This window comes from Kitasatospora sp. NPDC023176 (assembly GCF_055560495.1).
In genome coordinates this window covers 174,801-231,042 of record NZ_JBVHIP010000005.1, presented here as the reverse complement: position 1 = coordinate 231,042, position 56,242 = coordinate 174,801, and the positions used below count along the sequence as shown (strand labels likewise).

General features: G+C 70.9%; 53 protein-coding genes and 2 pseudogenes (2 of these 55 only partly in view). 34 read left to right on the top strand and 21 right to left on the bottom strand.

Annotated elements, in window-relative coordinates; all coding sequences use genetic code 11:
- From pyrE to ACZ3YL_RS10695, 5 genes are all read right to left on the bottom strand, one after another.
- Positions 1-433 carry the 5' portion of an orotate phosphoribosyltransferase gene (gene pyrE, locus ACZ3YL_RS10715; protein WP_188307417.1) on the bottom strand. It extends 104 nt beyond the left edge of the window, so 433 of the gene's 537 nt are visible here — the first part of the coding sequence; it begins with the start codon at positions 431-433; the stop codon falls past the left edge of the window.
- A gap of 43 nt (positions 434-476) precedes the next feature.
- The gene (locus tag ACZ3YL_RS10710; RefSeq protein ID WP_465656671.1) at positions 477-1,547 is read right to left on the bottom strand and encodes an SRPBCC family protein; all 1,071 of its coding nucleotides are present in this window, start codon (positions 1,545-1,547) and stop codon (positions 477-479) included.
- Positions 1,548-1,859: 312 nt separating this feature from the next.
- Complete coding sequence (locus tag ACZ3YL_RS10705) at positions 1,860-3,527, bottom strand: polyamine aminopropyltransferase (RefSeq protein ID WP_465656669.1); 1,668 nt, start codon at positions 3,525-3,527, stop codon at positions 1,860-1,862.
- A gap of 169 nt (positions 3,528-3,696) precedes the next feature.
- Positions 3,697-4,224 carry a DUF2617 family protein gene (locus ACZ3YL_RS10700; protein ID WP_188307419.1) on the bottom strand — a complete coding sequence of 176 codons (528 nt, stop codon included), beginning with the start codon at positions 4,222-4,224 and terminating at the stop codon, positions 3,697-3,699.
- A gap of 685 nt (positions 4,225-4,909) precedes the next feature.
- Positions 4,910-5,680 (bottom strand): MBL fold metallo-hydrolase, encoded by a 771-nt coding sequence (locus ACZ3YL_RS10695; RefSeq protein ID WP_465656666.1) that lies wholly within the window; start codon positions 5,678-5,680, stop codon positions 4,910-4,912.
- Between the two features lie 330 nt (positions 5,681-6,010).
- Between ACZ3YL_RS10695 and ACZ3YL_RS10690 the strand changes: the two genes are divergently transcribed.
- From ACZ3YL_RS10690 to ACZ3YL_RS10680, 3 genes are read left to right on the top strand one after another with little or no spacing between them, the layout of a single operon-like run.
- Positions 6,011-6,538, top strand: a complete 528-nt coding sequence (locus ACZ3YL_RS10690) for a hypothetical protein (RefSeq protein ID WP_188307421.1) — start codon at positions 6,011-6,013, stop codon at positions 6,536-6,538.
- Positions 6,539-6,563: 25 nt separating this feature from the next.
- Positions 6,564-7,730 carry a sensor histidine kinase gene (locus ACZ3YL_RS10685; protein WP_188307422.1) on the top strand — a complete coding sequence of 389 codons (1,167 nt, stop codon included), beginning with the start codon at positions 6,564-6,566 and terminating at the stop codon, positions 7,728-7,730.
- Positions 7,727-8,395, top strand: a complete 669-nt coding sequence (locus ACZ3YL_RS10680; RefSeq protein ID WP_188307423.1) for a response regulator — start codon at positions 7,727-7,729, stop codon at positions 8,393-8,395. The genes ACZ3YL_RS10685 and ACZ3YL_RS10680 overlap by 4 nt, the downstream gene beginning before the upstream one ends.
- A gap of 109 nt (positions 8,396-8,504) precedes the next feature.
- Here the strand turns inward: ACZ3YL_RS10680 and ACZ3YL_RS10675 are convergent.
- Positions 8,505-8,936 (bottom strand): annotated as a pseudogene (locus tag ACZ3YL_RS10675) (aminotransferase class I/II-fold pyridoxal phosphate-dependent enzyme); the annotation flags it as partial.
- Positions 8,937-8,959: 23 nt separating this feature from the next.
- On the opposite strand from ACZ3YL_RS10675, the gene ACZ3YL_RS10670 reads away from it, so the two are divergent.
- The 8 genes from ACZ3YL_RS10670 (at position 8,960) to ACZ3YL_RS10635 (ending at position 18,625) form a co-directional block, all read left to right on the top strand.
- Positions 8,960-10,399, top strand: a complete 1,440-nt coding sequence (locus ACZ3YL_RS10670) for a recombinase family protein (RefSeq protein WP_465656661.1) — start codon at positions 8,960-8,962, stop codon at positions 10,397-10,399.
- A gap of 746 nt (positions 10,400-11,145) precedes the next feature.
- Positions 11,146-11,403 (top strand): hypothetical protein, encoded by a 258-nt coding sequence (locus ACZ3YL_RS10665; RefSeq protein ID WP_465656659.1) that lies wholly within the window; start codon positions 11,146-11,148, stop codon positions 11,401-11,403.
- A gap of 169 nt (positions 11,404-11,572) precedes the next feature.
- Complete coding sequence (locus ACZ3YL_RS10660; protein WP_465656657.1) at positions 11,573-13,120, top strand: DnaB-like helicase N-terminal domain-containing protein; 1,548 nt, start codon at positions 11,573-11,575, stop codon at positions 13,118-13,120.
- Positions 13,121-13,413: 293 nt separating this feature from the next.
- A complete protein-coding gene (locus ACZ3YL_RS10655; RefSeq protein WP_465656655.1) occupies positions 13,414-14,343 on the top strand; it encodes a DUF2637 domain-containing protein in 930 nt (309 codons plus the stop codon).
- A gap of 378 nt (positions 14,344-14,721) precedes the next feature.
- Positions 14,722-15,393: a MobC domain-containing protein gene (locus ACZ3YL_RS10650; protein WP_465656654.1), complete on the top strand. Its 672-nt coding sequence runs from the start codon at positions 14,722-14,724 to the stop codon at positions 15,391-15,393.
- On the top strand, positions 15,390-17,141 hold the full coding sequence (locus ACZ3YL_RS10645; protein ID WP_465656652.1) for a relaxase/mobilization nuclease domain-containing protein: 1,752 nt from the start codon (positions 15,390-15,392) through the stop codon (positions 17,139-17,141). Before ACZ3YL_RS10650 ends, ACZ3YL_RS10645 begins: the two co-directional genes overlap by 4 nt.
- 76 nt (positions 17,142-17,217) lie before the next feature.
- Complete coding sequence (locus ACZ3YL_RS10640) at positions 17,218-18,168, top strand: ParB/RepB/Spo0J family partition protein (RefSeq protein WP_465656650.1); 951 nt, start codon at positions 17,218-17,220, stop codon at positions 18,166-18,168.
- Between the two features lie 130 nt (positions 18,169-18,298).
- The gene (locus tag ACZ3YL_RS10635; protein ID WP_465656648.1) at positions 18,299-18,625 is read left to right on the top strand and encodes a hypothetical protein; all 327 of its coding nucleotides are present in this window, start codon (positions 18,299-18,301) and stop codon (positions 18,623-18,625) included.
- Positions 18,626-18,688: 63 nt separating this feature from the next.
- On the opposite strand, the gene ACZ3YL_RS10630 is transcribed toward ACZ3YL_RS10635, so the two are convergent.
- Together ACZ3YL_RS10630 and ACZ3YL_RS10625 are read right to left on the bottom strand one after the other, a co-directional pair.
- A complete protein-coding gene (locus tag ACZ3YL_RS10630; RefSeq protein ID WP_465656646.1) occupies positions 18,689-19,102 on the bottom strand; it encodes an NUDIX hydrolase in 414 nt (137 codons plus the stop codon).
- The gene (locus ACZ3YL_RS10625) at positions 19,099-19,764 is read right to left on the bottom strand and encodes an NUDIX hydrolase (RefSeq protein WP_465656644.1); all 666 of its coding nucleotides are present in this window, start codon (positions 19,762-19,764) and stop codon (positions 19,099-19,101) included. The genes ACZ3YL_RS10630 and ACZ3YL_RS10625 overlap by 4 nt, the downstream gene beginning before the upstream one ends.
- Positions 19,765-20,187: 423 nt before the next feature.
- Here ACZ3YL_RS10625 and ACZ3YL_RS10620 point away from each other — a divergent pair, with 423 nt between their 5' ends.
- The 9 genes from ACZ3YL_RS10620 (at position 20,188) to ACZ3YL_RS10580 (ending at position 27,344) form a co-directional block, all read left to right on the top strand.
- Positions 20,188-20,697: a nucleoside-diphosphate kinase gene (locus tag ACZ3YL_RS10620; protein WP_033346890.1), complete on the top strand. Its 510-nt coding sequence runs from the start codon at positions 20,188-20,190 to the stop codon at positions 20,695-20,697.
- Positions 20,698-20,775: 78 nt separating this feature from the next.
- Positions 20,776-21,075 (top strand): hypothetical protein, encoded by a 300-nt coding sequence (locus ACZ3YL_RS10615; RefSeq protein WP_465656642.1) that lies wholly within the window; start codon positions 20,776-20,778, stop codon positions 21,073-21,075.
- Between the two features lie 149 nt (positions 21,076-21,224).
- Positions 21,225-21,809 carry a hypothetical protein gene (locus tag ACZ3YL_RS10610; protein WP_465656640.1) on the top strand — a complete coding sequence of 195 codons (585 nt, stop codon included), beginning with the start codon at positions 21,225-21,227 and terminating at the stop codon, positions 21,807-21,809.
- Between the two features lie 42 nt (positions 21,810-21,851).
- Complete coding sequence (locus ACZ3YL_RS10605; RefSeq protein WP_465656638.1) at positions 21,852-22,616, top strand: hypothetical protein; 765 nt, start codon at positions 21,852-21,854, stop codon at positions 22,614-22,616.
- Between the two features lie 2 nt (positions 22,617-22,618).
- The gene (locus tag ACZ3YL_RS10600; protein WP_465656733.1) at positions 22,619-23,986 is read left to right on the top strand and encodes a hypothetical protein; all 1,368 of its coding nucleotides are present in this window, start codon (positions 22,619-22,621) and stop codon (positions 23,984-23,986) included.
- Between the two features lie 43 nt (positions 23,987-24,029).
- Complete coding sequence (locus tag ACZ3YL_RS10595) at positions 24,030-24,716, top strand: class I SAM-dependent methyltransferase (protein ID WP_465656636.1); 687 nt, start codon at positions 24,030-24,032, stop codon at positions 24,714-24,716.
- A gap of 29 nt (positions 24,717-24,745) precedes the next feature.
- Complete coding sequence (locus ACZ3YL_RS10590; RefSeq protein ID WP_465656634.1) at positions 24,746-25,480, top strand: class I SAM-dependent methyltransferase; 735 nt, start codon at positions 24,746-24,748, stop codon at positions 25,478-25,480.
- Between the two features lie 173 nt (positions 25,481-25,653).
- Positions 25,654-26,214: an ATP-binding protein gene (locus tag ACZ3YL_RS10585; protein ID WP_465656632.1), complete on the top strand. Its 561-nt coding sequence runs from the start codon at positions 25,654-25,656 to the stop codon at positions 26,212-26,214.
- Positions 26,215-26,378: 164 nt separating this feature from the next.
- Positions 26,379-27,344, top strand: coding sequence for a hypothetical protein (locus tag ACZ3YL_RS10580; protein WP_465656631.1), 966 nt, complete (start codon positions 26,379-26,381; stop codon positions 27,342-27,344).
- A gap of 161 nt (positions 27,345-27,505) precedes the next feature.
- On the opposite strand, the gene ACZ3YL_RS10575 is transcribed toward ACZ3YL_RS10580, so the two are convergent.
- Positions 27,506-28,216 carry an Eco29kI family restriction endonuclease gene (locus ACZ3YL_RS10575; RefSeq protein ID WP_465656630.1) on the bottom strand — a complete coding sequence of 237 codons (711 nt, stop codon included), beginning with the start codon at positions 28,214-28,216 and terminating at the stop codon, positions 27,506-27,508.
- Between the two features lie 179 nt (positions 28,217-28,395).
- Here ACZ3YL_RS10575 and ACZ3YL_RS10570 point away from each other — a divergent pair, with 179 nt between their 5' ends.
- Together ACZ3YL_RS10570 and ACZ3YL_RS10565 are read left to right on the top strand one after the other, a co-directional pair.
- Complete coding sequence (locus ACZ3YL_RS10570; protein ID WP_465656629.1) at positions 28,396-29,688, top strand: DNA cytosine methyltransferase; 1,293 nt, start codon at positions 28,396-28,398, stop codon at positions 29,686-29,688.
- Entirely contained in the window at positions 29,685-30,458 is a 774-nt protein-coding gene (locus ACZ3YL_RS10565; protein ID WP_465656627.1) for a very short patch repair endonuclease, read from the top strand. The genes ACZ3YL_RS10570 and ACZ3YL_RS10565 overlap by 4 nt, the downstream gene beginning before the upstream one ends.
- 6 nt (positions 30,459-30,464) lie before the next feature.
- Here ACZ3YL_RS10565 and ACZ3YL_RS10560 read toward each other — a convergent pair whose 3' ends face one another.
- On the bottom strand, positions 30,465-30,653 hold the full coding sequence (locus ACZ3YL_RS10560) for a hypothetical protein (protein WP_465656626.1): 189 nt from the start codon (positions 30,651-30,653) through the stop codon (positions 30,465-30,467).
- Positions 30,654-31,051: 398 nt separating this feature from the next.
- Here ACZ3YL_RS10560 and ACZ3YL_RS10555 point away from each other — a divergent pair, with 398 nt between their 5' ends.
- The 4 genes from ACZ3YL_RS10555 to ACZ3YL_RS10540 are packed head-to-tail and all read left to right on the top strand — an operon-like array spanning position 31,052 to position 37,037.
- Entirely contained in the window at positions 31,052-33,400 is a 2,349-nt protein-coding gene (locus ACZ3YL_RS10555; protein ID WP_465656624.1) for an ATP-binding protein, read from the top strand.
- Positions 33,397-35,061 carry a DEAD/DEAH box helicase family protein gene (locus tag ACZ3YL_RS10550; protein WP_465656622.1) on the top strand — a complete coding sequence of 555 codons (1,665 nt, stop codon included), beginning with the start codon at positions 33,397-33,399 and terminating at the stop codon, positions 35,059-35,061. The genes ACZ3YL_RS10555 and ACZ3YL_RS10550 overlap by 4 nt, the downstream gene beginning before the upstream one ends.
- Positions 35,058-35,657, top strand: a complete 600-nt coding sequence (locus tag ACZ3YL_RS10545; protein WP_465656620.1) for a hypothetical protein — start codon at positions 35,058-35,060, stop codon at positions 35,655-35,657. Before ACZ3YL_RS10550 ends, ACZ3YL_RS10545 begins: the two co-directional genes overlap by 4 nt.
- A 9-nt stretch (positions 35,658-35,666) precedes the next feature.
- Complete coding sequence (locus ACZ3YL_RS10540) at positions 35,667-37,037, top strand: sigma factor-like helix-turn-helix DNA-binding protein (protein WP_465656618.1); 1,371 nt, start codon at positions 35,667-35,669, stop codon at positions 37,035-37,037.
- A 2-nt stretch (positions 37,038-37,039) separates the two neighbouring features.
- On the opposite strand, the gene ACZ3YL_RS10535 is transcribed toward ACZ3YL_RS10540, so the two are convergent.
- The 3 genes and pseudogenes from ACZ3YL_RS10535 to ACZ3YL_RS10525 all read right to left on the bottom strand — a co-directional run bounded on the left by ACZ3YL_RS10535 (position 37,040) and on the right by ACZ3YL_RS10525 (position 39,804).
- Positions 37,040-38,209, bottom strand: coding sequence for a pyridoxal phosphate-dependent aminotransferase (locus tag ACZ3YL_RS10535; protein ID WP_465656616.1), 1,170 nt, complete (start codon positions 38,207-38,209; stop codon positions 37,040-37,042).
- Positions 38,210-38,304: 95 nt separating this feature from the next.
- Positions 38,305-39,060, bottom strand: a pseudogene (locus ACZ3YL_RS10530) (aminotransferase class I/II-fold pyridoxal phosphate-dependent enzyme); the annotation flags it as partial.
- A gap of 180 nt (positions 39,061-39,240) precedes the next feature.
- Complete coding sequence (locus tag ACZ3YL_RS10525) at positions 39,241-39,804, bottom strand: type III secretion system chaperone family protein (RefSeq protein ID WP_188307425.1); 564 nt, start codon at positions 39,802-39,804, stop codon at positions 39,241-39,243.
- Positions 39,805-40,184: 380 nt separating this feature from the next.
- Here ACZ3YL_RS10525 and ACZ3YL_RS10520 point away from each other — a divergent pair, with 380 nt between their 5' ends.
- Positions 40,185-40,466, top strand: a complete 282-nt coding sequence (locus tag ACZ3YL_RS10520) for a helix-turn-helix domain-containing protein (protein ID WP_188307426.1) — start codon at positions 40,185-40,187, stop codon at positions 40,464-40,466.
- 76 nt (positions 40,467-40,542) lie between these two features.
- On the opposite strand, the gene clpB is transcribed toward ACZ3YL_RS10520, so the two are convergent.
- Together clpB and ACZ3YL_RS10510 are read right to left on the bottom strand one after the other, a co-directional pair.
- On the bottom strand, positions 40,543-43,149 hold the full coding sequence (gene clpB, locus ACZ3YL_RS10515) for an ATP-dependent chaperone ClpB (RefSeq protein ID WP_188307427.1): 2,607 nt from the start codon (positions 43,147-43,149) through the stop codon (positions 40,543-40,545).
- 187 nt (positions 43,150-43,336) lie between these two features.
- The gene (locus tag ACZ3YL_RS10510) at positions 43,337-44,269 is read right to left on the bottom strand and encodes a LysR family transcriptional regulator (RefSeq protein WP_188307428.1); all 933 of its coding nucleotides are present in this window, start codon (positions 44,267-44,269) and stop codon (positions 43,337-43,339) included.
- A 70-nt stretch (positions 44,270-44,339) separates the two neighbouring features.
- Between ACZ3YL_RS10510 and ACZ3YL_RS10505 the strand changes: the two genes are divergently transcribed.
- From ACZ3YL_RS10505 to ACZ3YL_RS10480, 6 genes are all read left to right on the top strand, one after another.
- A complete protein-coding gene (locus tag ACZ3YL_RS10505; RefSeq protein ID WP_465656612.1) occupies positions 44,340-45,476 on the top strand; it encodes a TDT family transporter in 1,137 nt (378 codons plus the stop codon).
- A gap of 765 nt (positions 45,477-46,241) precedes the next feature.
- Entirely contained in the window at positions 46,242-47,237 is a 996-nt protein-coding gene (locus ACZ3YL_RS10500) for a helix-turn-helix domain-containing protein (RefSeq protein WP_188307430.1), read from the top strand.
- Positions 47,227-48,273 (top strand): helix-turn-helix transcriptional regulator, encoded by a 1,047-nt coding sequence (locus ACZ3YL_RS10495; protein WP_465656610.1) that lies wholly within the window; start codon positions 47,227-47,229, stop codon positions 48,271-48,273. Before ACZ3YL_RS10500 ends, ACZ3YL_RS10495 begins: the two co-directional genes overlap by 11 nt.
- Complete coding sequence (locus ACZ3YL_RS10490; RefSeq protein WP_465656609.1) at positions 48,266-49,228, top strand: LuxR C-terminal-related transcriptional regulator; 963 nt, start codon at positions 48,266-48,268, stop codon at positions 49,226-49,228. The genes ACZ3YL_RS10495 and ACZ3YL_RS10490 overlap by 8 nt, the downstream gene beginning before the upstream one ends.
- Positions 49,221-50,183, top strand: a complete 963-nt coding sequence (locus tag ACZ3YL_RS10485; protein WP_188307433.1) for a LuxR C-terminal-related transcriptional regulator — start codon at positions 49,221-49,223, stop codon at positions 50,181-50,183. Before ACZ3YL_RS10490 ends, ACZ3YL_RS10485 begins: the two co-directional genes overlap by 8 nt.
- Entirely contained in the window at positions 50,176-51,147 is a 972-nt protein-coding gene (locus ACZ3YL_RS10480; RefSeq protein ID WP_465656607.1) for a helix-turn-helix transcriptional regulator, read from the top strand. The genes ACZ3YL_RS10485 and ACZ3YL_RS10480 overlap by 8 nt, the downstream gene beginning before the upstream one ends.
- 7 nt (positions 51,148-51,154) lie before the next feature.
- Here the strand turns inward: ACZ3YL_RS10480 and ACZ3YL_RS10475 are convergent, their stop codons facing one another.
- Positions 51,155-51,772, bottom strand: a complete 618-nt coding sequence (locus tag ACZ3YL_RS10475; RefSeq protein ID WP_188307435.1) for a TIR domain-containing protein — start codon at positions 51,770-51,772, stop codon at positions 51,155-51,157.
- A gap of 326 nt (positions 51,773-52,098) precedes the next feature.
- Between ACZ3YL_RS10475 and ACZ3YL_RS10470 the strand changes: the two genes are divergently transcribed.
- Positions 52,099-52,266, top strand: a complete 168-nt coding sequence (locus ACZ3YL_RS10470) for a hypothetical protein (protein WP_188307436.1) — start codon at positions 52,099-52,101, stop codon at positions 52,264-52,266.
- A gap of 38 nt (positions 52,267-52,304) precedes the next feature.
- On the opposite strand, the gene ACZ3YL_RS10465 is transcribed toward ACZ3YL_RS10470, so the two are convergent.
- The 5 genes from ACZ3YL_RS10465 to dnaK form a co-directional block, all read right to left on the bottom strand.
- Entirely contained in the window at positions 52,305-53,321 is a 1,017-nt protein-coding gene (locus ACZ3YL_RS10465) for a helix-turn-helix transcriptional regulator (protein ID WP_188307437.1), read from the bottom strand.
- A gap of 197 nt (positions 53,322-53,518) precedes the next feature.
- A complete protein-coding gene (locus ACZ3YL_RS10460) occupies positions 53,519-54,031 on the bottom strand; it encodes a heat shock protein transcriptional repressor HspR (RefSeq protein ID WP_188307444.1) in 513 nt (170 codons plus the stop codon).
- 49 nt (positions 54,032-54,080) lie between these two features.
- Positions 54,081-55,235 carry a molecular chaperone DnaJ gene (dnaJ, locus tag ACZ3YL_RS10455; RefSeq protein WP_188307438.1) on the bottom strand — a complete coding sequence of 385 codons (1,155 nt, stop codon included), beginning with the start codon at positions 55,233-55,235 and terminating at the stop codon, positions 54,081-54,083.
- Between the two features lie 146 nt (positions 55,236-55,381).
- On the bottom strand, positions 55,382-56,002 hold the full coding sequence (gene grpE / locus ACZ3YL_RS10450) for a nucleotide exchange factor GrpE (RefSeq protein WP_188307439.1): 621 nt from the start codon (positions 56,000-56,002) through the stop codon (positions 55,382-55,384).
- On the bottom strand, positions 55,999-56,242 hold the end of the coding sequence (dnaK, locus tag ACZ3YL_RS10445; RefSeq protein ID WP_188307440.1) for a molecular chaperone DnaK. Its footprint extends 1,604 nt past the window's final position; only the last 244 of its 1,848 coding nucleotides appear in the window; its start codon lies beyond the right edge, outside the window; its stop codon occupies positions 55,999-56,001. The genes grpE and dnaK overlap by 4 nt, the downstream gene beginning before the upstream one ends.

The window sequence follows — 56,242 nt, the reverse complement described above, 5'->3', positions numbered from 1 at the left end:
CCTCGGCGCCCGCCTCGCGCAGTGCCTCGACGGCGGTCAGCACCGAGCCACCGGTGGTGGAGGTGTCCTCGACCGCCAGCACCCGGCGGCCCTTCACCTCGGGGCCCTCGATCCGGCGCTGCAGGCCGTGCGCCTTGCCGGCCTTGCGGACCACGAAGGCGTCCAGCTTCTGCCCGCGCGCGGCGGCGGCGTGCAGCATCGAGGCGGCCACCGGGTCGGCACCCAGGGTCAGACCGCCGACGGCGTCGTACTCCAGGTGCGAGGTCGCGTCCAGCATCACCCGGCCGACCAGCGGGGCGGCCTCGCCGTCCAGCGTGATCCGGCGCAGGTCGACGTAGTAGTCGGCCTCCTTGCCGGAGGAAAGGGTGACCTTGCCGTGGACGACGGCCTTGTCCTTGATCTGTGCCAGCAGGGCGTCGCGGTCGTTGCTCATGAGCGTTCAGTCTAGGGCCTGAACACTCGTGGGGCGCTCGCGACTAGCGCCGGCGCAGTGCCCTGACCAGCACCACGGCACCGCCCAGCAGGGCCACCGAGCCACCGATCACCCACGGCACCGCGCTGCGGCCGCCACTGCCCGGCACCACGATGCCGCCCGCCTCGCCGCCCCAACGGGTCGCCGCCCGGGCCCGCGCACTGCGGGCCGGCAGCGCCGGGGCGTAGCGGCCGCGCGGCGGGGCGTGGTCCACCTCCTCGGCCGAACGGCCGACGATGCTGCGGCGGACCGGGCCGCTGAGCTCGGGCTCGTCCTCGTAGGCGAAGAGCGGCTCGACGGGGAGTTCCTCGGCGACCCCGTCCTGGGGGCCGCCGTTGCCGGCGGCGTCGGCCTCGTCGTGGTCGTCGACGTCGTCCGCGTCGTCCGCGTCGTCGGCGGCGGAGCCGGTGGGGAGGCCGAAGCGCTCGGCGTCGGCGTCGGAGAAGGCGATCAGCTCGGAGAGGTCGTCGTCCAGGTCGTCGCCGGGCTGGTCCTGGCGCTCCTCGATGAAGACGACCTCGGCGTCCGCCCCGGTCGCGCTGTCGGCCCCGCCGTCGGTCTCGTCCGTCGCCCCGTCCGTGGCTTCGTCCGTGGCCTCGTCGGCGGGCTCCTCGTCGCCCTCCGCCGGGGCGTCCGGGGAGGTGAGCGCGGTGGCGAAGCGCTCCAGCAGGCGGCGGCCGGTGGCGTCGAGGGTCTCGTCGTCGAACTCGGTCAGCCGGCCGGTGGCGCTCAGGTCACCGGTGAAGCGGACCGTCGCGGTGCCGTCCTCGGCGCCCTCCGCGACGCTGACCCGCACGGTGGCGGTCGCCTCGCCGTCGCCCCGGGCCTCCTGACCCTCGGCGAACACGGTCAGCACGCCGCCCCGGCCCTCGATCAGCGACAGCACGCCCTTGTAGGTGATCGTGGAGCCGCCGATCCGCAGCTTCAGCCGCCCGCCGATCTCCTCCGCCGGCCCGGCCCCGACCGCGGCCGGCTCGGTGCTCAGCCCCGGCACGCTCCGCGCCAGCAGCGCGGGATCCTGCAAGGCCTGCCGCACCAACTCTGCGGACATCGGGACGACAACCTCATGCTCCATGTCACGGAGCCTACCGACTGCGCCCGGCCCGGTCCCCACCCACCACCGCCCGACTTTCCGCACCACCCGACGGGGCCCGCGCGCCCCCGCCCGCCGGGGCCGGTCCTGGGCCCGGGGCGTCCGGCGCTCGGGTTGTTCGCCCGCCCGGGTCGTCACCCGGGGTGTCCAGCCGCCCGTTTCCTGCCCGCGACGGCCGGTCTTCCGCACCGCCCGCCTGCGGCTGCCGACCCGTCTCCCCCGCCGGGGGCGTCGGCCGGGCCTTCGCCCGCCTCTCCCGCGCGCCCGGGGTGCCGCGCCGCCCCGTTCGTTCCGTCAGCGGGGGCCCAGGAGGGTGAGGGGGGCTGGGGGGTGGGGTGGGCGGAGGGCGGTGAGCTGGGTGGTGGAGGTGCGCAGGGTGTCGGGAGTGAGGGCGCGGGGTGGTGGGGCGTCGGGGGCGAGGGTGAGCGGGGGCGGGGTGGCGGCGGCGAGCAGGAAGTCCTGGGCGGTGTCCGGCGGGCCGGGGCGGCAGTCGGCGGTGGCGCTGCCCTGGACCGCGTACGGGGTGGTCCGCAGTCCGGCCGCCTGGAGCCCCGACTCGATCTGCCAGAGCCCGTCGCCGTCCCGGCTGTCCCTGCCGTCCCCACCGCCCCCGCGGTGCCCGCCGGCGCGGACGGCGATCCGGCCGCCGGGGGCCAGCAGCCGGGTGGCGAGGCCGTAGAACTCCTGGGAGTGGAACTTGACCGGTCCGCCGTCCGAGGGCGCGGGCAGGTCGGCGAGCACCACGTCGTACTCCTCGTCGGGCGCGCCGCGCAGCCAGGCCATCGGGTCGGCGGCGGTGGTGCGGACCCGGGGGTCGTCGAGGGAGTGGCCGCCGAGGGCGGCGAGCCCGGGGTCGGTGCGGGCGAGCCGGGGGAGGGCCGGGTCGGCGTCGACCAGCCGGACGGTGCGGACGCCCCGGTGCCGCAGCACCTCCCGCAGGGCGAGGCCGTCGCCGCCGCCGAGCAGCAGGACCCGGGCGTCCGGCCCGGCGGCCATGGCGGGGTGGACGAGGGCCTCGCTGCCCCGGTACTCGTCGGGCCCGCAGACCGCGAGCCGTCCGTCGAGGTAGAGCCGGAGCGGGCCCTCGGCGGGGCCGGTGAGCACGATCTCCTGGTACCGGCTGCGGGTGGCGTAGCGGACCTGGTCGCCGTAGAGGGTGTGCCGGGCGGCGCGTTCGATCGCGTCGGAGCCGACGGCGGCGGCCGCGAGCAGGGCGAGGACGAGGGTGCAGCCAGCCCAGAGCAGCCGTCGTATCCGGGGGGCGGGTTCCTCGCGGAAGAGCCAGAGCACCACGGCGGCCCCGGCGACGGCGTTGACGGCCCCGGTGAGCAGCGCGCCGTCGCCGGGGCCGAGGAGGGGGAGGATGAGGAAGGGGAAGGCGAGGCCGCCGATCAGCGCGCCGACGTAGTCGGCGGCGAACAGGTCGGCGACGGCGCGGCCGGCGTCCTCGCGCCGGATCCGCTGGATGAGGGTCATCAGCAGGGGGATCTCGGCGCCGATCAGGATGCCGATCAGGCAGGTGAGGCCGACCATCGCGGCCTGGTAGCGGCCGATCCAGGCCCAGCAGGAGTAGAGGGCGAGGACGGAGAGTCCGCCGGTGAGCGCGAGGGCGCATTCGACCAGGGCGAAGGCGGTGGCCGGCCGGCTGGTGAGCCGTTTGGCGAGCAGCGAGCCGAGGCCCATCGCGAACACCATGACGGAGAGCACGACGGAGGTCTGGGTGACGGTGTCTCCGAGCAGGTAGTCGCCGAGTGCGACGAGTTCGAGTTCGTAGACGAGCCCGCAGGCCGCGCAGACGAAGGCGGCCAGCAGGACGGTCAGCCGGGCGAGCCGGGGTCGGGAACGCAGCCGGGATCGACGGCGGGCGGGCAGAGGGGTGAGGGTTCGCCCGGGCCGGGGTGGGGTGCCGTCGTCGAGGTCCGCTCGCGGGCGTGCGGGCGGACCGGCCGGATGGTTGATCACGAACAAACGCTAGGGGACGTGCGGGACGGATCGCTGCGCCCATCCGACGGACAGCGAGGGCCGTCGGATTGACGAATCGTTCCTGGGTGCGATTCATAGGCTTGTGCCGGGTGGTGCATGACCGGATCGGCGGTGCCGCCCCGGCTCGCTGCGCCCGGCCCCTCGCTCGTCACGCCCCCGACACCACCAGTGAGGAGCGGGTGCAGACCAGCTGCCCCTCCTGCGGGTAGGCGTGCCAGGTCCGCCAGAGCAGCCGGTCCGTGCCGCCCTGGGTGACGAGCGCGGTGAAGGCGCTGGGATCCCCCGGGAAGACCCCGGCGAGGCCGCGCGGGTGCCCTTCGACCAGGGCCAGCAGTTCCTGGGCGCGGGCCGCGAAGTCGTGCGGCGGCATGGCCTCGATGCGGGCGGCGAACTCGTACTCCCAGCCGCCGACCTGCTTGGCCACCCGGGCCGGCAGCGGGGTGCGGCGGCCGGGCAGGCAGGCGACGGTCTCCAGGCAGTCGCCGGGGCCGGCCGAGATCACCACCTGGTGCGAGGCGCCCAGCAGTCGCAGCTGGAGGGTGCCGGAGGTGCTGGGGCGGTCACCGTCGAGTCTCAGGTCGCGGACGGCGAGAGCGGGCAGCGGCTCGCCGCCGAGGCACCAGGCGAGGTCACCGGCGCGGGTGTCCGTGTAGGAGGTCTGCAGTGTGGTGAGCATGCTCGGCTCCGCGTTTCAGCTCCGTGCGCGCCCGCCGAGCAGCATCGAGTAGGCCTAGGCGATGGCGAGGCTGTTCGTGGCTGTGCGGCCCTGGGCGCGGCCGACCGTGGAAGGAAGGATTCCGGCTGGAGATTCAGCAGCAGAGAAGCATGAATACGCCGGGTCCGTCGGTGATTTACCCAACTTTGTCAAGCATTCACCGTTTCGGGCACACCTGCTTCCCGGCTCTGATCGAGCCGGTGTGCGACTTTGCACAGCGCGCGCCCCTGTCACCGGCCTGTGCGCCGTGTGCGCTGGTAGTGCGCTGTTCGCGCGCTACATGCGCCGCCGCCCTCGACACGCGGGGCGCGGGGGATGGCCGTGGTGTGCCGGACCGGTCACCGGATTTGCCTCAGCGGCAGCAAAGGAGCATGCCATCCATGGAAGTTGAGGGTCGCTCAGCGCAGGCGTCGGGCCAGAATTGGTCCCGGCCGAGGGGGCGCGCGAAACCCCTGCACACGCCTCCTGTGCGCGCCGGACTCCCGGAACGCCCCGCTCCCCTTGCACAAAGCGGCCCGCGACGGGATAGGTGTCGTCGCGGGCCGTGGGGCGGGGTCCTGCCGGTGCGTTCTGCTGTTCTCAACTCGCTTGGCGGGCAGCCTCGTTCACGCCGGCCACCGGATCAGGGCCACCGCCCGGAGGGCCGTCAGACGGTGAGCCGCTCGCCCGGCTTGGGCAGGCGCAGTGTGTCCTGTGCGCCGGTCTGCGTGAAGGCCTCCGTCAGCGTCTCCGGGCCCTGGGTGAAGTGTCCCCAGTGCTCGAAGTGGAGTGGCACGACGTGCCGGGCCCCGAGGATGCGTGCGGCCTCGGCGGCCTGGTCGCTGGTCAGCGTGAGGTGCGCGCCCGGTATCAGTGGCGTGCTGGCGCCCCCGGCGAACAGCACCGCGACGTCGACCGGGCCGACCCGGTCGGCGATCGTCCGCACCACGTCCAGCGAGGCGTTGTCCCCACTGATGTAGACCGTGGGCAGCCCCGTGCCGGTGAGGACGAATCCGGTGACCTCTCCGACGAGGTGCTCGCTGCCGTCCGGGCCGTGCTGTGCGGGTACCGCGGTCACCCGCAGCGATCCGCCGTCCGGCCGGGGAAGGTCGACGTGCTCCCCGTCGGCCAGAGCCCGGACGGTGCCGCCGAGCCGCTCCCGGGCGGCGGCGGTGGAGAGCACCAGCGGGGCGGCGGCGAGGTAGGAGCGCCCGGCGGTGTCGAGGTTGTCGGGGTGCTGGTCGTGGGAGAGCAGGACGGCGTCCACCGGGCCGAGGTCCTCGGCGGCCACGGCCGGGCCGGCGGTCTTGGCGAGGACCCGGGTGCCGATCGGATACTCCCCGGGGCCGTCGAACGTCGGGTCGGTCAGCAGGCGCAACCCGCCGACCTCGATCAACGCGGTCGGCCCGCCCACGTACTGGATGGTCACCTGAGTCAACTGGAACGCCCCCCTCGAATGCGCGCGAAGATCGCTGCGCCGATGACAAGACCACCGCTGTTCCTGCTATTCCCCGGCCGGAGGGCGAGGCCGGCGTGAGACCGCCGCGAGCCCCGACCGGCTCGAACGGGAGCACCACCCCTTCCTCCGCCGTGAGATGACGGACCCTCCCGTTCGTTCGGTCGCCCGCCGGGGGCATGGTCGGGGTGCCGCCTCCAGAGGCCCGCTACCCCGGTAGGGGGTCGAGGTTGGCTCCATGGCGGGACGTGGGCGGGCGGGCGCGAAACCTAGTCTCGAACCAATCGGTCGCCCTCCCAGGAGATACCCCCCATGGCACTCGCTACGTCCTCCGCTCTCACCGCCAAGTCGCTTACGGCAAAGGCTGGTTGGCTTCGCGCCAGCTACGACTGGCGCAGCTCGGCGTACGCCGTCGCGGCGCTGCCGGTCGGCCTGGTGGCCGTGCCGCTCGCGCTGCTCGGCGGGTCGCGCGTCGCCTACCGGCTGCAGCGCGGGCTCGCGGTGCGGCTGCTGGACGCGCGGATCGCCGAGCCGGCGCGTGGCCGGCCGGCGCGGGTCGTGAGTCATGGCGTGCTGGCCCTGCCACTCCAGCTGCTCGTCGGTCTGCTCACCGCGGCGCTGTGGGCGGACTTCCTGGCCCGCGGGGTCTGCTACCCGCTGGCGGTGTGGGGACGGGACGTGAGCCAGGCCTGGGGCGGCCCCACGCTCGTCGGCGCGTGGGCCGCGCACTTCGCCGTCGGGGTGCTCACGCTGGCGATCCTGCTGCCGGTGTTCCGGGTGCTCGTCGTCGCCCAGCGGCGGCTGGCCGTCCGGCTGCTCGGCACGACCGCGGGGGTCTGAGGTGCTGGCCCTAGGATGGCCGCCGATGAGTATCGAACAGACGGTCCAGCGGCTGCGGCCCGTGGCCCTTCCGGCCGCCGTCGTCGCCCTGGTGCCGCTGGGATGGCTGGACCTGGTTCAGCACTACGCCCTGGGGGCCGCCCCGGCGATGGCCCTGAGCGTGGCCCGGGTGGCTCCGCTGCTGTGGTGCCGCAGCCGCCCGGTGCTCACGTGGGGTGTTTCGCTCGCCGCGATCCTGCTGACCTCGCTGGTGGCCCGGCCGGTCTCCGGGGCGGAGCCGTGGCCGTGGCCCGTGACCAGCCTGGCCGCGGAGGTGCTGGTGCTGGTGCTGGCCGGGAGCCGGGTGGAGCGGCGGCTGTCAGTGGCGATGGGGGCGGCGGTCCTCGCCGTGACCACCGTCCTGCTGGCCGCGCTGCCCGGGCGTGGCGGCTGGTCGGGCCTGCTTCCGGTCGCCGTCGCCACCGTGCTCGCGCTGGTCGGCGCCGAGGTGCTGCGCGACCGCGCGCTGACCCGGGCCCGGCTGGCCGAACAGGAGCTGATCAGCGAGACCGAGCGGACCAGGCGCGCCCTGCTGGAGGAGCGGTCCCGGATCGGTCGCGAGCTGCATGACGTCGTGGCCCACCACATGTCCCTGATCGCCGTCCGGGCCGAGACCGCGCCCTACCGCCTGGCGGACACCTCCGCGGAGACCCGGGAGGAGTTCCGGGCGGTCAGTGGTGCGGCGCGCGAGGCGCTGACGGACATGCGGCGCCTGCTGGGGCTGCTGCGCGGTGACGGGGCCGCCGAGCGGATGCCGCAGCCCGAGCTGACCCAACTCGCCGATCTCGTCCGGGACGCCGGACCTTCGGTCACGCTGGAGGTGGTCGGCGACCTCGGGTCCGTTCCGGCCGCGGTCGGTGTCTGCGCCTACCGGATCGTCCAGGAATCACTGTCGAACGCGCGCCGGCACGCGCACGGCGCATCGGTGGCGGTCCGGGTGGAGCGGTCCGTGACCCGGCTGCTGATCGTCGTTCAGAACGGCCCCGGTGGAACCGAGTCGGCCGTCACCCTGCCGTCGGCCGCCGGGCCCGGCCATGGTCTGATGGGGATGCGGGAACGGGCCGCTCTGCTGGGCGGGACGTTCTCCGCCGAGGAAGCACCCGATCGTGGGTTCACCGTGACGGCCGACCTGCCACTGCCAGAGGAACGATGACCACCAGCATTCTGATCGTCGACGACCAGGCCATGGTCCGCCAGGGCTTCGGTGCGCTGCTCGACGCCCAGCCGGGCCTGGCGGTGGTCGGCGAGGCCGCCGACGGTGCGGCCGCGCTGGAGGCCGCGGCCCGCCTCGACCCCGATGTGGTCCTGATGGACGTGCGGATGCCGGTGATGGACGGCCTTGAGGCGACCCGTCGGCTGTTGGAGGGCCGCAGCCAACGGCCCCGGGTGCTCATGCTCACCACCTTCGACCTGGACGACTACGTCTACGAGGCGCTGCGGGCCGGCGCGAGCGGCTTCCTGCTGAAGGACGCGACGGCCGAGGAGCTGATCCAGGCCGTGCGTGTCGTCGCCGACGGCGACGCGCTGCTCGCCCCGTCGGTCACCCGGCGCCTGATCGAGGACTTCGCCCACCGCAGGCCCGCTCCCCTCCGTGGCGGCCCCGCCCGCCGGCTGCCCGAGCTGACTCCGCGGGAGACCGAGGTCCTCCGGCTCATCGCCCAGGGGCTCTCCAACAACGAGATCGCCGCTGACCTCGTGCTCGCCGAACAGACCGTCAAAACGCATGTCAGCCGGATCCTGACCAAGCTCGGCCTGCGCGACCGGGCCCAGGCCGTGGTCTTCTCCTACGAGTCCGGCCTGGTCGCCCCGGGCGCCTGATCGTGCGGTCCGGCCCCGCGGATCACCCGGACCACCGGGACCGCCGGGACCACCACCCGATCCCGGGCGTCCGGTTCGGCTCTCGCCGGGTGCCGGCCGGTGCGGCCCGTCAGAGCCGCCGCAGGCGGGTGACGGCCTCGGCGAGCACCTCGTCCTTCTTGCAGAAGGCGAAGCGCACCTGGCTGCGGCCCGCGTCGGGGTCGTCGTAGAAGACGGCGTTGGGGATGGCGACCACGCCGCAGCGCTCGGGGAGGACGCGGCAGAACTCGATGCCGTCCTTCTCGCCGAGGGGGGTGATGTCGGTGGTGATGAAGTACGTGCCCTCGGGGGTGAAGGCGCGGAATCCGGCCGCGGTGAGGCCGTCGAGCAGCAGGTCGCGCTTGCGGAGCAGGTCGGTGCGCAGGGTGTCGAAGTAGCTGTCCGGGAGGCGGAGCGCCTCGGCGACGGCGTACTGGAAGGGGCCGGCGCTGACGTAGGTGAGGTACTGCTTGGCGGTGCGGACGGCGGAGACCAGGGCGGGGCTCCCGGTGACCCAGGTGACTCCGTGTTCGTACACTCATTCGCGTGCGACGAACCAGTTCTGACCAGCGAACCTCCGCCGCCGGAGAACCGGCGGCGATCTACTGCCGGATATCCCAGGCGGACGACGACGACCAGACCGGCGTGGACCGCCAGGAGCGGATCTGCCGGGAGATCGCCGAGCGGCGGGGCTTCGTCATCAACCCCGAGCACGTGTACGTGGACAACAGCCGGTCGGCCTGGAAGCGGAAACGGAAGCGGCCGGGCTGGGACAAGCTGCTGGAGGAGGCCCGGAACCGGGGCTTCCAGCACATCATCGCCTACCACCCGGACCGGCTGATGCGGCAGCCGCGAGACCTGGAGGAGTTGCTCCAGGTCTCGGACGACCACGCGATCACCCTCCACGGTGAGGCGAACCGACGCGACCTCTCGGACCCGGATGATCGGTTCATCTTGCGAATCGAGGTGGCCCACGCCTGCCGATCGTCCGACGACACCTCCCGCCGGTTGAAGTCGGCCCTGAAGGACCGAGCCCAGGAGGGCAAGCCGCAGGGTGGTGTTCGCCGGTTCGGGTACGAGCCGGGCGGCATGACGATCATCGAGGAGGAGGCCGAGATCGTTCGCGAGGTGTTCGACCGCTACCTCAAGGGCGAGGGGCCGTCCCCGATCGCGCGAGACCTCCACCAGCGCGGGATCGAGACGGCCAACGGCAAGGCGTGGAACGCCGGGACCGTGCGGGCGCTCCTCGACTCCCGGCATGTCGCCGGCATCCGCATGCACCAGGGGGAGGAGGTCGGCCGGGGCACCTGGACAGCCATCATCGACCCGGGGACCTGGGAAGAGGTCCGGGCCCGGCGTGAGTACCGCGCGGCGGCGTACCAGGAGAGCCGGAGCAAGCCTCCACAGCGGTTCTACCTGCTGCGCGGCCTTGTGATGTGCTCGCGGTGCGGGACCTTGATGTCTGGCACCGCGAAGGTGGGCGGGCCGGCGTACCAGTGCAACCGGCGGAACCGGAACGGCGACCAGAAGTGCGTCCGTTCGATCAGGGCGGAGTCGCTGGAGGACTTCGTACGGGACGCCGCGATCGATCTGCTCGGGAAGCTCCGGGTGGACGGCCGCCTCGCCGCCAGCAACATGTCGGATGAGGACGCCGAGGCGGTCGAGGCGGACCAGCAGCAACTCGCCGAGCTGAACGAGATGTGGACGGCCAAGGAGATCAGCACGGCGGAGTTCCGCAAGATGCGGAAGGAGATCCAGGCGCGCATCGCGAAGGCCCAACGCAAGGTCGTCGTACGGCCGATGGTCCTGCTGGACGGCTTGACCGGCCCAGGAGCTCGGAAGGCGTGGTTTGCCAAGGAGATGACGGACGAGCGTCGGAACGCGGTGCTGCGGTTCCTCTTCTCCGGTGTGGTGATCGACGAGCCCAAGAAGTTCGGCAGGTACATGGACTGGGAGCGGATCAGCATCGAGCAGAACCCGCTCTGAGGTATGGCTGATCCGCTACCACAAGATCGGCCGAACGTATCCGGCCGCGCTCGGGCGATCGTGGTTCTCGGGGACCCGGAGCGGGTCCGTCGTCCGGGAGGCTGGCGTCGGATTACCACAAGATCGGCTCGCTACAGCGAGTCGCGCGTGGGCGATTGTGGTCTCGCGGACCCGAAGCGGGTCGAGTAGCACCAGGAGAAGGAAAGGCAGAAGCCGCATTTCGATGAGGAGAGCCAGCGCCGCGAACGAGGCTCTAAAGGAAGGGCTTCACCCCAGGTCAGAGTGCCTGCGGGAATTCAGATAACGATTTCGCCGAACTCCTTGCACGGGCAATTTCGCCGAAGTCCTTGCACGGGCGATATGGCGAATGCTTGAGTATTCGTATCCCCGATCTCTGCCTGCGATCTCCCCTGCCCCTACGACCTCACCCCGGCGCCGTCGCGCGCCTTCTATCACCGACTGTCGGCCGCACCAAACCGGCACCTTCGTGGTCACCTGTGTGCGGCGCCGGCCTTCGTGCCGTCGCCGGATGCCCCAGCCTGCCCTGAAGCGAGGAGTTTCTGACATGACGTAGCCGCCGAGGAGCGTGCCGAGCGCCTGCCAGCGTTCGGAGCGCGGCCCGGCCCGTGCCTGGTGTTGGAGCACCAGGCGTGCGGCCTCCGACTTTCTGACGACCGCCCACAACCCGCGCGACCCGGTGCACCCGAGGGGTCTGCCAGCCCCGCGCCGGTCGCGAGGAGGCTCGCTTGAACCTGTCCGCACACCCTCAGGCCACGCCCCCGCCGGATGCCGGTGGGACCCTGATCGCCCTGCGGCGACCCCACGCCGGTGCGACCTGCCCGGCCGACGGCCGTTCAGTCTCGGGACAGCCGACCGACGATCGCGCACGGGCGCTGGAGAGGGTCTGCTCCGGTTTCCGGACGACGATCAGCCCCCGCAGCGCTGCGCGCCTGGCCGATCTGATGGGGACCGGCACGGCCGGTGCCGTGGCCCGCGCGGCCTGACCTCGTCCACCCCGGGAGTCCGCGCGGCGCGGGTCTTACCGGGTAAAGGAGTCGGCCCCTGGTGTTGGAGCACCAAGGGCCGAGACGACTCCCTGACGACCGCCCACAAATAACGATCAACACGGGTGCCTTCGGCCTGCCAGCCTGGCGGCACCGCGCAAGGAGTTCCGTGTCCCAGCGTACGTTTTCCACCCCGCGTCCCGCACCCCTTTCTTCCGGCCAGGCCGCCTGGTCGCAGGAGAGCGGGTTCGGTGCTCTGCCGACCCCGCCGCACGACCTGACCGCCGAGGCCGCCGTGCTCGGCACGAGCATGCTGCATCCGGAGGCGATCGACCTCGTGCGGCCGATCCTGCAGCCGGGCGACTTCTACCGCCCCGCACACGCCGACATCTGGCGGGCGCTGACGGCCCTGCGCGACGAGAGCTCGCCCACCGACCCGATCGTGCTGGGCACCCAGCTCGCCCGTGGAGGCAACCTGAGCCGTGTCGGCGGCGAGTCCTACCTGCACGCCCTGGTCGCCGCCGGTCTGCCGCCGTCCAGTGCCGACTACCACGCGGAGATCGTGCGGGAGAAGGCCGACCTGCGCCGTTACCAGGCGATGGGGATCCGCCTGCTCCAGCAGAGTGGCGCCGAGGGCGCGGCCCCGGAGCAGATCAGGGCCGCGCTCGACGCCGAGCTGGCCAGCGCGGCCGACCGCGGAGTCGGCGTACCCGGGCAGCGGCTGACCAGGTTCGCGGTGGACGGCTGGTCGTTCGTCCAGGACCTCGGCGACCAGGTCGCCCCGATCTGGGGCAGCCGCGAGCAGACCGCCTGGGCGGACGGCGAGTCCCTGATGCTGGTCGGCCCGCCCGGGGTGGGCAAGACCACGATCGCCCACCAGATCGTCCTGGCCCGACTCGGCCTGCTCTCTGCCGTGCTGGACATGCCGGTCGCCGAGGGCGAGCGCGTTCTGTACCTGGCGATGGACCGCCCGCCGCAGATCGCCCGCGCCTTCGCCCGCCGCGTCATGCCCGCCGACCGGCGCCACCTCGCCGAGCGGCTGGTCTTCTGGACCGGCCCAGTGCCCGCCAGCCTCGACCGGGAGCCCAACCTGCTGGCCGAGATGGCCGAAGCCCACCAGGCGGACACCGTGGTCATCGACAGCCTCAAGGACGTCGTCGGCAAACTCACCGACGACGAGGCGGGACTTGCCTACAACAACGCCCGCCAGCGGCTGCTTCGCTCCGGCACGCAGTTGCTGGAGCTGCACCACCAGCGCAAGTCCGGCGGCGACGCCAAGCGCGGCGAGCGGCCGGTGCTGGACCGGGTGTACGGGTCGGCGTGGTTCACCGCCGGAGCCGGCAGCGTGCTGTTCCTCGCGGGCGCGGCAGGGGATCCGATCGTGAAGCTGCACCAGCTCAAGACCGTCACTGGCGACGTCGGCCCGCTGTCGGTGGTCCACGACCACACCCGGGGCACCTCCACCGTCGAGGCGGCCCTCGACCCGGCCGCCATCCTCTCCGCCTGCCTGCAGGGCATGACCGCCCGTGAGCTGGCCTGCCGCCTGACCGGCGAGGCCGACCCCGACCGCTCCGACATCGAGAAGGCCCGCAGGCGCCTGGAGAGCCTGGTCAAGGCCGGCAGGGCCACCCGCCAGGACGGCACGACGGGCGGGAGCGGAGGCGGCCAGCAGACCCGCTACCGCTCCACCGTCCGCCACATCGCCGCCGTCTCCTGACCGGCCCACCGCGCTGACGGCCGCCTCGTCGGCACGGTCCACGCGGCCGATCACGCGCCATGTGCCGCGCCGGTCACCACGCGCCGCCCACACCGCGCACGCGGGCCGCAGAAACCGGCGCTCCCACAGTGCACGCGACCCTGCATGCCGTTCACGCCGCCCCTGCTGCACGCGCGTTCCCCTCCCTAAGAGGGGGAACGCGTGCGTGCCCAGCAGGACCGGCACCCAAAACCTCGACCGCCGAAGGGAAGAACACCACCTCAATGCCCGCCAGTACCCTGCCCTCAAGCCGCGTGACCGGCTGGGACCTCGCCGCGATCGGTCTCCTCGCCCTCGCCGGCTTCGCGCTCTCCTACGACGCCCTGCGCCAAACCGCCATCGCGATCCACGTCCGAGGCCCGCTCACCTACCTGTTCCCGCTGATCATCGACGGGTTCATCGCCTACAGCGTCCGCGCGCTGCTGATCCTGCGCACCGCGCCACTGACGGCCCGCGCCTACGTGTGGCTGCTGTTCGGCGCCTCCACCACCGCCAGCATCTGGGCGAACGTCCTGCACGCCGTCCGCCTCAACCAGCAGACCCTCCAGGTCACCGGTCAGCTGCACCTGAGCGACATGTCGGTCGGCATCCTGTCCGCCGTCGCCCCGCTCACCCTGGCCGGATCCGTCCACCTCGGCATCATCGCCGCCCGCCACACCCACCCCACCGCCGACCGGACCGCCGAGCCGTCTCCGTCCGGAGAGGACTTCCGAGCAGTGAGCGGAAATCCGGTCGCTGCGCGAGTCGCGGACCGCGACGACGCTTCTGCTCAGCCACCGTCAGGCGAGCCACACAAGGACGGAGTCGAGCAGCCGACGCCGGAACAGCCCTCGGCCCGCCGCCGGTCCGCAACCGTCGGCGACCTTCCGTGGACCATTCCGGGCAGCCCCGGGCACGCCCGCGCCGAGGACAGCGTCCCCGGTGAACCCGCAGGCCACTGGCCGAGCGGAAATACGGCTCAGCCCCAGGCCGCCAAGCCCGCCGGCCGTCCCCCGGGCGCTCCGCTGGAGGAACTGGCCGCCATCGGCCTCCAGACGTGGACCGGTACCGGGCAGCTGAGTCGATCCGTGGTCCGCGACGCCATCCGGCAACAGGGCCTCACGATCTCCGACCAGCGGCTCACCGAGGTCATGAAGATGCTCCGCCCCGACGACGAACCCCACCAGCAAGCCGGCATCGACTGATCCGCGCACATCCGGGCACCTCGCTGGCCCAGTGAGGCGAGGTGCCCGACCCGCCGCGCCCCACCCAGCGCGGCGCCCACTTCCTGGCCGTGGGAAGCCCGGACCGCCGCCATCTGCACCGCATCTCCGGCCCGCCCAACCGGCAACCGCCCGGACGAGCACCCGCAACCACGCCGCCATCCCGACCGAAAACCTGGAGACTCCGTGCCCGCCCAGCAGCACCCCCGCGACACCTTCCCCTCCGTTGCCGAGAAGGGCGCCAGGAGCGGTAGGCTAATCGGCCGTCTGCTTCGGGCGTTCGGTAACTCGGCTCCTGGCGGAGCCAGTTGTACCCAGTCTCCGACACTTCGCGCGGGTCTGGGGTCCTCCGCCCCAGGGGTGGCGGAGGAAGCCCGGCGCGAGGGCACGCCGGACTCGGAGGTCCCGGCCGAGGGCGGCCTGGACCCGGACAAGCTCGACGCGCTGCAGCGCGACATCCTCGCCCGCGTCCGCGCCGACCAGCCGAACACCGCCACGCCCGCCGCCGCCGACGATGACGAGACCGTCCGCGCCGCGCGTGCCGCGTTCCTGCACGAGAACACCGCAGCCCTCGACGTCCCGAAACTGAACGCCCCCGAAGGCGCCCAGCCGATGCCCCGGGGCAAGAACCGGAAGCACACCGGAACCCGCCGCACGCAGCGGGTCGGACCGGTCGGCTACACCCCACCGGAACACGCCGAACTGCTGGACGCCGCCGATCGCCACGGATACGGGAACACGATCTCCGGATACGTCGGCGACATCTCGCTGGCGTTCATCCGGGGCGAGTTCACCGTTGACCTTCCCCTGCACACCGACCGCCTCGCTCTGCAGGAGTTCCGGGCCGAGATCCGCCAGGAGATCAACGCCATCGGCAACAACATCAACCAGATGGTCCACGTCCTGCATCGCGACGACCGGATCGAGCCCGACATCCGTGAGCGCCTGGAGCGTCTGTGGCTCCTGCTCACCGCCATCGCTGAGGCCCTGCTCATCCCCACCACGACCTACGAAGGAGGTGCCAGCGCGTGATCCCCTCCATCAAGGCCCCCGGCGGCAACACCCGCGGCCTGCTCGCCTACCTCTACGGGCCTGGCCGCCACGACGAGCACCTCGATCCGCACATCGTCGCCTCGTTCAGCCCGCTCGGCCTGCGAGACCCCGGCCGCGACCCGGGGGCCACCCTCACCCAACTCGCCCGGATCCTCGACGAGCCGGTCAACCTGCGCAACAGCGGCTTCGGCAAGAAGGTCACCGACCACGTCTGGCACTGCCCCGTCCGCACCGCACCCGGCGACCGTTACCTCTCCGATGCCGAGTGGGGAGAGATCGCCCGCCGCATCGTGCACGCCGCCGGCATCGCCCCCGACGGCGACCCGCACGGCTGCCGCTGGATCGCGGTGCGCCACGCCGACGACCACGTCCATATCCTCGCCACGACGGTTCGCGAGGATGGCCGCCGCCCCAAGCTCCACAACAGCGGCAAGCGCGCCCAGGCCGAAGCCCGCAAGATCGAGAAGGAACTCGGCCTCCACCAGGTCCAGCCCGGCGACCGCACCGGCGAGCGCCGCCCCACCCAGGCCGAGATGCACAAGGCCGACCGCCTCGGCTGGCAGCAGACCAGCCGCCAGTGGCTGCAGGAACGTATCCGCGACGCCATCCCCCACGCCGCCACCACGGAGGAGCTCTTCGCCTACCTGGAGGCCGACGGTGTCGAGGTCAAGATCCGCCGCCTGCCCTCCGGCGACCTCCAGGGCTACTCCGTCGGCCGCCCCGGCGACCTCAACGACAAGGGCCAGCAGATCTACTACCCGGGCGGGAAGATCGCCCCGGACCTGTCCCTGCCCAAGCTCCAGGCTCGCCTCACGGTCGGCACACCCGAGGAACACCCCACCGCACGGCGCAACCGGCCCTCCACCAGCTGGCAGCGCACCACCGACGCCCTCGACCACGTCCACCGGCACCTCACCGAGGACACCACCGGCGGAACGGGCGGCGAGGACGGCGGCGCGCTGGCACAGGCGCAGATCACGGCGCTGGGCGACATCATCAACGCCACCGCCCAGACCGTCCCGCAGGAACTGCGGGCCGAACTGCGAGCCGCCACCCGGGCGTTCGCCCGCGCCCAGCGCTCCCAGGTCCGTGCCGACCACGAGGGCGCCGCCGACCTGCGCCGGGCCGCCCGCGATGTCCTCAGGGCCGGCGACGGGCCAGACGGCAGCACGCTCGCCGCCATGATCGCGGCTCTCGTGTGGGCGGCGATCCTGACCGGCCGCTGGCACCAGGCCCGAGGCCACGCCCAGCAGGCCCACGCCGCCCGGCAGGCCGTCCAGCACCTCCAAGCTGCCTACGACCAGGCCGCCGCCGACCACCTCACCGCCCTCACTCACCGCCAGCCCACCAAGGAGATCACCAACACCCTCGCCGGCGACGTCCGCTCCGCTCTCCCCGACCACGCGGGGCGCATCCTCGCCGACCCCAACTGGCCCGCCCTCGCCACCGTCCTCGCCGACGCCAAGGCCCTCGGCCACCCGCCCCGACAGCTCCTCCAGGAGGCCGCCGCCCGACGCGAACTCAGCACCGCCCGCCTGCCGGCCAAGGTTCTCCTCGGCCGCATCCAGCACACCAGCCGCAACCCCAACCACAACCCCGCTGCCGAAGCCGCTCGCGTCCGCGCTGCCACCGCCCGGAGCGCAACGCCCGCCACTCCCGTCACCCCCACCGGCCCGGTCCCCCCGGCCGCTGCGCGAGCTGCTGGCTCTCAGCAGCGCGCCCGCTGAGCCCACATCGGCCCACGTACCCGGCCGACTCCTCACGCCGGGGCACCAACCCGGTGCCCCGGCAGCCCCCACCCTCATGGAGCCACCTCTGAAGACCCACCCCCTCGCAGCCTGCTTCCCGATGCTCCCCGAGCACGAGCTGCACGACCTCGCCGAGTCCATCAAGACGGACGGCCAGGCGATGCCCATCATCCTCGACCCGGCCGGCGTCCTCCTCGACGGACGCAACCGCCTCGCCGCCTGCGAACTCGCCGGCGTCGAACCCCGCTTCACCACCTACACCGGTACCGACCAGAGGGCGTACATCTTCGCTGCCAACGTGCGGCGCCGGAACCTCAGCGAGGGCCAGCGCGCCATGATCCACGCGATGGCGCGTTCACTTTCGGGACACTCTCTGCGCACCCACGCCAAGCTCCACGACATCAGCCGCACCCGGCTCTCCCTCGCCAACACCGTGCTCAAGAGCGCCCCCGACCTCGCCGAACAAGTCCGCGTCGGCGTGCTCGGCCTCGACGCCGCCAACGACCTCATGCGCCGGCGCAAGGCCGAGGCCGAGGCCGATGCCATCCAGGCCCAGCACGACCGGCTGCTCCGGCACGCGCCCGATCTCGCCGCCCAGGTCACCGAGGGCCACCTGACCCGCGACGCCGCCACCGCCGCCCTCGACCAGCGGCTCGAAGACGAGCGGGTGCGCGCACGGGTCGAGGAGATCGACGCGATCCGCCGCGCCGACCGCGACCCGGGACCGGCCCTCACGGAACTCGTCGACCACGGCGACATCGGCTGGCGCGAGGCCCACCAGCGCGCCGAGGACTACCTCGCCCAGCGAAATGCCGCCATCAGCCGCGACCAGCAGCACCTGGCCGCCATCGCCGACAGCTGGACCTCTCTGTGTAACCTCGCCCGCTGCCCCGACAGTGCCTATGCCACTGACGTCCTCGACGGCCTCACCCCTGAGGCACGCGCCCTTGTCGACCGTCTCATCACTCTCGAAGCCCAGCCCGGGGAGGCACGCCAGCACAGCTGACCTACCCCGCTCGCTGGCCAACTGGCCTGCTGAGATGTCGGTTCGATGTCGTCTGCGGGGCCGGGAACCATCCCGGCCGCCGTACGTCGTGTGTGCTTGCAACCGTCACCGACGCGGAAGAGGGCACCACTTGACCGACTACGAACCCGCCTTCCACGAGCCCCACCGCAGCGTCATCCGCGCCGTCCCCCACCCTGGTGAGCTCGACGCCCGCGGCATCCCCATCATCTGCCCCAACTGCCGCGCCCGCCGCGACTGGCTCCTCCTCAACGTCCGCCACCAGGTCTTCGTACGCTGCCGCTGCGCGGCCGAATGGCACGAGCCCGACCTCACCCGCGCCTACTTCGACCGGCAGTTCACCGCACCCGAATACGAGTGGGACGAGTGGGACGACTACGACACCGCCATGGTCAGCCTCGGCTACGACGGGCTCCTGACCGGAGCGACCTGGGACTAGACCAAAGGCCCTGCGGGCGACACCAGCTGGTGTCGCCCGCAGGGCCTTCTTAGTCGAAGTCGGTCAGCTCTTTAGCGCGGCGTCCAGGTATTCCTGTACCGGCTCGAAGAGCCCGTACGGCACGTATTCGGGGATCTCGGCGAGAGCCACCCACGCGAGCTGGTCCAGCTCGTCCGTGTCGACCACCTCGGCGGTGCCGCTGACGGCCTCGCAGGCCGTGTACGACATCAGCCGACCGGTCTTCGGATGCACCCGCTCGCCCAGGAGCTTGACGGCGGCCACAACCAGTCCGGTCTCCTCCGCCGTCTCACGGACAGCCGCCTCCTCGGGCGACTCGCCGGCCTCGATCTCACCGGCCGGGAACTGCCAGGAGAGCTGGCCCTCGCTCACCCGCCGCCTCACCATCAGGACGCGGCCTTCATGGACCACGATCGCGGCGGCAATACCCGGGCGTTCCTCCGCAGTCTGCTGTGTCACGTCTGCTCCTCCAGGGCGGCCAGGATGGGTGGGAAGATCGTATCGGCGTTGATGAAGCGGGTCACCGAGTTTCGAGGAACCCACATCACGTCGACGTTCTCCACGGCGTCGCTGTTGGTTGCCTCGCCAGCCAGGTACTCGCACAGGAAGTACTCGCACAGCACGCCCGTCACGGGGTGGACACGGCTGCCGAGGCTCCCGCGTACAGCACAGTGAACCCCGGTCTCGTCCAGCGTCTCCCGGACAGTCGCGGTCTCCGGCTTCGCGCCGGGCTTGATCACCCCAGCAGGGAACTGCCAGGTGATCCCGGACGCGTTGTCGTCGCGCCGGCAGACCAGCAGCACGTCGCCTTGCCGGAGGACAACCGCGATGGCCACCCGCAGGGCCTGCGTAGCTGGCGTGCCGTCCTCGGAGGATCCGTCGCCGCGTTCTTTCGCTGCCAGGAGGGCGAAGCGCTGACGAGCCGCGTCGGAAGCTCTCTCGTGCGCGGCGTCGAGGAGCTGCTGCATCTCGGCTCTCGGCACAACGGAGGAGTCGGCGTGCCAGGTGGCCACCGTTCTCACCGCGATCCCGAGCTGATTGGCGAAAGCCTCGTTGGTGAGGCGGAGGGCGGACTGGAGCAAGCAGGCGTAACGCCCGTTCCAGACCTCGATGACGTCCAACGCCGTTCCCTCTCCGTCGTGGTCGCTGCAGTGCAGGAGGCATGCGTCGAAGATGCACATCGACTGCACTGGCGCTTCATCGCTGCGCGGCGTGGATGCCGGAAGACTTGCGGTCGGCACCCCAAGGCCAGGCTCATCTCGGCAACTTGAGCCCTGGAAGCACCTGGGAGTAACAGGACATACACGCCGATCCCTCGGAGATTCTAGGTGAGTACCCGAAGCAGGACAGCGAGTTGGGCGATTCAGCCCGCGAGACCGCCGTGTAGCCAGGATGGCGGATCGAACACCACCGGGCCGCGCAGGGTTCACCCGTTCGGGGGGTAGGTCGGAGCGCCGAAAGTGGTTCGCCAGCGCCGGTAACCTCAGTTCAGGACGGACTGATTGTTCGTCATGTCTGAATGCTAGAAGGCTGAAAGGGAACTGATGGCCGAGGACCAGGTCCACACGGTCGAGCGTACGCTCGTCCTGCTCAAGCCCGACGCGCTGGTACGCGGCCTCGGGGGCCGGATCATCTCGCGCTTCGAGGATGCCGCGCTGAAGATCGTCGGCGTCAAGATGAAGTGGATGGACGAGGAGTTCACCCGCAAGCACTACTTCGACCTCGAAGAGCGGCTCGGGGCAGAGGTCTACAACCTCACCGCCACCTTCATGCAGCAGGGGCCGGTCATCGCCCTGGTGCTGGAGGGCTATGACGCCATCGCCACTGTCCGGAAGATCGTGGGCAGCACCTACCCGAACCAGGCTCCGGCCGGCACGATCCGCGGCGACCTCTCGCACATGAGCTCTGCGGGCAGCGTGGCGGTCGGCAAGGCCGTGGCCAACCTGGTCCATGCCTCCGGCAACAAGGAGGAGGCCGCGCAGGAAGTCGAGCTGTGGTTCGACAAGGACGAGCTGCACGAGTACCGCACGCTGGCCGAGATCTTCACCAACTAGGCCTATCGCGGCGTCACCGCTGAGACGCCGCTGCGTTGACCACCACCGGGGCACCACTGTCCGATCTGAGAGGGCACCATGACCAACCAGACCCGCCTGGCCTCCGCCGAGGAGCTGGAGTCGATCTTCCAGCGTGAGCTGGCGACCGACCGCTGGGCGGCCACCGAGACCGCCTACGCGCTGGCGGTCCGCCTCCGTGACACCGGCGACTGGCCCAAGTCCCGCGAGTGGGTCCAGCAGTGCCTCCAGCTCCTGGAGGGCTTCCCGAACGAGACCGAGGACCAGGTGGCGACCACCCGCGTGGCTGTCGGCGGCGTCCCGCTGCCGAACTACCTGCACCCCGGCGTGATCCGCGAGCGCTTCGGCGACCTGGGCTGATCCATCTCGGGTGGTGCGGCCGGTGAAGTGACGGCCCGCCGCACCGCCCGGCTCCACCACCAACTCCATACATCCCATCCGGACCAGCCAGGGGCCGCCCCGCCTTGGTTCGGCTGGATCCGCCATGCCTGAAACGAGGAGACACGACCGTGGCTGTCGAGATCGAGATGCGCGCCCGCTTCGACAAGGAGACTCACGCCCAGCTCATGGACCGTCTGCGGAAGGACGGCGAGGACCTGGGCGACGACGCCAAGCACATCTACTTCTACGTGCTGCCCGAGCAGCTGCTCAAGGTCACGGACAACACGGCCGCCGGCACCGCCAAGATCACCCTCAAGGGCAGCAGGATCGGCCAGGGCGCCGCCTTCCCCGAGACCGAGTTCGCCATTGCCCGCGAGGACGTCCCGGCGGCCGTGAAGGTGTTCAACGCGCTCGGGTTCGAGGACGCGATGCACGAGGCGTTCAACTTCCGCCACAACTTCCGCTATCAGGGCGTGGAGATCGCGCTCAAGTGGAGCGAGGCATGGGGCTACCACGCCGAGTTCGAGGTGCTGCTCGACGACGGCGCCTCGGATGCCGCCCGCGACGAGGCGTCCGCCCAGATCATCGACGCCGCCGCCGATCTCGGGGTGACGCTGATGAGCGAGCAGGAGCTGGCCGACTTCGCCGCCGCTTTCGAGGCCGCCGAACAGGAGCGCAAGACCCGCGAGGCACAGGCCGCGCCGATCCGGTAGGAGCCCTCATCGCGGTAGACCACCAGAAGGGGGTGGGCACAGATGAGCACGACCCCGACGACCACGAGTCTGGTCGACCTGGCTGCACGCAAGCAGCTGCCGCACCACCAGTACATGGACCTGGCCACCATCGAGTGGATCAAGGCCAACCGGCCGGACCTCGGCACGGCCTGGCCGCCGCCCCTGCGGCCGGCCTCGAAGCACATCCTGAGCCGGTCCGCGCCTCCGGCGACGTGGCTGGCGGAACCCCGTTTGCATGACTCGCTCCACGGCGTCCGGCACAGCATGCGAACCGCCGCACTGGCCGCTCTGCTTGCTGAGATCCACGAGCTGGACGACACCGAGACCACCACGGTGGTCCTGGCAGCAGCCGTCCACGACTGCCAGCGCCTGCACGACCAGGACGACCGTGGCCACGGTGCTCGTGCCGCCGTCTGGCTGGCCGCCAACGCCGACACCATCTGGACCCACTTCGGCTTGGTGGCCACGCCCCGGCGGATCATCCAGGCAGCAACCGCCGTCCGCCTGCACGATGTGCCGTACGGCGCCTTCTGCTTGGACGACCAGGCCGACTACCACCGCGCCGGGCTCATCTGCGACTTGGTCAAGGCTGCGGATGCGCTCGACCGTTACCGCCTGCCGAAGCTCAGCTGGTGGCCCGACGCGCGGCACGTTCGTGAGCCGGCCTTCGACCAGCTCCGCGCCGTGGCCTTCGACCTCGTCGCCGTCTCCGAGACCGCGCACCTCGCCGGAGCCAGCAGCGCCGAAGCCGTCCTGTACGCGCTCGCCGAGAAGGGCCTGGTGTGACCGTGAGCCTCCGCGACGCCTACGACCTGTGGGCCGACGCGCACGCCTTCTTCGACTCCGCGCTGCTGCCCGACGCCGGGCGGTCCGACCCACTTGCAGCCCAGACGGCCGCCTGGCACAAGCGCCTGACCGACGAGACGCCGAACGGCAGCCTGCTCCGCAAGAACGCGCTCTTCGACAGCCTGAGCAGCGACGGCAAGCTGCACCTCCTCCACGTCACCCACGCCCTGGAAGAGATCAGCGAGGAGGGGGTGCTCTACCCCTCCGGCGGGTGCCTCGTCGGCAGCATCTACTGCGCGCCGCTCACAGCGACCGAGCGCGGCTTCCGCATGCACAACCTGGCCGCCTACGTCCTCACGAAGGAGGCCCCCGCCTCCCTCGCCAAGGTCGGCCTGAGCGGACGCGCACCCACGCCGCTGATCTTCGAGATCACCGCGCCGCCCCACGCGTACCGCGGATTGGCGGGCGTGGACTACCTGCGGCTGGGCTCGATCCACCTGCAGATCTACACCGATCTGGAGTACCTGCTCAGCAAGACCGAGCGGCACCACCTGCGCGAGACTGTCGTCGGCCGGATCAAGAACTCGGCCGCGTTCCTGGCCCTGGCCGCCGGCATCGTCTACCAGGGCTCGACCGTGGCCACGGAGGGCTTCCTGCAGCTGCTGGATGCGGCTATCCCCCGGATGCCTATCCTCGGCTACCTCTACTTCGAGGCCCTCGCCGAGTACCTGATGCTCCACTCCACCTCTGCACGGACCCGGCAGCTGGCCGACCTCGGGGAGTTCAACAACTGGCTCTACAAGGAGATGCTGTTCGCCTCCTTCCCGGACATGGCCGGCAAGTTCAACCTCGCCAGGTTCCGTCCCCGCCCGCAGCAGCTGGCGGCACTTCTGCAGCGGGTGGACCCGACCATCGACGCTGACCACGCCCGCGCGTACATGGTCGAGCGGATCAGCTACCTCGTCGCCGCCCGGCTCTTCACCAGCGGGCAGGTGCCCGAAGCCTGGCACCGTACGCGCTGGGAGTTCGACAGCCTCGCCACCCAACTCGGCCCGCTGCTCGGCCACCTCATCCACCGCGAACTCCGCAGCTTCGGCCGCTACCCCGACTTCTACTTCTACTTCGACCAGCACAAGGCCCTACAAGCCTGGAACTACTGGAACCACATGGACATCGTCGTGCCGTTCAACGGCACGATGCCCAAGGGCGAGATCGGCATCAACCCGGCCTACCCGAACCTGGACTACCGCGTCTGGCGTGCCGAGCCGGACGACGCCGGGCACCTCCACCCGACGGAGCAGCTGGCACTCAGCATCGCCCCGCGCCTGGTCGACATCAAGTACACGCTCATGCGCAACAGCAGCCGCTGACCGCTGCCCCACGCCCCTCGACGACCGATCGCAGAGGAGACGCATGCCCACCCACGACCCCGCCACCCAGTCCACCACTGCCTGGCCGGCACCCACCCAACCCGCCGAGACGCTCTTCACCGAGATCTACCACACCAACCACTGGGGATCTCCCGAGTCGGTCTCCGGTCCCGGCTCCGAGATCCGTCAGACCGAGGCCGTCCGGGCCGCCCTCTCCGCGGTTCTCGCGCGCTACCCGATCCACACCGTCACGGACGCCGGATGCGGCGACGTCAACTGGATCCGCCAGGTCGACGGGTTCGACCGGCTGGACGGCTACGTCGGCCTCGACGTCGTGCCCGACCTCGTCCAGCTCAACCAGGAACGGCACGGCAGCGAGCGCATCTCCTTCCGACAGGCCGACCTGAGCAGGTACGACATCCCGACTGCGGACCTCGTCATCGCGCGGGACTGCCTCGTCCACCTCACCCACCACGAGGTACTCGCGTTCCTCGACCGGGTGGCGGCCAGCCGCTCGACCTACCTACTCGCCACCACCTACGTCGGCGAAGCCGAGAACCGCGACACCACGGACACCCACTGGCGCCCGCTCAACCTTCAGGCGGCCCCGTTCCACCTGCCCGAGCCCGTCGAGTACTTCGACACCGACTTCACGGACGGCGGTCGGCACCACCCCGGCAACGGGCTGGGCCTGTGGAAGATCGACCTGCTCAACTCCCGAACAACCTGACCTGCAGGCGACCCAGGAAGCGAGACACGATGAACCCGCACGACGCACAGATAGCCGCCCTTCTCGCCCAGCTCGACCAGGCCCTCGACTCGCCGGCAACCACGCACGGCCTCGCCCGCACCCTCCGGGCCGCTGTCAAGGAAGTCGAGCTGCACCGCCACCACCGGGCCAGCCTTGCTGCCCTGCCCGACGGTGTCCTCAAGCCCGGTCCCGCCAGGATCCAGATCGGCGGAGGCGGGCACCGCATCGACGGATTCTTCAACATCGACATCGTCCCGCCGGCCGACCTCCTGTGGGACGTGCGCGAGGGCATTCCGCTCGCTGACGCCAGCACCGAGACGATCTTCTCCGAGCACTTCCTGGAACACATCGACTACCCACGCTCCGCCAAGCACTACGCCCGCGAGGTCCACCGCGTCCTCACGTCCGGCGGACAGCTCATCACGGGCGTTCCCGACGCGGCCTTCGTCCTGAACCAGTACCCGGCCCCGCCGGACCGGGCCGCCGAGATGGTCGAACGGTGGTACGCCAAGCGCCAGTGCCGAAGCGACATCAACACCTACCTCGACATCATCAACTACGTCTTCCGCGACCAGGACGACGACCCGACCTACAACCCCCACTACTGGGCGTACGACCATGAGAAGCTCGCCCAGCTCTTCACCGAGGCCGGCTTCAAGACCGTCGAGCCGTGGACCTTCGACCCGGCCATGGCGAACCCGAAGCGCCAGTGGGCCAGCGTCTACGTGATCGCCACGAATTAGCTGCGTAGCCCGCGGAGCGACGTCGCCGCACAAGCGCCCGCACGGGAGCGCATAGGACCTCGTGCCGTGGTGACCGGAGAAACGTCGGCCGCCACGGGACGGCGGGACCACCTGATCAATGCCAGCAGCAGGCACCCGCACGCCTACGCAGCGCCGAAGCGGGAGGCACTCTCATGTCTCAAGGCCATCCGTACATCAGCCATCTGACTTTGGCTGACACCCCCAACGCGGTTCCATGGGCCCGCCGGCACACCGTCGACATATTGGTCCGGTGGCGGATCCCGGGCGACGTCATCGAGACGGCCAAGCTCATCGTCTCCGAGCTCATCACCAACGCCGTCCGCCACCCGGTCGACGGCGAACCTCAGCTCGCCGGATACCTGGGTCTGGCCACCGTCAGCACGTTCACCCTCGCGCTCCAGCTAACGAACGCGGGCCTGCTCGTCCAGGTCGGAGACCGTGATCCTCGACCACCAGTGCGGCGGGAGGTGGGACTGGACGCAACCGGCGGACGGGGGCTGTTCCTGGTGAGCGAGATGGCCGACCGGTGGGGCCACTACCCGACAGCCACCGGCAAGGTCGTCTGGGCCGAAGTCCTTCTCGGCCGTCCAGCGCGGTCCAGATCGGCGCGCGTCGAGCAAGCCGAGAGTCGCAATGAGCCAGACAAGGCCGATGGCCCAGTGTCCGATCCCCTACTGATCGGGCGAGTACTGGTCGGACTGCGAGAGCTGTAGCAGGGGCGGATCATCTTGGGATAACACAATGTGATCAAGACCGCTGCGGCAAACCGCCCTTGCCGCAGCATCTGTCGTGGTACGTTCCGTGGTCCAACCGAAAACAGGCGACCCCGGCGGTGCGCTAACACCCCGGGGTCCGGCACCAGGAGCTGTAACTCCCGATGCGCGTCCATCGTACAGAACACGTGCGCAACTTCACCGTGCTGCCCAACGCCGTGCTCCAGTATCGGCGGCTGAGCTACACCGCCCGCGGCCTTCTCGCCGATCTCCTCTCCCGCCCCGACGGCTGGCGCGAGGACGGTCGGCACATGGCCGACACCAGCCCCCAGGGCCGCGGCGCGATCCGCAAGGCCCTGAAGGAGCTGACCGATGCCGGCTTCTACCGCGTCGAGAAGATCCGCATGCCGGATGGCACGATCATCACCGAGACCCACGTCTACGACACCCCGCAGCTCGAACTGCCGGGTGTCGCCCGTCCGGTCTCCGGTGAAGCGACCACTGGCGGTGCTGACGCCCTTGTAAAGGACCGGTACCAAGAAACCTCCCTCCCCGACGAGCAGGCCGACGAGCCAGCGACCGCTCCCGGCGCCGAGCCGCAGGCGCAGGCGGGAGGGCGGGAGGAGAACCGCCACGAGGACACCAAGGAGCCTCCGGAGGCACCCGACGAGAAGGTCCGCGAGGCGGTGGCCACGCTGTTCCGGGTGATCCGCCCCGAGCCGCGCCTGCGGCTCGGGGCGGCCGAAGCCGAGGAGCTCGCACCACTGGTCGCGCAGTGGCTGGAGCGCGGCGCGACCCAAGGCGACCTCGCCCAGGCCCTGTTGCCGGGCCTGCCTGCCCCGGTGCACTCGGCGGTCGCGGTGCTCCGCTACCGCCTGGAGCGCAAGATGCCTGTCCAGGCCGCTGTGCGGCCCACAGCCGTCCGGTTCGTCGAGTGCGCGAAGTGCCACGACCCGGTGCCGCAGCCGGGAATCTGCGGCCCCTGTGCGGGCCTCGCACCTCGAACTGTCGGAGTCGGCGCCGGCGAGGCGGTCACCCGCGGCGGCGCCGCCCGCGCCCGAGCTGCACTGAACGCGGCCAGGACCGGGCTCGGCGTCAGCCGCTCAGCGGTCGCAGCCGCTGCTGCGTAGGGCGGCCGAGCCGAGCCTGATCGGCGGTCACCCCGGGCGTGGTGTCGTTTTCCAGGGCGAAGCGTCGCGCGTGGCGGCGACCATGGTCGGGACGGAGGATCCGGAGACGACCGCGTACAGGTGGATCAGGCCCATGACCGGTGCGGGATGAGCACCGGCGCTCAGATCGGGCCGAGATCCGTCAGGCCGGGTTGACCTGGTTCGCCGTCGGAGGCGGAAGGAGCCGAGCCGTGACGTTCCAAGTGAGCGACTATCGCTGTACGCAAAGGCTCCGGTCCCCCGAGTTGCGCGGGCATGCTATCCGCCCAGTCGATACCGCGATGCACCTCGTGCCACTTCGGCCGAAGCTGCTTGTCTTCGCGTCCTGCCCCCTGTCGGTTGACGCCGAACCCTTCCAGCACCACGTTCCACACGGGTTGTAGGTCGCCGATCATCAGCCGTTCAGCCATGGGCGTGAAGAGATCGTCGGCGGGCAGGTATCGCGCGGAGAAGTCGCCGAGGTCGAGGTCCAGCGCCTTGTCGATCTTGCGCGCGTGTTGCCTGAGCCGGTCCCGCAGTTTGGTGCCTTCCCAGGCCGCGCCCACGTTCTGGCCCTTGCGGCTTCCCTCTGGATCGGCCTTGCCCACGTAGATGGGCACCTCGCACTTCGTGGACGAGATGCGCGTATACAGCTCGTGGGGTCCCGCGTAGTAGATGGCGTAGATGCCGGAGCCGCGGAAGTGAGGGATGTGGCCGAGGGGCACTGGCTTCGACGAGACCAGAGCCCAGAGCACGCTCCGGCCGAGGTTCTCACGTCGCAGCGGGTCGTAGATGCGGTCGCGCCCGGACTCCGTGGATGGATCCCGACGACCGCGATCGCTGGACTCGCTCACCGGACGGGCTCCTTCGCTGGGCTCGGTCTCCCCCTGCCTCGGCCCGTGACGGTCGGGGAGACGTGGGTCATCGAAGGAACTGTAGTCGCCACGTGGTGAAGATTTCGGCCACAATGGCACCATGATCACCAACTCCGCGGTATGGTTTTACCCGTACTGATCTGCTAGGAGCGTGAAACATGGCACGGACGTCGGTCGAACTGTTCGCCGGAGGTGGTGGCCTGGTGCAGGCTGGCACGAACGCCGGCTTCCGCCATCTCCTCGTGAATGAGTACGCGAAGTGGGCGTGTGAGACGTTGAAGGCGAACGGCTTCGTGGCCTACCCGGAAGGGTCGTCCCCTCCCGTGCCGGAAGAGCTGAAGGAGGGGGAGGAGAAGACCGACAAGCACAAGACTCCGCTGGTCATGGGTGATGTCCGCAAGCTGAACATGACCTACTTGGGAGAGCATGAGGTCGATCTCCTGGCTGGTGGCCCGCCGTGTCAGCCGTTCAGTCTCGGCGGCGTCGCCAAGGGAGACGAGGACGAGCGGAACATGTTTCCCGAGATGTTCCGGGCCGTGCGGGAGATCAGGCCGAAGGCGGTCCTTTGTGAGAACGTCCGTGGCTTGCTGCGTCAGTCTTTCGCCCCGTATTTCAAGTACATCAAGCGCGAGCTGGAGCTGCCCTTCGTGGAGCGCGCTGACACGACATGGCAGGAGCACGATCGACTGCTGCAGGAGCGGCTGAAGGCGAAGGACACGGACCCGACGCAGAGGTACGAGGTCTTCGAGTTCCCTGTGAACGCCGCCGACTACGGGGTGCCGCAGATTCGGAATCGCGTCATCCTCGTGGCCTTTCGGGCCGACCTTGGCGTGGATCGCGGGAAGTTCGAAGAGGCGGTCAAGGAGACACACTCCAAGCGGTCTTTGATCCAGTCCTTCCTCGATCACACCTACTGGGATCGGCACCGAACCGTCGAGAAGCATGTCCGTGAAGGTGTCGAGCGCCTGTACGGGCAGGAAGAGCTCCAGATCGATGGCGAGGAGTCTCTGGCGCCGTGGCTGACGCTGAGGGACGCGCTGGTCGGTTTGCCTGAGATCGACTTGAAGAAGTTGGACAAGAAGACGCCGCAGGGCTTCCCGGACCACGTCGGGTGGCCGGGCGCGAGGATCTACCAGGGCCACACGCCGAACGTGCTGGACCACCCGGCGAAGACCGTGAAGGCCGGTGTGCACGGTGTCCCGGGCGGCGAGTCCGTGATGCTCCTGGACAAGCGCGAGCGAAACCGGGAGACAGGGAGCCTGGACTATATCCACCGGTACATGACCGTCCGGGAGACCGCCCGCGTCATGACGTTCGGCGACGAGTGGAGCCTGATGGGGCCGCGCGGGGAGCGGATGCGTCAGCTGGGCAACGCCGTGCCGGTACGCCTGGGGGAGGTCTTCGCGAAGGCCATCCACGCGGCACTGGACGACGTGGAATCGCGATCGTGACCGATACGCGGCGTGGTGGGCAGAGCGGCTGGAACGATCAGCCGCCGCCGATGCGCGCCTGGAAGGGACGAGCTGGCCGCAGCAGAGAAGCCCTGACGGCGGAGCAGGATCGCGCGGCCGGCGGTCGTCAAGGGCGCTATGTCCGTCTGGATGACGATCGGTACGCTCTCGCCTCCGTCGAACTCAAGGTGCTGCCCAACACCCGACGCATTCGCGCCTACTTGCGGTGGTCCGACAAGGGCCGTTCGCCCACCAAGTACCTTGGGCAAGTCGACAACGACACCCGAGCGGCGAACCTCGTTGCCGGGTGGGAGGCGGCGGTGGAGAAGGGGCTCGTGGGTGCCCGACCCGTGCCGCAGGGCTCGTGGGCCTCATCGGACGCGGTTCGCGCGTCGATGCGTGGCAACCGGGGCAAAGACACCGGTCCTGAGCTCAGGCTCCGCTCTCTCATTCACCGAGAGGGGCTGCGGTACCGCGTATCCACGCGGCCGCTGCCTGACCTGCGCCGTACCGCGGACCTTGTGTTCACGAAGGCCCGCGTAGCGGTGTTCGTGGATGGCTGCTTCTGGCACGGGTGCCCGGAACATCACAGGCCGGCGACGACTCGAAATCCCGAGTTCTGGCGCGACAAGATCGAGGTCAACCGCTCGCGGGACGGGGAGACGAACCGTCGCCTCTCCGAAGCCGGGTGGACGGTTATCCGTATCTGGGAGCACGAGGACCCCGTCGACGCCGCACAGCGCGTCATCGCGGTGGTGCGCGGTCAGTGACGCGGGCTACAGGGTCCCGTCGCGGAGCAGGTCCTCGACCGCGTCCGCAGCGCGCCGTAGGGTGATCCGGCCGTCACTGTCGCTGAAAGCGAGCAACCGCTCGCCGATGTGCAGGCCGGCCTCGACCAGGACACCCATCGGGATCTCGATGATCCCGTCTTCCGCCACGGTCACTTCGGCGGGCTCTCGAATCATCCTCCCAGCATGCCACGGGAGCGGAGCAGCGCCCTCATGGTGGTCCGGCGGTAGAGCTTCTTCCTCAGAGGGCTGGGCCACCCCGCGGTTGTGGAGACCATGAGGCACCTGAGGCCGCGGCGGCACACGTCGGCGACCTGGCGCGCGAGAAGATCGGCGACCGCCAGAGCCATCCTCGCGACCGAATCACGCCCATTCATGAGGGTTCGTCACCCTCTTGCTCGTATCCGGTAGCCACATGATTCGCCGGGGTTCGCAAACTCCGGCCGGATCGTCAGTCGCACCCTCTACCCTCAGGATCGAATGCTCGACTCATGAGAGTCGGGCGGCTTCGCCGTGCCCACGTACGCCGCGGCCGCCGTGACAGCGTCCCGATCCTTCAGGAGGGTTCCGCCGGAGTGAAGATCACCCCTTCTTCCCGCGTGCTGAGCATGCTGGGCGAGATCGATTTCGACGAGTGGCAGTGCCTGGCCGAGCTCGTCGACAACCCCTTCGACGACTTCCTCGACATCCTTCGCTCGGGGGTGGAGTGGCCCGACGGGTTCACGGTCAGCGTGACCCTGCCGTCGTCCTCGAAGGGGGTTCTGGAGGTCCGTGACACCGGTCGGGGCATGTCACAGGACCGCCTCGCACGCGCGGTACGGGCCGGCTGGTCCGGGAACGACATGCACGACAAGCTCGGCCTCTTCGGCATGGGCTTCAACATCTCGACCGCCCGTCTCGGCCGGCGGACCCGAATCCTGACGACCCGAGCGGGCGACACGGACTGGATCGGCGTAGAGATCGACCTCGACCAGATCAAGGACGACTTCGAGGCGAAGGACATCGTCGAGCCGAAGAGCGACCCGTCCCAGCACGGCACCAGGATCATTGTCGACCGCCTGCACGTGACGCGCGCCGACTGGCTGCGGCGCAACGGCGCCTCACTCCGCAACATCCTGGGCTCGGTGTACTCATGGATCCTCACGGAGCACCCCTTCGAGCTCTACGTCGGCGGGACCCGGGTCAAGCCGGTCCGTCATTGCCGCTGGGGAGATGACCGTTACGTGCTCTACAACGGCAAGGAGCGGATCCCCGCATACATCCCGATCGATGAGAAGCTCCAGGACGGGATCGCCTGCCGGGATTGTGGGGAGTGGCAGATCGGATCGGGCGAGGTTTGCTCGGTCTGCGGCGGCGACAACTTGTCGGTCCGTGAGCGCCGGATCCACGGCTGGCTCGGCGTCCAGCGTTACCTCGACAAGACCGAGTACGGGATCGACTTCCTGCGCAACGGCCGGAAGATCCTGCGCTGGGACAAGCAGCTCTTCACCTGGAACAACCCCGACGGGATCGCGGGGAACGAGGAGCCGGAGTACCCGGTCGAGCTTGCCCACCAGGGCGGCCGCCTCATCGGCGAGATTCACCTCGACCACGTCCCCGTCACCTACCAGAAGGACGCTTTCGAGTACGGCGACCGCAGCTGGCTCACCGCCGTGGAGGTTCTGCGCGGCCTGGCGCCACTCCTGCCTCAGCGTGCCCAGAAGCTCGGCTACACGGAGAACGAGAGCCCGCTGGCCCTGTTGTTCAAGGGCTTCCGCCGTAACGACGTGGGCCTGCGCTGCCTCGTCCCGGGCGACGGCAACAAGCCGATCCACGCGGATGCCCGGGACTGGGGCCGGAAGTTCCAGGCAGGCGTCGCCGAGTACCAGACCGACGATCACTGGTGGCAGGCGGTCCTGCGGCACGAGGAGATCAAGAAGCAGGGCAAGGAAGCGAAGACGGCCGCCAGCGTGCCGGCCCAGCCCGACGAGCAGGCGGTTCTGGGCGCGCTCGGCATGCCCGCCAACATCCCCGCCTCCGGCGCCGCCAAGCCCGAGGCTGGGGCCAAGGCTCTTTCCACTGTGCCCGCACCGGCTGTGGCGATCAAGGAGAGGGCGGAGACCCGTAGTGAGCGCCTGGCCCGGTATGAGGGCGCGGCGTCGCCACACGCCTACCTGAGTCGATCGTTCGGGCACCCTGAACTCGGTTACCTGAAGGTGCGGACCTTGCTGCTGAAGCCGGGCGAGCGACTTCTCGACGACAGCGGGCTGCATGTTCCGGTCCTCCTCGACCAGCGGTCCGGCAACGAGCTCACCGCCCTTGTAGACCCCGAGCACGCCGCGTTCCGTCGGTTTGGCACGGACTACGCCGATCTCCTCCTGGTCGAACTGGCCGCCGTCCTGAAGGTGCGGGCGCGCTCCGACTGGAGCCCGTCCCAGCTCGTCGCCGCGATCCGCGCCGAGTCCCTGCAGGACAGCGCACTCGACGGCACCACCGTCGGTGCGGAGGCCCGAGACCTCCTCGGGGAGATCCGCGAGCGTGTGGCCGAGGCCCTCGACCGGAGCGGCGGCTTCACGCTCGCCTACGGCCACCTCTCCAAGGAAGAGAAGACCGCGACCGAGGAAGCGATGATCGCCGCCGGACGTGTCGGTCTCATCGGCCGTCTCGGCCTCGACTCGGGATTCGTCCACCACGTTCCCGCGCTGGCGCTGGTCCGGCTTGTCGAGGCGATGCCGGCCGCGTTCATGGATGGCGCCGCTTTCCGGGGACCATACACCGGGGTGTCATCGCCGTCCGGGAAGGCCCTGAGTCTGGCCCGGGTCACGGGCTGCCTCGCGGATGTCGCGACGCTCGGCACCTTCGCGGGTGAGGCGACCGCGTCGCAGCTGCGGCGCGCCCGCCTGAGTATCGCCCTCCTGCGCGATGAACTGGCGGGTGGGGAGTGAGCGCCGCCTTCCTGACGGCCGCCGAACTCCGCGACGGCGGCCCTGAGGGACTGATCAAGGCGCTCGAACGAACCTTGTGGCACCTCGGATTCCAGGACGTCCGCGTCATCGACGGCGCCCACGACCACGGCGCCGATCTGCTCGCGGTCCGCGACCACGAGCAGTGGGTGTTCCAAAGCAAGTGGAAGGCGCACGGTACCGCCGACGACGCTGGTATCGACGACCTCGAGCGCGCCCGTACCTACTACCGCGCCGACAAGGCCGTCCTGGTGACCAATACAGACATCACCGCGTCGGCTCAGGCGCGGCGTCGGGCACTGGCGGGGATCGGCGTCGACATCACCCTGTGGCACGGAGCCACCCTGGACGCCATCGGTGAGAGGATGCCCGACCGCGTACCCGCTCCCTACGCCCTGCGGCGGTACCAGGAACGGGCCGTGGCCGCGATTGAGCGGGATCTCGACGCGGAGGGGACGGCGCTGCTGGTCCTCGCGACGGGCCTGGGTAAGACGGTCATCGGTGGTGAAGTCATCGGCAATTTCCTCGCCACGCGTCCGGACGCGCGTGTCCTGGTCGTCGCGCACATGCGCGACCTGGTGGGTCAGCTTGAGAAGGCACTGTGGCGGCACATCCCGAAGGGTGTGCCGACCCGCCTCCTCACTGGCGAGAGCAAGCCCAGGGCCCTCGACGGTGTCGTCGTCGCGACCGTTGAGTCCGCGCTGTCCGCCGTACGCGTGGGCTATGAACCCGACCTCATCATGATCGACGAGACCCACCACGTTGCCGAGACCGGCAGATTTGCGGAACTCCTCGATCTGTGTGGGACTGCGGGGCGATTCGGAGTCACCGCCACTCCCTGGCGTGGCGACAAGTTCGATATCACTGCCCGCTTCGGCCAGCCCAGCTTCAAGATGGGCATCGCCGAGGGCATGGCGGCGGGCTACCTGTCGGCCGTCGACTACAAGCTGTACGCGGACGGCGTCGACTGGGACGCGGTCCAGGACATCAGTCGCCACGGCTACTCGATCAAGGACCTCAACCGTCGCCTGTTCCTCCCCCAGCGGGACGAGGAGATCGTCGAGCACCTGCGGGCGACCTGGCGGCAGACCGTCGAGCCCCGCGCCATCGTGTTCTGTCAAACCATTGAGCACGCCGAGCACATGGCGGGCCTCCTCGCCATCTCGGACCCGGCGTGGTCCAGCGCCTCCCACCTGCACAGCGGCCTTTCGAAGCGTCACCGTGACGTTCTGCTCAACGAGTTCCGTCTCGGCCGCGTCCCGGTGATCACATGCGTGGACGTATTCAACGAGGGCGTCGACGTGCCCGATGTGAATCTGATCGCGTTCCTTCGCGTCACTCACAGCCGAAGGATCTTCGTGCAGCAGCTAGGCCGAGGGCTGCGTTTGAGCCCGGGCAAGAAGGCTCTGAAGGTCCTCGACTTCGTCACCGACATCCGCCGCGCCGCGGCAGTGCTGAACCTGCGCCGGACACTGGAGGCCGAGGAGACCGAGCATTTGGAACTCCCGCACGTCTCCCGCATCGAGTTCCAGGACGAGACGGTCGGTTCCCTCATGGACATGTGGATCCAGGATGCCGCCGACCTTGAGACCGCGGCGGACGAGGTCCGCCTCCAGTTCCCCCTGCCGAAAGGAATCCTGTGACTGACTACAAGATCCCGCCCGCCGTCGAGAAGGCCGTGGTCACCCGGATCTACGCCCAGGCTGACGAGGCCCAGTGGCCGCACCTCCAGGACGCGGACCGCACCCGCCTGTACCAGGAATGGACAGAAGATCCGGAGATCGGCGGCCGCCTCCTCGGCTTCGTGGGGCAGCAGGCCAACATCCGCCCGTGGCTTAAGGACTGCCCCATGAAGGAGTATGAGCGGGCTAGGCGCGGGGAGGGCAAGTACGCCAAATATGTGACCCGCCCGGCGGCAACGCTCGAGCAGATGGTCGTGGCGATCTACGGACCCGGCTGGGAAGTCATCCCTGACACTACGCGACAGAAGCCGATGCGCGCGAGAGTCCGCGAAATCGGGACTGAAGACGAAGAGCAGCACTTCGTGGCCGGCACGGCGGCGAACCTCAAGCACCTCGTGTGGCCTGCCATCCTCGATCGGTCCACCGGTGAGACCTGGCCCTGGACGATCTGCGTCGTCGATCCGTTCCGCGACCCCGTGTCGCCCGAGACGAAGGAGGAGCACCAGCGCATGGCTAAGTTCCTCGGCGTGCGGGTCGTCTACTTCAGCGAGATGTGAGGGGTTTCGGTGGGGGACGAGTGGTCGACGCGCGAATGGCTGGTCAGGGCGTGGGAGTCAGGGGTCTTCGATGAGCGCGAGCGAGCCGTCATCGTCGGCCGATCCAAGGGCCGGACTCTGGACGAGGTCGGAGCGCCGCTGGGGCTGAGCCGCGAGCGCGTGCGCCAGATCCAGAGCGGGACGAGAAGGTGGCTCGTGGTGGCGGCGGACATGTTCCACGACGGGTGGCGGGAGAAACTGCGCGCGATGGGCGCGTGCGTGGCCGCCCTGCGGGAGGAATACGCCGCGACGCTCGGGATCGTCGATCACGTGTTGCTGGACGAGCTGCTGACAGCAGCCGGGCTGGCCGCGCCGCGGACGTGGGCGGGGCCGTTGAGGGGGTGGTGGAGCGTCGACCCGGGGATATTGGATGGCGCCCTTCGTCGCCTGGTCGACACCGCGCCTTTCCGTGGCGACGATCTCAGCCAGGCGGCCTCCGAGGCGGGATTGCCCGCAGGGCTCCCTCTGCAGCGGCTGCTGAGCCACTCCGAGTCGCGGCTCGCTCTGAGCCCCAACGGGCACTGGGTCCGCCGCAAAGCACGGGGACGCGACGCGGCGTACCTATGGTTGCTGGAGACGGGGCGCCCGTGTCAGGCCGACGAGCTGCTCGCCCCAATGGGCGCGACGACCACTGCGGCCGTACGGGAGGCACTGCGCCGTGATGACCGCTTCCGCCAGATCCGCCCTGAGGGCACCTGGGCTCTGGTCGAGTGGACGCATCTGCGCGCATCCCCGTACGCCAGTGCGGTGGAGGCGATGGTCTCGGTGGTCACCGAGTCTGGCCCCCTCTCCCGGGCGCATCTCTTCGCCAAGGTGACGGAGCTGTACCCCGTCACCCCATGGCGCCTGAAGCAGTGCCTGCTCAGTGACCAACTTGGCGAGACCCTCGATGGCTTGGTCGATCTCGTTTCCCGCGGCGCTCGCCCCTTCGAGGAGGAAGAACCGGTTCAGCCGGACACGATGGCCGTTGAAGGTGAGGTCCTCGGCATGCGAATCCCTGTCAACGGGGACATCCTGCGTGGCAGCGGTGTCAACGTGCACACGTGGCTGACTTGGCGGCTCGGGCTGCGCAGGGCCCCGATGAGCCGCGCATTCACGACTCCCGGCGACCACTTGCCGATCGTCGTCCGGCGTGGCACCGGCAGCGCCCAGATCTCCAGCCTGCGTCGCCACGCGCTCGAACTCAGGGTGGCGGATGGTTGCGTGCTCGCCGTCCTTCTCCGCCTCGACGATGGCACCGCGCGCGTCGGCCACGGCTGCATGCCGGAGACCTGCCCGGCGCGGCGGCCGCTGGCCGCCGCGCCGCCGGAGGTGAACGCCGTCGAGGCGCAGAACGCGTGAGTTCAGGACGCCAAGCGATGCAGGCGAGTGGTGGCCTCGTTGAGAACGTCGTCCTTCTTGCAGAAGGTGAAGCGGACCTGGCTGCGGCCAGCTTCGGGGTCGTCGTAGAAGACGGAGTTGGGGATGGCGACGACGCCGCAGCGTTCGGGGAGGGCGCGGCAGAAGGCGTAGGCGTCCTTCTCGCCGAAGGGGGTGATGTCGGTGGTGATGAAGTACGTGCCCTGGGGCCGGTAGACCTCGAACCCGGCCGTCCGGAGGCCGTCGCCGAGCAGGTCGCGCTTGCGTTGCAGGTCGGCGCGGAAGCCGTCGTAGTACGTGTCCGGAAGGTGGAGCGCTTCGGCGATCGCGTACTGGAACGGGCCCGCGCTGACGTAGGTCAGGTACTGCTTCGCGGTTCGGACGGCGGCGATGAGCCGGGCGTCCGCCATGGCCCAGCCGACCTTCCATCCGGTGAAGGAGAAGGTCTTGCCGGCGGAGGAGATGGAGACGGTGCGCTCGCGCATGCCGGGGAGCACGGCGATCGGGACATGGGCGGCCTCGTCGAAGGCCAGGTGCTCGTACACCTCGTCGGTGACGACGAGCAGGTCGTGCTCGATGGCGAGCTCGGCGATGGCGCTCTGCTCCTCAGTGGTGAGGACCATGCCGGTCGGGTTGTGCGGGGTGTTCAGGAGAAGGAGTCGAGTCTGCGGGGTGATCTTGGAACGCAGCTCATCCAGGTCCGGGCGGAAGGACGGAGCGCGAAGGGTGAGCGGTACCCGCTTCGCACCGGCCATGGCGATGCAGGCCGCGTAGGAGTCGTAGAAGGGTTCGAAGGCGATCACCTCGTCACCAGGCTCCAGCAGCGCGAGCATGGTCGCCGCGATCGCCTCTGTCGCGCCAGCGGTGACCAGGACCTCCGTATCAGGGTCGAGGCTCAGGCCGTAGAAGCGGAACTGGTGGTCGGCGATCGCTTGGCGGAGCTCCGGGACGCCCGGGCCCGGCGGGTACTGGTTGCCGCGTCCGTCGCGCAGCGCTCGTACGGCAGCCTCGCGAACCGCCTCCGGGCCGTCCGTGTCGGGGAAGCCCTGCCCCAGGTTGATCGCGCCCGTTGCTGTCGCCAGTGCCGACATCTCCGCGAAGATCGTCGTACCGAGCCCGTCCAGCCTGCGGTTCAGCAACGGCCTGCCGCTCATGTCTCTACCGTCCTCACTCGGGTATCTGTTGATTCTTCGAGCGCCATCCTGGCCGATGCCTGGTCGGGCGGTCATGCGGCCAGCGTCCAATAGGTAGGCGAAGAGGGCTTGACCCAGCCGACCTTCCAGCCGGTGAAGGAGAAGGTCTTGCCGGCCGAGGAGATGGTCACGGTGCGCTCGCGCATGCCGGGAAGGGCGGCGAGCGGGTGGTGGGTGGTGCCGAAGACCAGGTGCTCGTAGACCTCGTCGGTGACGACCAGCAGGTCGTGCTCGACGGCGAGCGCGGCGATGGCGGCCAGTTCCTCGGCGGTGAGGACGGTCCCGGTGGGGTTGTGCGGGGTGTTGATCAGCAGCAGCCGGGTGCGCGGGGTGATCAGGGCGCGCAGCTCGTCCAGGTCGGGGCGGAAGTGCGGGGCCCGGAGGGTGAGCGGCACGCGGGTGGCGCCGGCCATGGCGATGCAGGCGGCGTAGGAGTCGTAGAAGGGTTCGAGGGCGATCACCTCGTCGCCGGGCTCCAGCAGGGCGAGCAGGGCGGCGGCGATGGCCTCGGTGGCGCCCGCGGTGACCAGCACCTCGGTGTTCGGGTCGTACGTGAGGCCGTGGAAGCGCTGCTGGTGTTCGGCGACAGCGGTGCGCAGCTCGGGGATGCCGGGGCCGGGCGGGTACTGGTTGCCGCGGCCCCCGCGCAGGGCCCGGACGGCCGCCTCGCGGATCTCCTCGGGCCCGTCGGTGTCGGGGAAGCCCTGGCCGAGGTTGATCGAGCCGGTGGCGGTGGCCAGGGCGGACATCTCGGCGAAGATCGTCGTACCCATCCCGGCCAGTCGGCGGTTCAGCAGCGGCCTGGTACCCATCGGTGGCTCCTCACGGCTCGTCGTCAGGGCCATCCTGGGGCAGCCGGGGGCCGGGGACAAGGACGGCCCGGCGAAGAGGGGGCCCGGCGGCGAAGGGGGGACGGGTCCGGGAACGGGAACGGCCCGGCTGCCCGGCGGTGCCGGGCGGCCGGGCCGCGGGGGTGCGCGCCGGGGCCGGGATCAGGCCTCCTCGCCGCCCTCACCCTCGCCCTCGCCGTCCTCGCCCTCGATCTCGTTCTGCAGGCCGAGGCGCTCGACGATCCACTGCTCGAAGCCGACCGCGGCCTGGGTCCAGTTCGCCGTGGTGGTGACGAAGTAGTCCAGGTTGACGCCGGTGCCGACGATCATCTGGGCCTCGCCGATCAGGCGGACCACGCCGTCCTCGTGGGTGTGGGTGTAGACCTTCGGCCAGAGGGTCTCGCGGTTCCACTCGTCGATCAGGTCGAGGATCTCGCCCTTCTTCTCCAGCGGGTACGCGCGGTCGTAGAAGGCGCGCACCGCGAAGAGCTCCTTCTGCTCGCCGCGGAACATGTAGTAGACGCGGAAGCCCTCCCAGGGGGCGGTGAGGTCGCCCTCCTCGTCCACGACGTGCTTGAGCTGCATCTGGTCGAGCAGCTGGGTCACCAGGGCCTGGTCGGGGACGATGATCGGCGGAGGGCCGGCCGGCCGGCCGCCCTGGCCACCGGGCTGGCCGCCGCCCTGGGGCACGCCGAACGACGGGATGGACGACGGGTCGATGCTCATGGGGGTCCTCTTCCTCAGTGCACGTGGTGGCCGGCAATGAGAGGCCGCCCTTTCCACCTCCCATCCTGCCTCATTCAGGGCTCTGCTCACAGGGGCACCGAGGGGCGCGTCGATCTTCCTCCGGGGGCACGCGGAGGCCTCTGTCACGCACGGTGCGCGGGGTTCGGCCGACCGGGTGCGCGGGGTTCGGCCGACCGGTCCGCGGGGTTCGGCCGACCGGTCGGGCACCGGGTGGGCGCGTGAGCCAAGTCACGCGCCCGGCGGCCGGGTTCGCCTGCCGTGCGGGCCGGATGCGGTTAGCGTGCGACGGAACTCGCCGGGAGCAAAGCCCGTTCGCCCCGGTCGAGTTGAGGTGATTTGGACCGAAGGGGGGAGCAGGGATGGAACGTACGGTGACCGGGGAGGGCGCCTCGCTCGGGGCGCTGCTGCGGAACATCCGGCTGGGCCGGGGGATGACGCAGGAGCAGTTGGGCGAGGCGTCGGGGCTGAGCGTGCGGTCGATCCGCGACCTGGAGCGGGGGGTGTCCTGCCCGCGGGTGTCCACCCTGCGGCTGCTCACCCAGACCTGGAGCCTGCCGGAGTCCCAGGGGGCCGAGCTGCACCGGCTGGCCCGCGCCTGGCGGGACCGCTCACGGCGGCAGCAGCGCGGAGCGGCGGGCTAGGACACGGCGCGGGCCGCCCGGAGACGGTGCGGGCCGCCCCCTCGCGTGAGCGGGGAGGCGGCCCGGACGGCAGCGCCTACTTCTCCAGCGGGCCCCGGCCGCGGACCGTGAGCCGGTCGCCCTCCTCGTCCCGCTCGACCAGCACGGTGTCCCCGTCGTGGACCTGGCCGGAGAGGATCGCCCGGGCCAGCTGGTCGCCGATCGCGGACTGCACCAGCCGGCGCAGCGGGCGGGCGCCGTACGCCGGGTCGTACCCGGTGAGCGCCAGCCAGTCGCGGGCGGCCACGGAGACGTCCAGGGTGAGCCGGCGCTCGCGCAGCCGTTCGCCGAGGCGGGCCACCTGGAGGTCGACGATCCGGCTGAGCTCGGCGGTGCCCAGCGGGTCGAAGACCACGATGTCGTCCAGCCGGTTGAGGAACTCCGGCTTGAACGCGGCCCGGACGGAGTCCAGCACCAGGGCCTTCTTCTTGTCCTCCGGGATGGTCGGGTCCACCAGGTAGTGGGAGCCGAGGTTGGACGTGAGGATCAGGATCGCGTTGCGGAAGTCCACCGTGCGGCCCTGGCCGTCGGTGAGCCGGCCGTCGTCGAGCACCTGGAGCAGCACGTCGAAGACCTCCGGGTGGGCCTTCTCCACCTCGTCCAGCAGCACCACGCTGTACGGGCGCCGGCGGACCGCCTCGGTGAGCTGGCCGCCCTCCTCGTAGCCGACGTACCCGGGCGGGGCGCCGACCAGACGGGAGACCGAGTGCTTCTCGCCGTACTCGCTCATGTCGATCCGGACCATCGCCCGCTCGTCGTCGAACAGGAAGTCGGCCAGGGCCTTGGCGAGTTCGGTCTTGCCGACGCCCGTCGGGCCGAGGAACAGGAAGGAGCCGGTCGGGCGGTCCGGGTCGGCGATGCCCGAACGGGTGCGGCGCACCGCGTCCGAGACGGCCTGCACGGCCTCCGCCTGGCCGATCAGCCGTCGGCCCAGCTCCTCCTCCATGCGCAGGAGTTTGGCGCTCTCGCCCTCCAGCAGCCGGCCGGCCGGGATGCCCGTCCAGGAGGCGACCACGTCGGCCACGTCGTCCGGGCCGACCTCCTCCTTGACCATCGAGGCGGAGGCGTCCTGGTCGGCGGCGCGCTCCTGGGCCTCGGTGAGCTCCTCCTCGGCGGCCGGGATCTCGGCGTACATCAGCTTGGACGCCCGCTCGAAGTCCCCGTCCCGCTGGGCCCGTTCGAGCGCGCCCTGCAGGTCGTCCAGCCGCTCCTTGAGTTCGCCGACCCGGTTGAGGCTCTTCTTCTCCTGCTCCCAGCGGGCCGTCAGCACGCTCAACTGCTCGTTCTTGTCGGCGAGATCGCGCCGCAGCCGGGCCAGCCGGTCCACCGAGGCGGGGTCCGACTCCTTCTCCAGGGCCAGCTCCTCCATCCGCAACCGGTCGACGGCGCGCTGGAGTTCGTCGATCTCCACCGGGGAGGAGTCGATCTCCATCCGCAGCCGGGAGGCCGCCTCGTCGACCAGGTCGATCGCCTTGTCGGGCAGGAAGCGGGAGGTGATGTAGCGGTTGGACAGGGTGGCGGCGGCGACCAGGGCGGCGTCCGAGATCTGCACCTTGTGGTGCGCCTCGTACCGGCCCTTGAGGCCGCGCAGGATGGCGATCGAGTCCTCCACGCTGGGCTCGCCGACCAGCACCTGCTGGAAGCGGCGCTCCAGGGCCGGGTCCTTCTCGATCCGCTCGCGGTACTCGTCCAGCGTGGTGGCGCCGACCATCCGCAGCTCGCCGCGGGCCAGCATCGGCTTGAGCATGTTGCCGGCGTCCATCGCGGAGTCGCCGCCGGCGCCCGCGCCGACCATGGTGTGCAGCTCGTCGATGAAGGTGACGACCTGGCCGTCGGAGGACTTGATGTCGTTCAGGACGGCCTTCAGCCGCTCCTCGAACTCGCCGCGGAACTTGGCGCCCGCGACCATCGCGCTGAGGTCCAGGGCGACCAGCCGCTTGCCGCGCAGCGACTCCGGCACGTCGCCGGCCACGATGCGCTGGGCCAGGCCCTCGACCACGGCCGTCTTGCCGACGCCGGGCTCGCCGATCAGCACCGGGTTGTTCTTCGTCCGGCGGGAGAGCACCTGGACCACCCGGCGGATCTCGTGGTCGCGGCCGATCACCGGGTCGAGCTTGCCGTCCCGGGCGGCCTGGGTGAGGTCGGTGCCGTACTTCTCCAGGGCCTTGTAGGTGCCCTCCGGATCCGGCGAGGTGACCTTGCCGCTGCCCCGGACGTCCTTGAAGGCGGCGAGCAGGGCCTTGGCCGTCGCGCCCTGCTGCACCAGCAGTTCGGCGACCGCCCCGCCCTCGGCGGCCAGGCCGACCAGCAGGTGCTCGGTGGAGACGTACTGGTCGTCCAGGTCGTCCGCGCGCTTGCCGGCCTCGGTGAGCACGGCCAGGGTGTCCCGGGCGAGCTGCGGGGCGGCGACCGTCGAGCCCATCGCGCTGGGCAGCGCGGTCAGCTGGCGGCGCGCCTCGGCGTCGACCCGGGCCGCGTTCGCCCCGACCGCCTCCAGCAGGGGCCGGGCGATGCCCTCGGGCTGCTCCAGCAGGGCGATCAGGATGTGCACCGGCTTGACGTCCGGGTTGCCGGCCGCGCCCGCCTGCCGGATCGCGGCGGACAGGGCGTCCTGCGTCTTGGTGGTGAACTTGCTCGCGTCCACTGCTGGGGGATCCTCCCTCGTCGTCTTTCAGTACTGCCACCTACAGCATGCACTAAGTTGAGTGTATTCCGCTCAACTTTTGGCTGAAGGCTTCACCCCGGGGCTCGGATCGCCCTCGGGGCTCGGTCCGGGCCCGGGCCTTCCGCCCCGGGGCCGGGCCCCGGGCCTTCCGCCGCGGGGCCCGGTCTCAGGCCCTCCCCCGCGGGGACCGGCCGGGGCGGCGCCGGGTCAGCCCCAGCAGCTCCCGGGCCGGCCCGCCCGGCCGCTGCCCGGCCGGCCACACCGCCCGCAGCGGCCGCCGCAGATCCAGCTCCTCCACCAGCGGCACCTCGACCAGCCGCCGGGTGGCCAGCTCCTCCACCACCGCCAGCTCGCTCAGGCAGACCGGCCCCGCCCCGGTCATCGCCGCCGCCTTCAGCGCGGTCGACGACGCCAGCTCCATCCGGGGCCGCGCCGGGCCCCCGTACGGCGCCAGCGCCATCTCCAGCACCTCCCGGGTGCCCGAGCCCGGTTCGCGCAGCACCAGCGGGGTGCCCGCCAGCTCCGCCCCGGTCAGCGGGGTGCGGCGGCGCGCCCACCGGTGGCCGGGCGCCACCACGACCACCAGCCGGTCCGCCGCCACCACGACGCCGGACAGCCCCGGCGGGCTGGACGGGCCCTCGACGAAGCCGAGGTCGGCGTCCCCGGCCAGCACGTGCCCGGCGACCTCCGCCGAGTTCGCCGTCCGCAGCGTCACCGCCGTCCCCGGACTGGCCTCGGCGAGCGCCAGCAGCCAGCCCGGCATCAGGTACTCGGCGACGGTCAGACTGGCCACCACCCGCAGCTTGGCGTCCCGTCGCTCGCGCAGCGCGTCGATCCCGGCGTCCAGCGCCTGTGCCGCCTCCACCACCTGCCGGGCCCACTCGACCACCAGCCGGCCCGCCTCGGTCGGCCGGCTGCCCCGGGGCGAGCGCTCCAGCAGCGGGACGCCGATCTGCCGCTCCATGCCCTTGATCCGTGCGCTCGCGGTCGGCTGGCTCACCCCCAGCTCGGCCGCCGCCCGGCCGACGCTGCCGAGCCGGGCCACCGAGAGCAGCAGTTCCAGGGCGCCCAGTTCGGGGACGTGCGGGGAGAGGGGCATAGGTTCAGGCTATGCCCTCATAGGATCCGCGGCGCTACCGGAGGCCGGGCCGCTCGGCGAGGGTGGAACCATGTCCACCTCGGCCGACGTCCGCCCGCTCACCCGCCCCGCCGCCCCCGCCGCTTCCGCCGCCGGCTCCCGGCTCTCCCGGCTCGACCTCGCCCAGCTCGGCCCCAACTGGTACGCCGCCGTGATGGGCACCGCGATCGTGGCCAACGGCGCCGCCGCCCTGCCGGTCCGGCTGCCCGGCCTGATCGGCTTCGGCGAGGTCATGTGGGCGCTCGGCGCGACCGCCCTGCTGGTGCTGGCCGCCGCCCGGCTGGTGCACCTCACCCGGCACCGCGAGGCGGCCCGGACCCAGCTGCTGGACAACCCGGCCACCGCCGTCTTCTACGGCTGCCCGCCGATGGCGCTGCTGGCCGTCGGGCTCGGCACCCTGCTGCTCGGCTCGCGGGTCATCGGCACCGGCCCGGCCGTCGCCGTCGACGCCGTGTTGTGGGGCGCCGGCACGCTGTACGCGCTGACCGTCGCGGCCGGCATCCCGTACCTGATGATCACCCGGCACCGGGTGTCCGCCCTGGAGGCCAACCCGACCTGGCTGCTGCCCGTGGTCGCCCCGCTGGTCGCCTCCGCCTGCGGCCCGGCCCTCGTCCCGCACCTGCCCGCCGGAACGCCCCAGCAGGCCATGCTGTACGGCTGCTGGGCGCTGTTCGGGATCGGCCTGCTGGCCACCCTGGTGCTGCTGCCGGTGGTGTTCACCGGGCTGTTCCACAGCAAGCTGCCCACCCTGGCGCTCACCCCCGCGCTGTTCCTGGTGCTCGGCCCGCTCGGCCAGTCCGTCACCGCGATCCACCAGCTCGCCGACGCGGCCCGTCCGGTGCTGCCCGCGCTGGCGCCCGTCATGGTGCCGCTGGCCGAGCTGTACGGCGTCGCGGTGATCGGCGTCGCGATGCTCTGGCTGGCCGTCGCGCTCGCCGCCAACCTGCGCGCCCGGCGGGCCGGGATGCCCTTCGCGATGACCTGGTGGGCGTACACCTTCCCGATCGGCACCTGCGTCACCGGCGCCGCCGCGCTCGCCCGGCACACCGGCTTCGGCGGCTTCACCGCCCTGACCGTCGGGCTGTACCTGCTGCTGGGCACCGCCTGGGTGCTGGCGGCGGGCGGTACGGCCGCCGGGCTGCTGCGCGGGCGGCTGCTGGCGCGCTGAACCGCCCGGCGGCCGGCCCGCGGAACCGCCCGGCCGGCGGCGCGTTGAACCGCCCGGCGGGCGCCGCGTTGAACCGCCCGGCGGCCGGCCCGCGCAGCAGCCCGTCCGTCGGCGCGCGGAACCGCCCGGCCGCCGGTGGGCTGAGCTGCGCGTCGTGCCGTTCGGCGGGTCCCCGCCGCTCACGAGCACGCCGCCGTTGCAGGAACGCGCACCTACAGGATGACGGTGCACAGCCAACCGCCGTCCGCTGCCCCACCCCCCGCTGGCCTAGGCCTTTACCGGAATCCCGGCCCCCGCCCCCGCCCCCGCGCCCACTCCGGGATGCAGATAGTTGCAATTGCGCGAACCTGCACTCGGGCGGCACTTGTCCACCGGCCGTCACGCTGTGAGGGTGGAGGCACGCCAGGTCGTCCGGGCACCGCAGCCCGATGTGGCGACTTGCTCTTCAGAACTGACCACGGGGGCGACGTTCCGTACCCGTGGAACGGGGGGGAAGAGCCCCGGCCGGGATCCATGTGTGGTGATGGAGCCCGGACCGGAGCCGGCGAGGCGTTGCTGCTCCGCCTCGCCGGAAGCGCCTTGGCACTGGCGTGCTGATGGCGGCCCCCGGGAGCCCGTGTGCGACGGCACCCGGACCCGGGGGCCCGCCGTCCGACCGGTAGCGTGAGACGCCCGGCCACCGGTCCCCGCGGACCGCGCACCCCGACGGCGCGCCTACCGGCGGGGAGACAACAGGGGAGAGGCGTCCGGCAGGGAGAGTACGACGTGACGGCGGAACCGGCGGTCGCGCCGCACCAGGCGGTACCCGAGGGCGAGGAACCCGACGAGGCCGCCCGACAGCTCTACCTGGCGATCATCGCCGAAGGCGGCCGCATCCCGTTCGCCGACATCACCGACACCGAGCGGACCGCGCTCCGCCAACTCCTCGACATCGGCCTGCTCATGGCCAACCGGATGGACCGCTGCTACACCGCCGTCAGCCCGCGGTCCGTCAGCGACCGTCTCGGCTCCGAACTCCGCAGCGAGGCCACCCGGCTGCTGGTCCGCGCCGAGAACCTCCCCGGCGCCCTCGACGGCCTCACCCGCGCCTACGACGCGATGCCCCGCCCGTCCGGCCGCGCCGGCGGCGCCGTCTACGTCGAGGGGCACGTCCACATCCGCCAGCGGATCTCCCAACTGGTCTCCGACTGCCGCTCCGAGGTCCTCACCGCCCAACCCGGCCACCGCCCCGCCGACACCCTGCAGATCGCCCTCGCCCAGGACGTCCAGCTCCTCCAGCGCGGCTGCTCGCTGCGCACCATCTACCAGCCGGTCGCGTTCGCCGAACCGCCCGCCATCGCCTACGCCGAGGAGGTCACCCGGCACGGCTCGCAGATCCGGGTCCTCGACGAGCCCTTCCAGCGGCTGATCGTCTTCGACCGCAGCGTCGCCGTCATCTCCGCCAACGACGACAACAGCACCGCCGCGTTCATCAGCGACCCGGCCTCCCTCGCCTTCCTGATCGGCGGCTTCGAACGCGACTGGGCCCGCGCCGACACCGCCGAAGCCGCCGCCGCCCTCGGCCACGGCCCCGCCCGCACCATCCCCGACCGGGTCGGCCGCCTGCTCGCCCGAGGCCTCACCCAGCGCGCCGTCGCCACCCGCCTCGGCCTCAGCGAACGCACCGTCGCCGGCCACATCTCCCGCCTCCGCGACCGCTACGGCGCCCAGACCCTCTTCCAGCTCGGCTGGCTGATGAGAGGTGACCGCGATGACCGATGAACCCGGCCCGGCCGAGCGCGACCTCTACCTCGCCGCCGTCCGCGGCGGAGGCCGACTGCGCCCCGAGGACCTCGCACCCGCCGACCGGCCCACCGTCGCCGCCCTCGTCGCCCGAGGCCTCCTCACCCCCACCGCCACCGGCTACACCGCCGCCAACCCGCGCGCCCTCGGCGACCGCCTCGGCGCCGAACTCCGGCTGCGAGCCACCCGTTTGCTCGTGCACGCCGAACGGCTCCCGGGAACCCTGCGGCCGCTCTCCCACGCCTACGAGGCGCTCCACCGGTCGGCCGGCCCGGGGGGTGGGGTGCTCGACGCCCGATCCGTCCCCGCCCGATCCGTCCCCGCCCGATCCGTCCCCGCCGGGTCCGTCGAAGCCGGATCCGTTCCCGTCGCATCCGTTCCCGCCGGGGCCGTCGACGCCACCCGACTCGACGGCTTCGCCGCCATCCGCCGGCGCGTCGCCGAACTCCTCGCCGGCTGCGAGGAGGAGTTCCTCTCCGCCCAACCCGGCCCCCGCCCCGCCGAACTCCTCCAAGTGACGCTCGGCCAGGACCTCTCCCTGCTCCGGCGCGGCTGCACGATGCGCACCCTGTACCAGCCCGCCACCCTCGACGACCCCGCCGTACTGCACCAGATCGGCCTCCGCAGCCGCCAGGGCGCCCAGACCCGGGTACTCGCCGAACCCTACGAGCGGATGCTGGTCTTCGACCGCGCGGTGGCCGTCATCCCCGCCGCCGAGGACCGCGACTGCGTCGCCGTCCTCACCGACCCCGCCACCGTCGCCCACCTGGTCGCCCACTTCGACCGCGACTGGGCCCGCGCCACCCCCGCCGACCGCCACCTCGGCGTCCCCCACCCCACCACCGTCCGCATCGGCCGCCTGCTCGCCCGAGGCCTCACCCAGCGCGCCGTCGCCACCCGCCTCGGCCTCAGCGAACGCACCGTCGCCGCCCACCTCGCCCGCCTCCGCGACCGCTACGGCGCCCAGACCCTCTTCCACCTCGGCTGGCAGATGCGCGGAGAACGCCATGGCTGACCCCGCCACCCTCCCCGACCCCGCCGCCCGCACCCTCTACCTCGCCATCGTCCGCGAGGGCGGCCGCATCCGCGCCGCCGACGTCGACCCGGCGGATCGGGAGGCGCTCGACCGGTTGGTCGAAGTCGGCCTGCTGGTCATGCAATCGGTGGACAACGCGTACAGCGCGGTCGATCCCCGATCGGTCGCCGAACGCATCGGCGCCGGCATCCGCAGGGCCGGTGCCCGACTGCTGGCCGAGGCCGACCAGATCCCCGAGCAACTGCGAGACCTCACCCACGCCTACGACACCGCACCCCGCCGGGAGCCCGGCCGCGGCAACGCCCGGATCGTCACCGGCAAGGCGGAGATCCGGCACGAAGTGGAGCAGTTGACCCAGGAGTTTCCCAGCGAGGGGCTGAGCGCCCAACCCGGTGTCGGCCGCGACGCCGGCCAGCTGGCCGAATCCCTGGTTCGCACCCGCCGCTACCTTGAACGCGGTGGTGCCATGCGGTGCCTGTTCGAGCGTGGCGCCCGCACCGACGCCCCGGCGGTGGCCTACGCAGCGGCGGCCACCCAACTCGGCTGCGGGATCCGAGTGCTGGACCGTCCGTTCAAGCGCTTCCTGGTCTTCGACCGCACCGTCGCCGTCATCCCCGCCGCCGCCGACCTCAACAGCGCCGCCATCGTCGACGACCCGGCGACGGTGGCCTTCATCGTGGACGCCTTCGAGCAGCTGTGGCACCAGTCCGACGGTGTCAACTGGGCGGCCCTGATGGACGGGTCACCCGAACCGGACGCCCGTGACCAGATCACCCGCCTGCTCGCCCAGGGCTTCACCCAGCGGTCGATCGCCACCCGCCTCGGCCTCAGCGAACGCACCGTCGCCGGCCACATCGCCCGCCTGCGCGAGTCGTACGACGCGGAGACCCTGTTCCAACTCGGCTGGCAGATGCGGGGAGCCCGCGATGTCTGAGCCGGTACTCGACCTGTCGGACGCGGCCCGCGAGCTCTATCGCACGATCCTGCGGGACGGCGGCCGGATGCGGATCGCCGACATCCCGGCCGAGGTCGCCGGGACCGTTCAAACCCTCCTGGAAACCGGCCTGCTGAGGCCGTATATCTCGGACGGAGTACTCACCGCGGTCAACCCGCGCTCGGTCACGGCCCGGATCGCGGCGGACCTGCGGACGGCCGGAACCCGCCTGCTGGTCCAGGCGGAGGAGGTACCCGCCCTCCTCGACGACCTCACCGCCGCCTACGACGGCGCCCCGCGACGCCATGACCACACCGGTGGCACCCGGATCGTCGAGGGGTTCGCGAACGTCCGGCACCGGGTCTCCCAACTCACCGCCGAACTGGGCAACGAGGCACTGTCCCTGCGTCCGGGCGGCGCCCGACCGGCGGAAGCCGCGGACGACATCGTGGAGCACGCCCGCCGCTACCGGGAGGCGGGTGGCACCTTGCGCACGATCTACGAGGTCGCGGCCCGCCTCGACGGCCCCACGGTCCGGATGGCCGCGCGGATGACGGAGCTCGGCTGCCACATCCGGGTCCTGCCCGTGCCGTTCAGGCAGCTGATGATCCTCGACCGGACCGTCGCGGTGATCCCCGCCGGGCCGGACGACAGCAGTGCGGCCTTCGTCGAGGACCCGGCCGTGGTCGACTTCCTGGTACGGGACTTCGAGACTCACTGGCAGCAGGCTGACGGCGTGAACTGGACGGCTCTCGCCGACGGCTCCGCCGAGTCCGCCACCCACGAACAGGTCGGCCGCCTCCTCGCCCGAGGCCTCACCCAGCGCGCCATCGCCACCCGCCTCGGCCTCAGCGAACGCACCGTCGCCGGCCACATCGCCCGCCTGCGCGAGTCGTACGACGCGGAGACCCTGTTCCAGCTCGGCTGGCAGATGCGGGGAGCCCGCGATGTCTGACACCGAACTCCCCGACGCCGCCGCCCGCGAGCTCTACCGCGCGATCCTGGCCGAAGACGGCCGGATCCGCATCAGCGACATCCGCCCCGAGGACGAAACCTCCGTCAAGCAACTCGCCGCCCTCGGCCTGCTCGTCCTCCGCACCGCCGACAGCACCTTCAGCGCGGTGAACCCCCGTGCGGTCGGTGAGCGCATCGGTGCGGATCTACGGGAGGAGAGTGCCCGCCTCCTCGCCCGAGCCGCGGCGGTCCCGGACCTGTTGGAGGACCTGACCCATGCCTACGATGTCGCCCCCCGCCGTGCGGAAGCAGTTGGTGGGACGCGTCGGGCGGTGGGGTTCGACCAGATTCGGCATGTGATCGCGCAGTGCCTCCGCGACTATCCGCACGATGCCTTGGCTGCCCAGCCGGGCAGGATCCACCCGCCCGCGCATCGAGCTGACTCACTGGCGCAGACGCGTCGGTACGTCGAGTACGGCGGTTCGGTCCGGACGCTCTACGGGCCGCAGGCTCGGATGGATTCGGAGCACGTCGAGTTCGCGGCGGAGATCACGAAAGCGGGTTCGCGGATCCGAATCCTGCACGCGCCGTTCAACCGGATCATGATCTTCGATCGAGCCGTCGCCCTGATCCCGGCCGCGCCGGACAACCAAGTGGCTGCTGTCGTGGAGGATCCGGCGGTGGTGGCGCACCTGGCGGACATCTTCGACCAGCAGTGGCAACAGGCCGAGGCGGTGGACTGGGCTGCGCTCGCGGACGGTGCCGTCACGCCCGCCGCCCACGAGCAGGTGGGTCGCCGGCTCGCCAGGGGTCTCACGCAGCGGGCGATCGCCAGCCGCATGGCCTTGAGCGAGCGGACCGTGGCCGGTCACATCGCCCGGCTGCGTGAGGTGTACGACGCCGAGACCCTGTTCCAGCTCGGCTGGCAGATGCGGGGAGCCCGGACGGGGGAGTCCGGTGGGTGAGCTCTGCTCAGCCGGTGGCGGCGCCGGTCGGCCAGTAGCCGGGGACGGAGGTCTGCTGCCGGGGGACGTTGAAGCGGTCGCCGGGGGCGGTCCAGAAGCCCTCGCGGAGGGAGAGCGCCATGCCGGCCCAGTCGAGGGCGGTCTCCACGGTGTGGTGGAGGGCCTCCTGGGACCAGGTGTCGTCGAAGACCAGCGGCAGGACGGGGGCGACCTGCTCGATGGTGGCGATCAGCGGGTTGTGGGTGATGGCCTCGTCGACGAGCAGGACGATCGGCTTCCGCAGTGCCGACGCCCAACCGAGTTCGAGGCTCACGCCGGCCGAGAGCGGTGCGCCGACGTAGGCGAACACCAGGTCCGCGGACTGCAGCGCCCGGAAGTCGGACGGCACCCGGGGCTCGGGCGCCCGGCCGGCGACGGTCCAGGCGTCGCTGTGGTGCGCGCTGTACACGGCGGCACCGCTGCGGAGCAGGGTGGTGCGGAGTGTCGTCAGCCGCGTCCGGCTGGCGAGCGTCACCACGCTGTCCGCGGGGCCGGTCAGCCGCATCAGCGGCGCGGCCAGGAACACACGTGCACGCCGACCCTCAGGGGCCTGGCTGTCGCTGTGACGCAGGTAGGGCTCGGTCATGTCGACTCCGGGGAGATGGTCTTCCGGTCTGATCTGAGCATCGGTCGAATGCAGTCCGATCAGGCTGGAGTACCTACGGGGAAGGGGGAAGATGGCGCATTTGACTGAACATTGCCAGGAATGGAAGCTCTGTCGGACCATCGAGAGCGAACTGATCGTCCATCGCTGAGGGCCTATGCGTCCAGGGTTCACTGGTGTCATGTGGATGCCTGGCAGGGAGATGACGCGTAGGCGAGCTTGGCATGCCTGTACGACTTGAGGCAGCATATGGACGCTGGTGCTTCTCTTGTTGGTTGATGCAGTGCGCACGAGGAAGGGGTAGGCGCGTGTCTCGTCTGCGCCGATTTGTCTTCAAGGCCGTCTTGATGTCGGCCGTTGGCATGACTGTCCTGACCGGGTATTGCGCTGCTGCGGGTGCGGTGGACCACCCCGATGCCATCTCCACCGCCAAAGTGACGGGAGTGACCCAGGACCTGGACATCGGCTGGGCGTGACGCGGGTTGCTGGGGCGATCGGATCCTGCGCGTGACGGTCAGTCGCTCCCTGTGTCCAAGCCTTCCACTGGAGAGTGTTCGGCGGCGCGAGCCAGCGCGTAGCCGAGTTGAAACAGCGACTCGACGTTGTAGTCCTCTCGCATCTCGGCGATGTGCCGGGCGAGGGTCCGTTCGCTGATTCCCAAGCGACGTGCGATGACCCGGTGGTTGATGCCGGCGAGCATCAAGTCGATGATCATCTGGCGCAGTCGCGATACGACCTGCTGCGGTACGGCGCGATTGCCGTCGAATTTGAGAGCTCTGTTCCAGCTGGGCTCGAAGACTTCCTCCACCAGGTAGTTGGCGATCACCGGCTCGAATATGAATGCGGCCAGCGTCATGTCATTGGCCACTGGTATGACGGCCACCCGCCGGTCTATGACGATGAGGCGGGTGTACGGCTCGTCCAGCGTGCGGAATTGCCCGCCGACCTTTGCGAGTTTGGCGACGTAGTCTCTGGTGGGCTGGTGGTAGCGGGTGCTGGCGTGGTAGATGGTACGCATTGACGTGCCGCGATTGAGCGCGTCCAGATCGCGTTCGACCATGGCCGCGAGCAGCTCTGGTGGCCGCGGGCCGCCCGGCTGGAGTGCGAGCGTCTCTTCAGTTCCGTTCGTGAAGAGTTGATCGAGTCGCTGATTTATCAGAACCTTTCCCCGGACGTACTCGATCGCGCCACTGCTCTTTTCTGGCGCATGGAATTCCTGGGAGAGCTCTTGGAGTTCGGCGGGCAGTGATACCGCCCGTGACAGAAGGTCGAGAGCCTGCCGTTGCCAGCTGCCGCTAAGCCGCGCGGAGAGTTGGGCGGGATCGACGGCTACCAATTCGTTGCGGTCGTCGCCGTCGGGCATCAGTAGCCCGATCTCCAGCAGCTCGCTCAGGCCATTCAGTTGGTGGTAATCAGATTCCGACGAAACTCGCCCGTCGGCCTTGACGATCTCGAGGTAGAGCGCCCGGGCCTCCGGTGACAGAACGGGAACCCCACCTGCAGTGGGGCCGAGTTGAGCCCGTCCACTCATCTTCGGCTCCTTGCCGTATATCCGAGGCTTTCCAGGATCTCTGCCAGCACTGGAGCTTGGGCTGCAAATCCCGTGACCTGTGACCGTGTGGTGTGCCGGCCAGCTTGTCAGAGTGTCACTCTCTCACCAACACCCAGCCGCCGGCACCCCCCGAACAGGAGGGAGCCGGCGGCTGGTGGGGCGAGCGGTGCCGCGGGTCAGCGCTTGGGGCGCCAGACGACGAGGGCGCTGGATTGGGGGGTGGGGGGCTGGTAGGGGACGAGGTCGCGGCGGTAGGAGGCGTGGACGGCGGCCTCGCGCTGCTGGAGGGCGGTGGCGGCGCCTTCGAGGGAGTCGGCCAGTTCGGTGATGCGGGCCTGGAGGGCGGTGACCTGGTTCTCCAGCTCGATGATCCGCTTGATGCCGGCCAGGTTGATGCCCTCGTCCTGGGAGAGCCGCTGGACCTCGCGCAGCTGCTGGATGTCGCGGGCGGAGTAGCGGCGGCCGCGTCCGGCGGTGCGGTCGGGGCAGACCAGGCCGAGGCGGTCGTACTGGCGCAGGGTCTGCGGGTGGAGGCCGGAGAGTTCGGCGGCGACCGAGATGACGTACACCGGGGTGTCCTCGGTGAGGACGTACTGCGGCGGGGCGGTGGCGCGGCGGGGGCGGCGGGGGCCGTTGCCGGGCAGGCCTTCGCCGAGACCCGGGCCGGGGCCGATGGGACCGCCGTCCATCGGGTCCATCGGGTTCATCGGGTTGAGGGGGTTCGGGGACATCTGGTCGTCACGCTCCCTTCGCCGCCCGGAAGAGAGCGGCTCGCGGGTCGTCGGAGGCGGTGGCCTCGCGGTACTGCTCCAGAGCGTTCAGCGCGTCGCCGGTGACGTGCTGCGGCACCACGACCTCGACGGTGACGAGGAGGTCGCCGCGGGTGCCGTCCTTGCGGGTGGCGCCCTTGCCGCGGGCGCGCATGGTGAGGCCGTTGGCGCTGCCCGGGGGGAGCTTGAGCTTCACGGCGGGGCCGTTCAGCGTGGGCACCTCGATGGTGGCGCCGAGGGTGGCCTCGGGGAAGGTGACCGGGACGGTGACGGTGAGGTTGTCGCCCTTGCGGCCGAAGACCGGGTGCGGGTCGACGTGCACGGTCACGTAGAGGTCGCCGGGCTGGCCGCCGCGTTCGCCCTGGGCGCCCTTGCCCTTGAGCCGGATCCGCTGGTCGGCCTGGACGCCGGCCGGGATGCGGACCTGCATGGTGCGGGCGGAGCTGGCCCGGCCGCTGCCGTGGCAGTCGGGGCACGGGTCGTCGACGATCATGCCGCGGCCGCGGCAGTCCTTGCACGGCTCGGAGAGCGCGAAGGCGCCCTGGCCGCGGCTGACGGTGCCGGCGCCGACGCAGGTCGGGCAGACCCGCGGGGTGGTGCCGGACTTGGCGCCGGTGCCGTTGCAGAGTCGGCAGGGGGCCTGGCTGGTCATCCGCAGCGGGACGGTCGCGCCGTCGACGGCTTCTTCGAAGGAGAGCGTTACTTCGGTCTCGACGTCGCTGCCGCGCCGGGGCTGGGCCTGCCGCGTGCCGCCGCGGTTGAAGAGGCCGCCGAAGACGTCGCCGAGTCCGCCGCCGCTCCCGCCGCCCTGGTTGCCGTTGAAGAGGTCGCCGAAGTCGAAGCCGTAGCTGCCGGTGCCGGGGCCGCCGGTGCGGAAGCCGCCGTTGGCGAAGAGGCTGCGGGCCTCGTCGTACTCCTTGCGGCGCTTCTCGTCCGAGAGGACGTCGTAGGCCTCGGAGATGTCCTTGAAGCGCTCCTCGGCCTTGGCGTCACCCTTGTTCGCGTCGGGGTGGAACTCGCGCGCCAGCTTGCGGTAGGTCTTCTTGATCTCGGTGGCGGTGGCGTCCTTGGGCACGCCGAGGACCTTGTAGTAGTCCTTCTCGACAAAGTCCTTGCCGCTCATGGCTTCCGCCACCTCCCGATGTCCATCGTCACTGCGCTGTCAACAGCCTCTGGAAGAAGTGCTGCTGACAGCGCGCTGCGGAGCCGGCCGCCGTACTGGCCGGCGTACGACTCCGCAGCGCACTGGTTGTCAGCTGTCACAGGTTGTCAGCTGTCCGAGTCACCGTCGGACTTGTCCGGGTCGGCGGACTTGGCCTCGGCGTCCGGGCCGGGCGTCGTCTGGGTGCCGGGCTGGGGCTCGGCGACGGCGACCATGGCCGGGCGGATGATCCGCTCGCCGATGCGGTAGCCGGGCTGGAGGATCTGCACGCAGGTGTCCTCGGTGACGTCCGAGGAGTAGCTGTGCATCAGCGCCTCGTGCTGGGTCGGGTCGAAGGGCTCGCCCTCCTTGCCGAACTGCTGCAGGCCCAGCTTGGCGACGACCATCTCCAGGGAGTCGGAGACGGACTTGAAGCCGCCCGTCACCTCGCCGTGCTCGCGGGCGCGGCCGATGTCGTCCAGGACGGGGATCAGGGACTCCAGGATGTTGGAGACCGCGATCTCGCGGACCGTCAGCCGGTCGCGCTCGACCCGCTTGCGGTAGTTCTGGTACTCGGCCTGCAGGCGCTGCAGGTCCGCGGTGCGCTCGGCCAGCTCGCGCTTGGCCGCGGCGAGTCCCTCGGAGCCTTCGCCGGCACCGCCGGCCGCGGCCTCCTCGGCAGCCTTGATCACGGCCTCCTCGGCGGCGGATTCGTCGCCGGGCTTACCGCCCTGCGGCTTGTCCGTCATGCCGACGCACCGCCCTTGGGCTTCTCGTCGTCCACGATCTCGGCGTCGACGACGTCGTCCTCCTTGGCGTGGGTGGACTCGCCGGCCGCGGCGGCACCGGCACCGGCGGCGTCGGCGTTGGCGTAGAGCGCCTGGCCGAGCTTCTGGGCGGTGGTGGAGACCTTCTCGGAGGCCTCGCGGATCTTCGCGATGTCCTCGCCCTTGAGGGCTTCCTTGAGCTCGCCGATGGCGGTCTCGACC

Excerpts from the sequence above, each read along its gene's own strand:
- ACZ3YL_RS10710 (WP_465656671.1), bottom strand. The coding sequence starts at position 1,547 with ATGGAGCATGAGGTTGTCGTCCCGATGTCCGCAGAGTTGGTGCGGCAG.
- ACZ3YL_RS10700 (WP_188307419.1), bottom strand. The coding sequence starts at position 4,224 with ATGCTCACCACACTGCAGACCTCCTACACGGACACCCGCGCCGGTGAC.
- ACZ3YL_RS10690 (WP_188307421.1), top strand. The coding sequence starts at position 6,011 with ATGGCACTCGCTACGTCCTCCGCTCTCACCGCCAAGTCGCTTACGGCA.
- ACZ3YL_RS10685 (WP_188307422.1), top strand. The coding sequence starts at position 6,564 with ATGAGTATCGAACAGACGGTCCAGCGGCTGCGGCCCGTGGCCCTTCCG.
- ACZ3YL_RS10680 (WP_188307423.1), top strand. The coding sequence starts at position 7,727 with ATGACCACCAGCATTCTGATCGTCGACGACCAGGCCATGGTCCGCCAG.
- ACZ3YL_RS10640 (WP_465656650.1), top strand. The coding sequence starts at position 17,218 with ATGGAGCCACCTCTGAAGACCCACCCCCTCGCAGCCTGCTTCCCGATG.
- ACZ3YL_RS10620 (WP_033346890.1), top strand. The coding sequence starts at position 20,188 with ATGGCCGAGGACCAGGTCCACACGGTCGAGCGTACGCTCGTCCTGCTC.
- ACZ3YL_RS10615 (WP_465656642.1), top strand. The coding sequence starts at position 20,776 with ATGACCAACCAGACCCGCCTGGCCTCCGCCGAGGAGCTGGAGTCGATC.
- ACZ3YL_RS10605 (WP_465656638.1), top strand. The coding sequence starts at position 21,852 with ATGAGCACGACCCCGACGACCACGAGTCTGGTCGACCTGGCTGCACGC.
- ACZ3YL_RS10595 (WP_465656636.1), top strand. The coding sequence starts at position 24,030 with ATGCCCACCCACGACCCCGCCACCCAGTCCACCACTGCCTGGCCGGCA.
- ACZ3YL_RS10590 (WP_465656634.1), top strand. The coding sequence starts at position 24,746 with ATGAACCCGCACGACGCACAGATAGCCGCCCTTCTCGCCCAGCTCGAC.
- ACZ3YL_RS10585 (WP_465656632.1), top strand. The coding sequence starts at position 25,654 with ATGTCTCAAGGCCATCCGTACATCAGCCATCTGACTTTGGCTGACACC.
- ACZ3YL_RS10580 (WP_465656631.1), top strand. The coding sequence starts at position 26,379 with ATGCGCGTCCATCGTACAGAACACGTGCGCAACTTCACCGTGCTGCCC.
- ACZ3YL_RS10570 (WP_465656629.1), top strand. The coding sequence starts at position 28,396 with ATGGCACGGACGTCGGTCGAACTGTTCGCCGGAGGTGGTGGCCTGGTG.
- ACZ3YL_RS10560 (WP_465656626.1), bottom strand. The coding sequence starts at position 30,653 with ATGATTCGAGAGCCCGCCGAAGTGACCGTGGCGGAAGACGGGATCATC.
- ACZ3YL_RS10535 (WP_465656616.1), bottom strand. The coding sequence starts at position 38,209 with ATGAGCGGCAGGCCGTTGCTGAACCGCAGGCTGGACGGGCTCGGTACG.
- ACZ3YL_RS10525 (WP_188307425.1), bottom strand. The coding sequence starts at position 39,804 with ATGAGCATCGACCCGTCGTCCATCCCGTCGTTCGGCGTGCCCCAGGGC.
- ACZ3YL_RS10520 (WP_188307426.1), top strand. The coding sequence starts at position 40,185 with ATGGAACGTACGGTGACCGGGGAGGGCGCCTCGCTCGGGGCGCTGCTG.
- ACZ3YL_RS10510 (WP_188307428.1), bottom strand. The coding sequence starts at position 44,269 with ATGCCCCTCTCCCCGCACGTCCCCGAACTGGGCGCCCTGGAACTGCTG.
- ACZ3YL_RS10505 (WP_465656612.1), top strand. The coding sequence starts at position 44,340 with ATGTCCACCTCGGCCGACGTCCGCCCGCTCACCCGCCCCGCCGCCCCC.
- ACZ3YL_RS10495 (WP_465656610.1), top strand. The coding sequence starts at position 47,227 with ATGACCGATGAACCCGGCCCGGCCGAGCGCGACCTCTACCTCGCCGCC.
- ACZ3YL_RS10490 (WP_465656609.1), top strand. The coding sequence starts at position 48,266 with ATGGCTGACCCCGCCACCCTCCCCGACCCCGCCGCCCGCACCCTCTAC.
- ACZ3YL_RS10485 (WP_188307433.1), top strand. The coding sequence starts at position 49,221 with ATGTCTGAGCCGGTACTCGACCTGTCGGACGCGGCCCGCGAGCTCTAT.
- ACZ3YL_RS10480 (WP_465656607.1), top strand. The coding sequence starts at position 50,176 with ATGTCTGACACCGAACTCCCCGACGCCGCCGCCCGCGAGCTCTACCGC.
- ACZ3YL_RS10475 (WP_188307435.1), bottom strand. The coding sequence starts at position 51,772 with ATGACCGAGCCCTACCTGCGTCACAGCGACAGCCAGGCCCCTGAGGGT.
- ACZ3YL_RS10465 (WP_188307437.1), bottom strand. The coding sequence starts at position 53,321 with ATGAGTGGACGGGCTCAACTCGGCCCCACTGCAGGTGGGGTTCCCGTT.
- ACZ3YL_RS10460 (WP_188307444.1), bottom strand. The coding sequence starts at position 54,031 with ATGGACGGCGGTCCCATCGGCCCCGGCCCGGGTCTCGGCGAAGGCCTG.
- dnaJ (WP_188307438.1), bottom strand. The coding sequence starts at position 55,235 with ATGAGCGGCAAGGACTTTGTCGAGAAGGACTACTACAAGGTCCTCGGC.
- grpE (WP_188307439.1), bottom strand. The coding sequence starts at position 56,002 with ATGACGGACAAGCCGCAGGGCGGTAAGCCCGGCGACGAATCCGCCGCC.